The sequence below is a fragment of the Serinicoccus shuyuelongi genome (assembly GCF_045032955.1).
In the GTDB taxonomy this organism is placed as follows: Bacteria; Actinomycetota; Actinomycetes; order Actinomycetales; family Dermatophilaceae; genus Ornithinicoccus.
This window is the reverse complement of the sequence record NZ_JBJFZU010000002.1, coordinates 283,472-339,406: the sequence shown is the minus strand read 5'-3', so window position 1 is coordinate 339,406 and position 55,935 is coordinate 283,472. Positions and strand designations below refer to the sequence as shown.

Genomic DNA, 55,935 nt, shown 5'->3' with positions numbered 1-55,935 from the left:
CCCGGCGGACGCTGACGTAGCCGGCCTCCTGCAGCTCGCCGAGTGCCTCCCGCAGCGTCGTGCGGGACACCCGCAGCGACTCCGCCAGCTCTCGCTCGGCCGGAAGCTTCGCGCCGGGTGGGAAGACCCCGAGGCGCAGCAGCCGCAGCAGGTGCTCCATCGTCTCCTCGAAGACGTTGCCCCCGCGCACCGGCTGCACCCGCGGCGCCTCTGGCTGCTCCATGGGCGACACGGTATGCCGTCCCTTGACGCCGCACCTCCCCCGGGAGCAGACTCGCACCACCGGTCAATGGACCAACTGTGATCCATTGAGTCCAGGAAGGCATCCCATGGCACAGCGCAGGGTCGACTACACCCAGGTCACCGACGACTACCACCAGCACCGGCAGCTGAAGAAGGGCGCCGCCGGCTGGGTGCTGCTGGCCGGCCTGGGCGTCAGCTATGTCATCTCCGGCGACTTCGCCGGCTGGAACTTCGGGCTGGACGAGGGCGGCTGGGGCGGCCTGCTGATCGCCACCGTGCTGATGGGCGTGATGTACACCTGCATGGTCTTCGGGCTCGCCGAGATGTCCTCGACGCTGCCCACCGCAGGCGCCGGCTACGGCTTCGCGCGCCGCGCCCTCGGACCTCTGGGCGGCTACGCCACCGGTGTCGCCGTCCTCATCGAGTATGCCGTCGCCCCCGCCGCGATCGCCGTCTTCATCGGTGGCTACGTGGAGGCCCTGGGCCTGTTCGGGCTGACCAACTCCTGGCCGGTCTACCTGGTCGCCTACCTGATCTTCATCGGGCTGCACGTCTGGGGCGTGGGTGAGGCGCTGAAGATCATGTTCGCGATCACCGCCATCGCCGTCGTCGCCCTGATCGTCACGGTCGTCGGCCTGGCCCCGCACTTCGACACCGCCAACCTCTTCGACATCGCGGTGAGCGACGCCGCCGGGGCCAGCAGCTTCCTGCCCTACGGCTTCGCCGGGGCGCTGGCCGCGCTGGTCTACGGCATCTGGTTCTTCCTGGCCGTGGAGGGCGTGCCGCTGGCCGCCGAGGAGACCGCGGACCCCAAGCGGGACATGCCCCGCGGGATCATCGTCGCGATGGGCGTGCTCCTCGTCTTCGCCGCCCTGATGCTGCTGCTGGTCCCCGGTTCGGCCGGGGCCGAGGCGGTCCGCACCTCCGACAACCCCTTGCCCGAGGCGCTGCGCGCGGTGCTCGGCGGCGACTCGTGGCTGGCGGGCTTCGTCAACTACGCGGGCCTGGCCGGCCTGGTCGCCAGCTTCTTCTCGATCATCTACGCCTACTCCCGCCAGCTGTTCGCGCTCTCCCGGGCCGGCTACCTGCCGCGCTTCCTGTCCCTGACCGGCAGCCGGAAGACCCCGTGGGTGGCCCTGCTGGTCCCCGGCACCATCGGCTTCCTGCTCGCCGCCGTCACCCAGAACGGAGCGCTGCTCATCAACATCGCGGTCTTTGGCGCCACCGTGTCCTACGTGCTGCTCAACCTCTCGCACATCGTGCTGCGCCGTCGTGAGCCCGACCTCGAGCGCGGCTACCGCACCCCCGGCGGCGTCGCCACCACCGGCACCGCCCTGGTGCTCAGCCTGGTCGCCGTCGTCGCGACGTTCTTCGTGGACCCGTTGGCGGCCGGGATCACCGCGGTGGTCTTCGTCGCCTTCGTCGCCTACTTCTGGTTCTACAGCCGGCACCACCTGGTCGCCAGCGCCCCCGAGGAAGAGTTCGACCAGCTGACCGAGGCCGAGGGAGGCCTGCGATGACCCACCCCCGCAGCGACCGGATGCTCACCGTCGACCAGCTCCGCGCCGGCGTCGCCGACGAGAGCATCGAGACCGTCGTCGTCGCCTTCACCGACATGCAGGGCCGCCTGCAGGGCAAGTACCTGCACGCCCCCTACTTCGTCGAGCACGCCCTCGGCGACGGCATCGAGGGCTGCAACTACCTGCTCGCCGTCGACACCGACATGAACACCGTGGACGGCTACGCGATCAGCTCCTGGGAGGCCGGCTACGGCGACATGGAGTTCGCCCTCGACCTGGACACCATCCGGCTCGTCCCGTGGCTGGAGCGCACCGTCATGGTGCAGTGCGACCTGTCCCTGCCCGACGGTTCACCGGTCCCGATGTCGCCCCGCTCGATGCTCGCCTCCCAGGTGGAGCGAGCCGCGTCGCACGGCTGGTCGGCGGTGGCCGGGACCGAGCTGGAGTTCGTGGTCTACACCGACTCCTACGAGGAGGCCTGGACCAAGGGGTATGCCGGTCTCACCCCCGCGAACCAGTACAACGTCGACTACTCGATCGTCGGCTCCGGCCGGGTCGAGCCGCTGCTGCGCCGGATCCGCTCGGACATGTGGAAGGCCGGGATGACCGTCGAGTCGGCCAAGGGCGAGTGCAACTTCGGCCAGCACGAGATCGGCTTCCTCTTCGACGACGTGATGACGACCTGCGACAACCACAGCGTCTACAAGACCGGCGCGAAGATGATCGCCGCCCAGGCCGGGCAGTCGCTCACCTTCATGGCCAAGCCCAACCAGCGCGAGGGCAACTCCTGCCACATCCACCTGTCGCTGCGCGGGCTGGACGGCAGCACCGTCTTCTGGGAGGACGGCGCCCGGACCCCGGTCTACGACCAGTTCATCGCCGGCGTGCTCGCCACCCTGCGCGAGTTCACCCTCTTCTACGCCCCCAACATCAACTCCTACAAGCGCTTCGCGCAGGGGTCGTTCGCGCCCACCGCCGTCGCCTGGGGCACCGACAACCGGACCTGCTCGGTGCGCCTGGTCGGCGAGGGCGCAGGCGCCCGGATGGAGAACCGGGTGCCCGGCGGTGACACCAACCCCTACCTGGCGGTCGCGGCGATGATGGCCGGCGGCCTGCACGGCATCGAGCAGCAGCTCGAGCTGGAGCCGATGATGCAGGGCAACGCCTACGAGTCGGACGCACCGCTGGTGCCGCACACGCTGCGCGAGGCCCGTGACCTCTTCGCCGCCTCCGAGGTCGCCCGGTCCGCCTTCGGCCAGGACGTGGTGGACCACTACCTCAACTGTGCCGACGTCGAGATCACCGCGTTCGACGCCGCGGTCACCGACTGGGAGCTGCGCCGGGGGTTCGAGCGGCTGTGACGCGAGCTCCTCGGATCGGGCTGACCACCTACTACAAGGAGGCGGCCTGGGGTGTCTGGCGACGCCCGGCCGCGATCGTGCCCGCCGTCTACGTGGAGGCGGTGGCCGCCGCCGGGGGCACCCCCCTGCTGCTGCCGCCGACGGGTCTGGACCCCGGCGTGCTGGACGTGCTGGACGGGCTCGTGCTCATCGGCGGGGCCGACGTCGACGCCGCGCAGTACGGCCAGGCCCCGCACCCGAGCACCGCCCCCGAACCGGTGCGGGACGCCCCTGAGCTGGCACTGGCCCGGGCTGCCCTGCAGGCACGGGTCCCGCTGCTGGCGATCTGCCGCGGGGTGCAGGTGCTCAACGTCGCCCTCGGCGGCACCCTGCACCAGCACCTGCCGGAGCAGCTGGGGCACACGGCATACCAGCCGGACCCGGGCGTCTTCGGCGAGGTGAGCTTCCGCACCGAGCCGGGCTCCCGGATCGCCACCGTGCTCGGAGCGGAGGCCGCCTCCCCCTGCTACCACCACCAGGGGGTCGACCGGGTCGCCGACGGCCTCCGGGTGACCGCCCGCTCCGCCGACGGGGTGGTGCAGGCCCTGGAGCCGGAGACCGGCGGGTGGGCCCTCGGGGTGCAGTTCCACCCCGAGGAGAACCCTGCCGACCGACGGCTCTTCCTAGCCCTGACCGCCGAGGCCCGACGACGGGCCGAGACCCGCACCGACCACCGCACCGACCCCCTGAGCAAGGAGAACGCGCACCCATGAGCAGCACCGACGTCCTGAACCCCGCGACCGAGGAGGTCATCACCCGGCTGGAGCTGGCCGACGTGGCCGAGACGGACCGGGTGATCGAGGCCTCCGCTCGGGCGCTCGGGCCCTGGCGCCGGACGAGCCCGGCCGACCGGGCGCGGCTGCTGCGGCGTTTCGCCGCGGTCGTCGACGAGCACGTCGAGGAGCTGGCCCAGCTGGAGGTCCGCAACGCCGGGCACGCCGTCGGCAACGCCCGGTGGGAGGCGGGCAACGTGCGGGACGTGCTGAACTACTACGCCGGGGCCCCCGAGCGGCCGGGCGGCGAGACCATCCCGGTCGACGGCGGCATCGCGATGACCGTCGCCGAGCCGCTGGGGGTCATCGGGGTGATCGTGCCGTGGAACTTCCCGATGCCGATCGCCGGCTGGGCGTTCGGTCCGGCGCTGGCCGCAGGCAACACCGTCGTCCTCAAACCCGCCGAGCTGACCCCGCTGACGGCGCTGCGGCTGGCCGAGCTGGCCCTGGAGGCGGGGATCCCGGAGGGCGTGCTGCAGGTGCTGCCCGGGCAGGGGTCGGTGGTCGGCGAACGCTTCGTCACCCACCCCCTGGTCCGCAAGGTCGTCTTCACCGGCTCGACCGCGATCGGCAAGCGGGTGATGGCCGGCTGCGCCGAGCAGGTGAAGCGGGTGACCCTGGAGCTCGGCGGCAAGAACGCGAACATCGTCTTCGCCGACGCGGACCTGGACGCGGCCGCCGCGGCGACCCCCGGTGGCGCCTTCGACAACGCCGGTCAGGACTGCTGTGCCCGGTCCCGGCTGCTGGTCCAGGCCGACGTGCTGGACGACTTCCTGGCCCGCCTGGAGCCGGCCGTGCAGGGTTTCGTCTGCGGTGACCCGGCGGACGAGGGCACCGGTATGGGCCCGCTCATCTCGGCGGCGCAGCGGGACCGGGTGGCGGGCTACGTCGACGGCGCGGACGTGCTCATCCGGGGCAGCGCCCCCACCGGGCCCGGCTTCTGGCAGGCGCCGACGGTGCTGCGGACCACCTCCGAGCACGACCCCGCCTTCACCGAGGAGATCTTCGGCCCGGTGATCTCGGTGCTGCCGTTCACCGACGAGGCCGACGCGCTGCGGATCGCCAACGACACGGACTACGGCCTGTCCGGCTCCATCTGGACTCGAGACGTAGGCCGAGCCCTGCGGGTGGCCCGTGGCCTGGAGGCCGGCAACCTGGCCGTGAACAGCATGTCCGCGGTCCGCTACAACACCCCCTTCGGCGGCTTCAAGCAGTCCGGGCTGGGCCGGGAGCTCGGCCCGCACGCGCTGGACGCGTTCACCGAGACCAAGACCATCTTCATCGCCACCGGCGAGTGACCCCCACACACCAGGAGGAAGCAGACATGACCCAGGACCTCACCCAGCGGCTGGCCGGGCGGGTGGCCGTCGTCACCGGCGGCGTGAGCGGGATCGGGCTGGCCAGCGCGCGACGGCTCGCGGCCGAGGGCGCCACCGTGGTGCTCGCCGACATCTGCGACGAGGCCACCGGGGCACCGGTGGCGCAGTCCCTCGGCGGGATGTTCGTGCGGACCGACGTGACCGACCCCGAGCAGGTGGACCGGCTGTTCGCCCTCACCCACGAGACGTACGGCTCGGTGGACATCGCCTTCAACAACGCGGGCATCTCCCCGCCCGAGGACGGCTCGATCCTGGAGACCGGGCTGGAGGCGTGGCGACGGGTGCAGGAGGTGAACCTCACCAGCGTCTACCTCTGCTGCAAGGCGGTCATTCCCTACATGGTCGAGCAGGGGCGCGGCTCGATCATCAACACCGCCTCGTTCGTGGCGGTGATGGGTGCCGCGACGTCCCAGATCTCCTACTCGGCGTCCAAGGGCGGGGTGCTGTCGATGTCCCGCGAGCTGGGGGTGGAGTTCGCCCGCAAGGGGGTACGGATCAACGCGCTCTGCCCCGGCCCGGTCAACACCCCCCTGCTCACCGAGCTCTTCGCCTCCGACCCCGAGCGGGCCCAGCGCAGGCTGGTCCACGTGCCGATGGGCCGCTTCGCGGAGCCGCACGAGATGGCCGCCGCGGTGGCGTTCCTGGCCAGTGACGACGCCTCCTTCATCACCGCCAGCGAGTTCCTGGTGGACGGCGGGATCAGCTCCGCCTACGTGACGCCGCTGGCGGACTGAGGGGTTCGCCCCACCGGTGCGTGCGGCCCCCGCCCCGGCGGGCTCAGGGGGCGGCGCGCACCGGGAGGGTGTCGGCGAAACCGTCGGCCACGGCTCCCCCGGGACTGCTGACGAAGTCGTAGTCGCCCTCCGCCTCCGGGGCCGGGAAGGTGATGAAGGTGCGGGCGGGCACCTCCACGTCGAAGATGGTGCCGCCCTCGGCGTCCGGCGAGGTGATGGTCGCCGCGTCGTCGCTGCTGTTGTAGACGGTCACCGACTGGCCCGGCCGCACGGTGCTGGCCACGTGGAAGCGTTCGCCGTCGATCAGCACGGCGACCGAGAGGTCCCCGTGGTCGTGCCCGCTCATGTCCTCGACCGGGGCGTCCTGCTCGGAACCCGCCCCGCCCGGGTCGTCGTCCTCGGTCGGGGCCACCTCGACGCCCTCCCGAGCGGCTCCCTGCTCGGGTGCGTCCTCGGGGTCGCTCCCTTGCGGCGCGGGGGCCACCGAAGTGCTGCCGCCGGTCGAGGTGCTGCTGCCGGTCGTCGGCGGTGTCGGTGCCGCCGAGGCCCCCAGGGCCACGGACACGGTGATGGTCGCCGCCATCAGCGCGACCTCGACGACCCCGAGCCGCACGAACGTCCACGCCCGTCCGGCAGCGAGCGCGGGCAGGGTGGAGCGGCGGTGCTGCCAGCCGATCAGCCCCAGGACCAGCAGCAGCACGGTCTTCACCGCCAGCAGCTGCGCCCAGCCCTCACCCACCCACGACCAGGACGGGACGCCGGCGACGAGCAGCGCGGCCACCACCCCGGACAGCAGCAGCAGCGTGAGGCACCCCAGGGCGAGCGCGCTGAACCGGCGGACCGCGTGCACGCTCTCGAACCGGTCCCGCCCGTGCAGCAGCAGGGCGACCAACCCGCCGACCCACAGGCTCGCGGTGAGGACGTGCACGGTCAGGGCGACCACGGCGGGGACGTGGTTGCCGGCCGCGGCGGAGTGGCCGGCCAGGACCCCCGGGACGGTGACGGCAGCCAGCGCCGCGACCAGGAGCACCCTGGCACCGGCCCGGACCCCGCCGGAGGACCGTCGGGCGAGCCAGGCGCTACCTGTGGCCACCAGGACCAGCAGGATCGCGACCCACAGGGTGGCGCGCCCGACCGGGAGCTCGGTCGCCAGGGCCAGCACGGCCTGGGTGGACAGCCGTGCGACGGGGACCCCGTAGACGGTGCTCGCGGTGAGCACCAGGGACACGAGCTCGGCGGCCAGCCAGCCCGCGGCGGTCCAGGTGGTGCCGCGCAGCGCCCGCAGCATCCCGGCCGACGCTCCGACCGGAGGGGCCGACGCTCTGACCGAGGAGGAGGACGCGAGCAGCGCGGCGAAGACCAGCTGCCCCACGGTGAGCACCGCGAGCAGGCGGACCAGGAGATGGGCCACCGGCAGGCCCCACCCGGTGACTGAGCCCGCGTCCGGCAGGCCCTCGGGGGACGGGCTCGGGGCGCCTCCGCCCACGACCAGGGCAGAGACCAGCACAGCAGCCAGCACGACGCCCGTCCCGGCGAGGAGGACACCTGGCGCGGACGGGTGCCGGCGCACCGGCGCCGGACCGGACCGGTCAGGCCCGTCCGTGCCCGCGGCGGCCTGTTCCCCGTCCGTGCCCGCGGCGGCCTGTTCGCGACCCTCGGCGGGGAGGGTTCGCTCCAGCGGCGACAGGGCCACGGCTCACGCCTCGCGGGCGAAGACGATGACGTTGTCGGTGTAGTGACCGGTGCTCTCGGCGATGGTGCCGGCGCAGGTGATGAGGCGCAGCTCGGGGCCCGGGGTGTTGCCGTAGACGGCGGCGGTGGGGAAGGAGTCCTTGGGGAACTGCTGCAGGTCGTAGATCTCGAAGGTGGCGACGGTCCCGTCGGCGCGGGTGACCTCCACCGTGTCACCGACGGTGAGCGCGGCGAGGTCGAAGAAGACGGAGGGGCCGCGGGCCGCGCTGCTGACGTGGCCCAGGAGCACGGCCGGGCCGGTCTGGCCGGGCCGGGGTGAGCCGTCGTACCAGGCGGCGGTGTCGAAGTCGTCGCCCTCGGGGACGGCCAGGGCGCCCTCCGGGTTCAGGCCCAGGTGCAGCAGGTCGGAGCTCACGCCGATCGCGGGGATCGACACCGAGACCGGGGCATGCACCGGGGCAGCCTCCTCGGCGTCCTCGCCGGGGGGCTCCTGCGCGGAGTCGGTGGGCTCCTCGAGGGCGTCCGGCGCCGGGGTCTGCACGGTGTCGTCGGGCGCTTCGGTCGCGGTGGGCCCGGGTGTCGGCAGGGACGTCCTCGTGGCCCCGGTGTCGGGGGAGTCCGCGCCGGAGGTCCGCACGGCGCTGTCAGCCAGCGTCGGGGGGGCGGTGGTGGGGCCGGGTCCGGAGATCCCGAACGCCACCGCGGTCCCTCCCCCCAGCAGCAGCGCGAGCGCCGCCACCGTGGGGAGGACCGGACCGCGACGTCGGGCAGCGCGGTGCGTGCCCGGCTGCCCGACGTCCTCGGTCATCAGCTGTTCTCGATCAGCTCTGGTCGGCGTTGCGACGACGGGCCAGGATCAGCGCGCCACCGGCGAGGGCGACACCACCGGCCGCGGCGAGCGCCAGGTTCTGGCCGCCGACAGCGGCCTCACCGGTCTCGACGCCACCACCGGGCACCTCACCCATCTGGGAGACCTGGACGACGCCGCACAGGGCGGGGTCGGTGGCCTCACCGGGCAGCGAGGGGTCCAGGTCGGACGCACCGCGGTCACCCTCGTCGTAGGCGCCGCTGCCGTCGTGGTCGACACCGTGCACGACGACCACTGCCTCGCCGTCCCACAGCGCGTCGGCCGTCTCCTGGTCGACCTCGACGCCACCGCGGGAGTAGCTCACGTCGTCACCGACACCGAAACGGTCGATCGCCAGACCGGAGTCCGGGCTGGTGTCACCCTCGGTGGTCAGCGAGACCTTGATGCCACCGTAGGCGGGGCCACCGTCGGTCGTGCTCAGGAAGCCGTCACCGTCGGCGTCGTCGTCGGCGGTGGGGCACATGTTGCGGGCGTCGCCGGCGTAGTGGATGTGCGCTGCGTGCGGGGCGTCCGCCAGCAGGCCCTGGTAGGCCAGGGTGAAGTTCAGGGTGGTGCCGTCCAGCTCGAGCATCGCCGAGCCGGAGCCCGGAGCGTCGTTGAGGGGGACCGGCTGCAGGTCGGCCATGGCCTCGCCGGAACCGGTGGTGGAGGCGAGGGCGGGACCGGCGGCCAGCAGCAGCACGGCGGCGGCAGCGGCGGGGACGGACAAGAGCTTCGAGGACAGATTCATCGGAACTACCTTCTGATCGGACCTATAGCACGCGTCGGTGCGCACCATCAGGCGATGTGACCCCAATCATTCACAGGGCTTGCACACCGTATTCGTCACCGACCAGGAATGTGGATTGGAACTTCTTTTTCGGTTTCCGACCACGTGCCATGGACGGCCTCTCAGACGGCCTCGTCGTGCGGCCCCGGGCCCTTCGGCTCCTCCGACGGGTCCTGCCCGGGCGTGGTCCCCGGCGCAGGGTCGGCGTCCGGGCCGGTGCCGGGACCTGGGTTGCCGGGCACCGATCCGGGCGGCGGGCCGGGGCTCTTGGGGGCGTCCTCGCCGGGACGGTCGGCCCCGGAGGTGTGCTCGGGGCGTACGGGCTCGGTGCTGTCCGGGGTGCTCATGGCGGTTCCTCTTCGGTGAGGCGGCGGGTGGCGACCAGCACTGCCGACCGTACTCCCGCCGGGGGCACCGTGGAGGGTGAACGGATCAGCGCGCGTGACCCTGCAGCACCTCACGCAGCAACGGCAGCAGGACGTCGCCGTCGGCGCCCAGCAGCACCGGCGGCCCGTCGGGGGACACGGCGGCGTCGGCGGCGTCGGTCGGGCGGTGCGGCAGGATCTGGCGCAGCGCGATCGCGGCGACCCGGCCGGGGTGGGACCGGGCGAACTCCCGGTAGAGGTCCGGGTCGTGCTCCCCGTCGTCACCGACCAGGACCCACGTCACCTCGGGCAGGTCCTCCGCCAACCGGGCCAGTGAGGACGCCTTGTGCTCCCGTCCGTCGCGGAACCACCGTCGCGGGGTGATCCCCCAGTCGGTCATCAGGACCGCCCCGGCCGGGAAGCCGTGCCGCTCCAGGAAACGGGACACCGGGCCCACCAGGTTCCACGGGCCGTTGCTCAGGTACACCACCACCGGGGGCTGCCCCTCCACACCGGCCTGCAGCAACCGCGCCATCCCCGGGACCGAGCGTCTCGTCGTGCTGGTGCCGCGCAGCGTGCGCCAGGCCGCCCTCAGCGGGTGGGCCACCCCGGTGACCCAGACGGTGTCGTCGATGTCGCACACCACCCCGCGCACAGGCGCCGCCGGGGCCACGTGGACCCGTGCGCCGACCGGCTCCCGGTCACCCACCTGCAGCCAGGCCGTCTCCGTGCCCGGCGCCACCGGCCCCGCCAGCGGGAGACGGGCGTCGACGATGCCCGCCTCGTCGCTGGCGACCGTGGTGGTGACCCCGTCGAGCTCGACGCGCGCCTCGACCCGGGGCCGCTCCAGGGTCAGGAGGCGTCGCCACCCCGGGACCCCGCGCCGGGCCCCCGGGTCCACCGAGGCGGGTGCCAGAACCACCCGGCCCAGCACCCGGGCGTGGTGCGGACCGGCATACCCGGAGTAGGGGATCACCGCGGTGGTCCACCCCCGCCCGGTCGCCCAGCGGGCCAGCCCGTCCCGCACCGCTGTCTCGGTCCGGTAGGCGACGGTGACCGGGAGGGCGCGCAGCCGGCGGGGGAGGCGGTCGAGCAGGGGCATCCGTGCAGGCTAGCGGGCGACGCCGGGAGGGACGGACTACCGTAGCAGCCATGACCTACGTCTTCAGCAAGGCGGTGGCCGTCGCCACCGCGGGGTATGCCCTCTTCGCGGTCGCCCGTCCCCAGCACCTCTCCGACGCGCTCGGCGAGAAGGGTGCGGCGGCGGACGCGACGCACCGCACGGCCTACACCTACGCCGCCCGTGACCTGCCGATCTCGGCGCTGACCGTGCTGGGCCGCGGCGAGCTGCCCGCGGCCGGCGCGCTGCTCCGGCTGGCCGGGGACCTCGGTGACGCGGTGGTCCTCGGGCTGACCGGCCCCGACGGCAAGCGCGGCACCCTGGTCGCCGTGCCCCTGGCGTGGGGCGGCATCACCCTGGGCGCGCTGGCCCTGGACCGCTGGCGGGACGGACGGTGAGGCAGGGCACCGCCCTGGCGGCGGCCTTCGCCGACGGGTCGACCACCCCGGTCGAGCACGTCCAGCAGTCCCAGGCGACGATCGACGCCCGGGAGCCCGAGCTGAACGCGCTCTGGGTCCGGGACGACGTGGAGGACACGCTCGCCCAGGCACGCGCCTCGGCGCAGCGGTGGGACCAGGGCAGCCAGCTCAGCCCGGTGGACGGGCTCACCGTCACCCTCAAGGAGAACGTGGCCCGGGCCGGGGTGCCGATGTCGATGGGCAGCGCCGCCGTCGAACCGGTGACCCCTGACGTCGACTCCCCGATCGCCCGCCGGGCCCGGGAGGCGGGGCTGATCGTGCTCGGCTCCACGGTGATGCCGGACTGGGGCATGCTCTCCTCCGGCGTCTCCAGCCGGCACGGCATCACCCGGTCCCCGCTCGACCCGTCGCTCACCACCGGCGGGTCCAGCTCCGGGGCCGGCGCGGCCGCCGCGGCGGGCTACGCCCCGTTGCACGTGGGCACGGACATCGGCGGCTCGATCCGGCTGCCCGGCACCTGGCTCGGGCTGGCCACCCTGAAGCCGAGCGCGGGCCGGATCCCGCTGCACGCGCCCTACCTGGGGCGGGCCGCCGGGCCGATGGCCCGCACCGCCGCCGACTGCGCGCTGCTGATGTCGGTGCTCTCCGGCCCGGACCCGGTGGACTGGACCTCGTTGCCGCGGCAGGACGTCGACTGGACCGACCTGGACCTGGACGTCACCGGTCTCCGGGTCGCGGTGTGGACGACCGCCGGCTACGGCGTGGAGCCCGAGCCGGCGGTCGCCGCCGCCACCCGGAGCGCCGCCGACCGGCTCGCGGCGGCGGGAGCCGAGGTCACCGAGATCCGGCCCTGGATGACGCAGGACCTGCTGGACGGGGTGAATCTCTTCTGGCAGGCCCGTTCCTGGGCGGACTTCGCCCGCCTGGACGCCGCGGCGCAGGGACGGGTGCTGCCCTACATCGCCGACTGGGTCCGCTCCGCGAGCGGGCTCGGCGGGACCGAGGTGATGGACGCCTACCACGCCTTCGCGCAGGTCCAGGAGGCCACCACCCGCGCCTGGGCGGCTGCCGGCGACCCGGACCTGATGATCAGCCCGGTGGCACCCGGTGCCGCCTTCCCGGCCGAGCAGCCGATGCCCTATCCCGACGGCGGTCGCGGGATGTGGCACATCAACTTCACCATGCCGTGGAACATGACCGGCCAGCCGGCCGGCACCGTCGACGGTGGCCGCACCGAGGACGGCCGGACCGTCGGGGTGCAGGTGGTGGGCCGGCCCTTCGACGACCTGGGCGTGCTGCGGGCGATGTCCTGGCTGGAGGCTGAGCACCCGACACCCTGCTGACGGGCGTCCGGGAGGGTCGCGCGCCCCGCACCCACGCGCGAGTGGTCAGGGGTGCGCGGCCCGCCAGTGCTCCACCACGACGTCCGGCGGGACGGGGTCCACCGCGTCGGCGCTCAGGAAGCACGTCCCTGACCGCCCGCCCTGCAGCCGGGCGCGGCCGGTGCCGCGAGTGACCCGCACCTGCACGCCGCTCGCCGGGTCATCCGTGCACGGTCCGTGGGACGGGTCGGGGACGTCCACCCGGGCGGGCCACGGCTGCCAGGGCAGCCGGCGCACCCAGACCGGCCGCTGCAGCCGCACCTCGGCCCGGGACCGGGCGAGGACCTCGCCCGGTGGCCGACCCGCGCGGACCCGGGCGTCCGGTGGCAGGCAGTCGAGCAGGTCGCCCTGCCCCACCGTGGCGTCCGTACCGGTCAGCCAGACCCCCACGTCACCCTGCCGCAGAACCGACTCCACCGCGAGCACGACTTGGCCGTGCGTCCAGCCCCGGACGTCGAGGTCCACGACGACGTCCGGCTGGGGGTGGCTCCAACCGCGGCCACGCACCAGGGGGTGGGGCAGCAGACGGCCCAGGCGGGCGGTCTCGGCGTTCTTGACACCTGCGAGCCCGGTGCCCGCGGCGTCCACGCGGCCGGCGACGTCCGGGCCGTCGTGCCAGGCGACCGCGTCGGGCACGTGCCGCAGGTCCGCCCCCGCCAGCCAGCAGCGCCACGCGAACTCCCAGTCCTCCCCGCCGTAGCCGGTGAGCCGACCCTCGAACCCGCCGACGACGTCCAGCAGCGCACGGGACACCCCCAGCACCGCGCCGATGACGAAGCGGAAGGACGTGTCGTCGGCGGCCCGCAGGTCCTGCGTCCGCGCGTACCCCTCGGCCAGCCAGGCGGGCGCCGGCAGCTCTGCGGACGGGGGCCAGCGCCCCACCCCGCGCAGGTCGGCGTGCCGTCGCCGGCCGACCGCGAGGGTCGGCCGGTCCAGACATGCCTGCTGCAAGGTGGCCACGTAGCCGTCCTCGGGCACGGTGTCCCCGTCGAGCAGGACCACCACGCGACCCGTAGTTGCCCCCAGGCCCAGGTTGCGGGCAGCCGCGAGGCGGAACCCCTCGTCGGGCTGCCGCAGCACCTGGATCCGCCCGAGCGCCCCGTGCGGGGCGGCGGGCAGCGTGGGCGGCCGGGGTGAGCCGTCGTCCGCCACCACCAGCTCCAGACCGCCCCGGACCCCGGTCTGGGCGCCTAGGCGTTCGACGAGCAGGTCGAGCAGCTCCTGGTCGCGGTAGTACGGCACCACGACCGAGACCGCCGGCTCGCGGGCGGCGCCCCCGACCCGCCGCCCCGCCTCCTGCCGGGTGGGCCCGAGGCGGACGTCGAGGGGCAGCCAGGTCGGGTCCGGGCCGTCCGGCGAGCACGCCTCGGACAGCGCGTCGGCGAGCGTCAGGGCCAGCCGGTCCTCGGTGACCGGCTGCACGGTCCCGGGCAGCCGGGCCGCGAGCTCTCGGGCGTACCGCGAGTCGAGCAGCACCGGCCGCCGTCCCGCGGCGAGCCAGGTCGCCACCGAGCCGGATGCGGACACGTGCCGGTGAGCCGCCACCGGTACCGTCGCGGCGGCGAGCAGACCCGGCAACTCCTCGTCGGGCACGTAGCCGGTGGCGTGCCAGCGCACCCCAGCCTCCTCGGCCCGCGCGGCCAGCGTGTCCAGCAGGTCCTCATGGCCCTGCGACGGCCCACCGAGGTTGACGACCTCCACCACGCGGTCCCGCAACCGGGGGTCCCGGGCCGCCCGCGCAGCGGCGTCCACCACCTCCTCGAGCCCCTTTCCCGGATAGACGAACCCGAGCGTGACGACGGTGAGCGGTGGTGGCGGCGGGGTGAGCGGTGACGAGGGTCGGGGCGCGGCGCCGGCGTCGGGCTCGACCGGCAGCGGGACCACCAGGGTGCGCCCGAGCACGGCGGTGGCGACGTCAGGGCGGGCCCAGCGCAGCGCCGCCGCGAGCAGCAGCCGCTCGTGGCAGCTGGCCACGACCACCGTGTCCGCGCCGGCCGCCAGTCCCGCGTAGAGCTCGCTGCGCGCCCGGCGGTGCCGCCCGTCCGAGCGCTGCGGCAGGTCGTGCAGCGCCACCGTCACCCGGGCGGCACCCCGCACCACCCGGCGCCACTCCTCCAGCCCCCGGTCCGGCGCGGACGCCAGCAACCGGTCGGTGACCTGCGCGACCACGACCCGCCCGGCGACGGCACCGTCGGACAGCTCGTCCAGCCGGCCGCACCGCAGGAGCTCGGACTCGCCCAGGTGCGGATGCACCGAGAGCCCGTGCCGCACGACCCCGTGCTCCTCGGGCCCGGGCACGAGGTGGACCAACGACGGGGTCACGGACTCCATCCCCACCGCCGCAGCAGGTCCTCCCTCTTCTGCACCCCGACCTCGACCACCCGCGGGTGACGGGCGTAGAACTCCTCGTGGGCGTCCCCCACCTCGTCGTCGGAGACCGCCTCGCCGTCCACGAGCCACCCCTCGCGGGGTTCCCCGCGCAGATCGAGCGCCTCGAGGACCCCGCGGGACAGGGGGGTGGCCACGGAGGCGAGGAGCACCCGCCCCGGATCCTGGACGGCCGCGCCCGAACCGGGCAGGACGTCCTCGAGCACCCGCCGGGCCAGCGCCAGCAGCACCTCGTTGCCGGGGTGGTCGACGGTCCGGCCCGCCTCGGCCCCGGCGGCGCGGACGACGTCGCTGATGCGCACGCTCTCCTGCGTCCGCTCCCGCCGCTCGAGCTCAGCCAGCGAGTCGGCGGCGAGCTGGCGCACGAGCGCGGCCGGTGCCTCCCACGGACCGTCCCACCCAGCAGCGCGCGCCAACCGCCGCACGTCGTGGTAGGGCACCACGGGCGGGTCCTGGACGTCCGGGTGGCGCACCAGCACCTGCTCCGGGTAGAGCCCGGTGAAGAAGTAGTTGGGCGCAGCCACCACGCGCGCCCCCGGTCGCAGCCGCGTCGCGACCTGGTCCGAGCCGAGCGGCATACCCTGGTAGTCGTCGGCCACCGCCTGGGCGACGAGGACGTCGACCCAGGTCAGCAGGCGGTCGAGGTGGGGGAGGTCCGCCTCCTCCAGCTCGTGCACCGGCGGCATCCGCACGGTGTCGAGGACATCGGCGGTGTCGAGGGCGACCCGCAGCGCCTCGGCCTGGCAGTTGCCGAAGACCGCCAGCCGCGGCCGCCCGGTGGCGGGCAGCTCCTCCAGCCCGTAGAAGCCGCCGTAGTGGCGACGCCGTCCGTCTTCGCTCATGGCGGGCTCCCCCCGTCGATCCGTCGTCCCTCGAGGACACCGGCATACACCTGCGCGTGCCGTCGCGCCAGTTCTACCCGCTGCGCGGACCGTGCCGCCCGGCCGGGTCGGGCGGGGGGTCCGGCCGCGCACCGGACGAGGATGTCGGCCAGGCGCGACGGGTCGGGAGCCCGGTCCGGCGCCCCCCACGTCCGGACCATCCCGCCGCCCTGCTCCTCGAGGTGGCCGACCCGGGGGGCGAGCACCCAGGTACCAAGGTCGCGGCACGCCTCGACCCACCCCGAGTGCGTGGCCCAGGCGTAGGGCAGGACCGACACGTCCAGCCCCTGCAGGGCGGACCAGAGCTGATCGTCGTCCAGGCGTGGGCCGACGACCACCTCGACCCCCGGCGGTGGGTCGCCGAGCAGCCGGCGCAGGAACCCGGCCAGCGCCTCGTCGTGCCGGGGGAAGGCCGGGTCCAGCACCTCGGGGTGCGCCCGGACCTCCAGCACGGCCGGGCGCACGGTCCGCGCCGAGAGCTCCGGCAGGGCCTCGAGCAGCGCCGGTAGGACGCGCATCGGCGCCAGGTTGGTGCGCAAGTTCTTGAGGTGCAGCCCGACGCGCAGCTCCTCGTGCACCGGGCGCGGCCCGTCGAGCAGCGCGAGCGGGACCACGTGCGGGTGCGGCAGGACGAGCGGGCGGCGGCCGTGCTCCTGCTCGACGCGATCGGCCGCACCGTCGCTGAGGGTGAGCAGACCGTCGGAGCGCTCGACGAGCAGGGCCAGCTCGTCCCGGTGGTGCGTCTGGTCGTGCAGGTGGGGGTGATCGATGTCGTGGACGGTGTGGACGAGCGGCAGGCCCAGGTCGGCGAGCGCGTCCAGCCAGGCCCGCAGCTCGGGCAGGCTGCGTGCCTCCATCCCGAAGTGCACGTGCAGGACGTCCTGCTCACGCGCGTGCTGGCGCACCCACGCCTCCTCCAACGCGGGGTGCGGCCACCACCGGCCCGGGGGCGCGCCGGGAACCGGCGGGTCGGGGAGCACGGTCACGGCGGGCGAGGAGGCGCCCGTCGGCGCCGCCTGCACGTGCTCGACGTAGGGATGGGCGGCGGGGACGTGCCGCACCCGTACCGCGCTCACCCGCCCACCTCCCAGCGCCCGGGCCGGTCCGGGCGGCTACCGAGCCCGTTCACGTCGTGCCGGGTGCGTCGGGCCACGGCGGTGGCGCGGCGCTGGTGACACGACCCCCGGTGGTGCAGGCAAGAGCCGATCACCGGCCGGGCTCTGCCTCGGCCCCGGAGAGGGCCAGCGACCCCACGGTCCGGGGGTGCGCGGTCCGCTCGAGGGCGGCGCACTCCCTCCGTCCGGCGTCGTCCTGCACCCGAGCCGCGAACACGCTGACCCGGTGCCCGCGCGTGGCCAGACCGGAGACGAGGTGCGCCGTCAGCGACTCCAGGCCCCCGGCGAAGGGCTCGGCCAGCGGGTGCCGGGCGTGGGCCACGACCACGACGTGCACAGCAGGACCTCCAGTCATCGGGGTGGGCGACGTGACGTGGGCACACGCTCGTTCCGGCATGCTCGACCATCGGACGTCAGTCTGGACATTAGGTCGGGTCGGGCGATCGCGCCGTCTGGACCGGCACCTGGCGACGACCGCTGCCGTGCTGCGGTCGATGTCCTGGCTGGAGGCCCCCGGAGGCCCGTCGGCGGGCTGACGGGCTCCGGACCCACAACAGGACGTCGGCCACCAACGGTCCTAGGGTGGGAGCCATGTCCACCACCGAAGTCGTCGTCGTCGGGGCGGGTATGGCCGGCCTCACCTGTGCCCATGTGCTCCAGGAGGCAGGGGTCCAGGTCCGCGTCCTCGAGGCCGCGGACGCGGTCGGTGGCCGGATCCGCACCGACCAGGTGGACGGCTTCCTGCTGGACCGCGGTTTCCAGCTGCTGAATCCGGCATACCCGATGGTGCGCGAGCTCGTCGACCTGGAGGCGCTGCACCTGCAGCCGCTGCCGGCCGGGCTCGCCTGCCGCAGCGACCGCACCGACCAGCTGCTGGTGGTCGCCGACCCGCGTCGTGAGCCGCAGCTCATCCCGCAGACCATGCGCTCGGGCAAGCTCCACCCTGCCAGCCTGGGCGCGCTGGCCCGGTGGGCCGCCCCGGCGCTGCGCGAGGACTGGACGCTGCGCAGCGGCCGTGAGGACGTGTCCCGCAAGGAGTCGATGGACCGGGCGGAGCTGCACGGGCCGCTGCGCCGGATGGTCGACACCTTCCTCTCCGGGGTGGTGCTGGAGGACGACGGCAGCACCTCGACGGCCTTCACCCGGCTGATGACCCGGATGTTCGCCCTCGGCAAGCCCAGCCTCCCCGAGGCGGGGATGCAGGCGTTGCCCGAGCAGCTCGCGGAGGGGCTGCACACGCCGGTGGAGCTGTCCACCGAGGTCGTCTCGGTGGAGCCGCGGCGGGTGCGCACCGCCGGCGGTGAGGACATCGACGCCGAGCTGGTGGTGCTGGCGACCGACGCCACCACCGCGGCCTCCCTCAGTGGCACGGAGACCGCCGCCGGCAAGGGCCTGACCACGCACTGGTTCGCCACCGACGAGGCACCCACCGACCTGTCGCTGCTGGTCATCGACCAGCGGGAGGACCCGGGTCCGGTCATCAACACCGCGGTGCTCAGCAACGCCGCCCCCTCCTACGCGCCCGACGGACGGCACCTGGTGCACGCCTGCACCCTGCTGCAGGCCGGCCAGGAGCCGGTCGACGACGCCACCGTGCGCCATCAGCTGGCCGGCATCTACGGCGTCCCGACGCAGGGCTGGGAGCTGCTGCGCCGGGACGACATCCGGTATGCCCTGCCCGTGCAGAAGGCTCCGCTGCAGGACCGCTCGGCCCTGGAGGTCGCCCCGGGTCTGATCATGGCCGGGGACCACCTCGACACCGGGTCGATCCAGGGCGCGATGGTCAGCGGGCGCCGGGCCGCCGAGGGCTACCTGCAGCGACGCCAGGGCTGACGCCGGCCGAGAGCCCGTGCCCGCAGGGCAGCAGCGGGTCCTCGAAGCCCGGCCGGTCCGGCGCGTGCTCGCGCACGTCCGCCATCGACCGGGGAAGGTCGAAGGGCAGCCGTCCCCGGGCCGCTCCCTGCAACGCCTCCACCAGGGCCGGGCCGCTGCTGCCGAAGCTGGCCACCACCGCGTCGGCCACCTCCAGCACCGGGGCCAGCACCGCCGGTCGGTCCAGGGTGACGTCGACGACCAGCGGGCAGTGCCGGGCCAGCCGGGCGAGGCGCACCGGCAGCCCGGGTGGGAAGTCCAGCGACCCCTGGTGGAACCACGCCTCCAGGAACAGGTCGGAGCGCGGCTCGAAGGGCGCCTGGATCCGCACCAGCGCGAGGTCGGCGTCCTCCACCCGGTCGACCACGGTCCCCAGGGCCGACGCCGCCTCGGGGTCCATCCCCTCGACGTAGACCCGGCGCTCGACGTCGGCCAGCGGCAGCAGGCCTTCCGGGTCGTGCAGCACGGTGACCGACTGCGCCTGCGCCGCGTGCCCGGCCCGGCGCAACTCGTCGGTGCCGACGCTCGCGGCGGCGGCGTCCTCGTCCACGTAGGGGTCGTCGAAGAGCCCCAGTTGGAACTTCACCAGCAGCAGCCGGCGGGCCGAGGCGTCCACCCTGGCCTCGTCGACCCGACCGACCGCGACCAGCTCGGCCAGCAGCTCGACGCACTCCTCCCCGCCGAACTGGTCGCACCCGGCCTCCAGCAGCAGCTGCATCCGGCCCAGCGGGTCCAGGTGCTCGACCCCCCAGGCCCGGGCCGGCAGCACCTGCTCCCCGACGTGGTTGTCGTTGATGAGCTCCCAGTCGGTGAGCACCACCCCGTCGTAGCCCAGCTCGTCGCGCAGCAGCTCGGTGACGATCCGCCGGTTGTAGCCGAACCCGACCTCGGGGACCGCCTCCCCGTCCAGCTCGAGACCGACCGGCATCCCGTAGTACGGCATGACCGCCGCAGTGCCGGCAGCGAGCACGTCCCTGAAGGGCCACAGGTGGTCGGCGAACCGGCCGCCCGGGTAGACCTGCTCCCGGCCGTAGGGGAAGTGCGCGTCCTCGCCGTCGGCCTGCGGGCCGCCCCCGGGGAAGTGCTTGGCGGTGCAGGCCACGCTCTGCTCCCCGAGCTGTTCGCCCTGCAGCCCCTCCAGGAAGGCCAGTCCCAGCTCGGCGACCACCTGCGGGTCCTGCCCGAAGGTGTGCAGCTGGCGGGCCCATCGAGGCTCGCTGGCGAGGTCCAGGGTGGGGTGCAGCGCGGCCCGGATGCCGACCGCGCGGTACTCCTGGCGGACCGCGTCGGCATACCGGCGGCAGTCGTCGACGTCACGCAGCGCGGCGATGCCCAGCGGCTCGGGCCACTGCGAGAAGGCGCCGGCCGCGAAGCTGGCGCCGGCGTTCTCGCTGAACCCGTGCCGGGGGTCGCTGGAGATCGTCACCGGTATGCCGTGCGGCGCCTCCTCGGCCAGCTCCTGGAGGGCGTTCTGCCACCGGGCCGCCACCCGGGCGGTGCCCAGGGCGTGCACGTTGAAGTGGGTGACGTGCTTGCCGAGGACCACCTCCCGGGTGCCGGTCTTGCTGATCGCCCCGGGCCCGTCCAGCAGGGTGCCGCCCTCGCCGGACTCGATCACCGTGTGGAAGAGCAGCCCGATCCGCTCCGCCAGGGAGAGCCGGCCGAGCAGGTCCTCGACCCGCTCGGCCGCCGGGAGCCGAGGGTCCTCGAAGGGGTCGAGGCGCCCGTTGCCGTTGAGGTCGCGATAACGGGTGCCGTCCGGCGCGGTGCTCGTCGGCAGACGCGTCATGTGCTGGCGCCGAACTCCTCCGGGGCGATGACCGGACGCAGCTGCGCCTCGACCTCGCCACGCACGAAGTAACGCTGCAGCATGCCCCGGTCCAGGACGTTGCCGAGGGCACCCATGATCATCGCCTGGTCCAGGGACAGGTGCCGCTGCGCGACCTGCCCGGAGCCGGTGGCCACGGCGTCGTAGAACCCGCCGGGGCCGTAGCAGTCGAAGTCCTCCTCGATCCGGCGCAGGTTGTCCACCGCCTCCTCGCGCTCGAACATCATCCCGAGGAAGGCGGCGTGCGGGGTGACCACGCCGTCGCCGTAGTCCGGCTTCGGCTGGTCCCACCGGTAGTCGGTCTGCTCGATGTCGGAGAAGTAGCCGTCGGTCCGCAGGCCGAGCGCCTCGACGCCCCACTCGGCATACCCGCCGGCGGGGTGGCTGGCCGGGGAGAAGCCCCAGTAGCCGTACTCCTCCATCCCGTGCAGCCGCTGGGTGGCGACGTGGTTGGGGTGGTTGCGGCCCCACGAGTCCGGCGCCCAGGTGTCCTCGGGCACGAAGACGGCGGGCATCAGCTCCTCGAACATCGAGCCGCCCCAGCCGGGCACGGTCAGCATGCCGTAGTAGTCGTGGGCGCCCTCGAAGACGTCCACGCCCAGGTAGCTGCGCCACTGACCCACCGGCGGCATCTCCGGCCAGTCCCACTCCGGGGGGAAGGTGCGCCACGCCTGGTAGTAGGCCTCCGGCGGGATCTGGCCCTTGGCGATCGCCAGGTAGGTGGTGATCCGGGTCTCGGAGACGATCGTGTCGTAGTGGTGGTCGGCCGTGTACCAGACCGGTTCGCCGGCCCCGATGAGGTCGCGCGCCTCGGTGGCCGGGGGTTCCAGCAACCGGGTGGGTTCCTCCAGGTAGAACCCGCCGTACATCAGGTACGGCTTGGAGAAGGTCGGGTCGGCGAAGACGTCGAAGCGCATCCGGTCGAACATCTTCCCGGCGAGCCGCCGGTTCGCCGGGTCGGCGTTGCGGACCACCAGCAGGGCCGCACCCAGCCAGGAGGCGTCGATGCTGGAGACGAAGGGGACCACCGGGTCCCCGCTCTCGGGCCACTCGGTGATGACCGAGCCGTCGCGCGGGTCGTACCAGTTGAAGTACATCCCGCTGGGCTCGTGGTGCTCCAGCCCGTCCAGGGTCCGCAGCGTCTGCCGGATCCGCCGGGTGGCCTCGCCCCGGGAGATGATCCGCAGGTCCCGGGCCACGATCGTGGACCACAGGTAGCCGCCCAGGTTGGTGGGTGAGGTGTAGAGGCCGGGGGTGGACAGGTCGCCGGTGATGTTGTCCGAGACCAGGCCGGTGCCCTCGTCGGTCATCGCGACCATCGACGCCCAGGTGTCCCGGGTCCACCGCAGCAGCGTCTCCCGGTCACCCCCGTGCGGGGGGTGGTGCGGGCCTCCCTTCCCGTGCGCGAAGGCGGGTGCCGGGCCCAGGGTGGCGGCACCCAGGGCCATGCCGCCGCCGAGGACGGCGCGGCGCGACAGGGGGGTATGCGGGTCGAGCTGGGTCATGACTGCTCCTTCGAGGGGTTGCGGGTCACTTGATCCCGGTCGTGGCGATCCCTTGGATGAACCGCCGCTGGAAGATGAGGAAGACGACGAGCACCGGCAGCACCACGACCGTGGCACCGGCCATCAGCAGGCCGTACTGCGTCTCGTTCTGGCCGGTGGAGTAGAGCGCGAGCGCCACCGGCAGCGTGTAGGTGTCGTTGTTCTGGGCGACCACCAGCGGCCAGAGGAAGTTGTTCCAGCTGCCGAGGAAGGTGAGGATGCCCAGGGTGGCCAGCGCCGGGGAGAGCAGCGGCAGGATGATCTGGCCGAAGATGCGCATCTCGCCGGCCCCGTCGATCCGGGCCGCCTCGACCAGGTCCCGGGGCAGGCCCAGGATGAACTGGCGCATCAGGAAGACCCCGAACGGGCTGACCAGGAACGGCAGGAAGAGCCCCGGCAGGGTGTCGACCAGGCCCATGTTGGCGACCAGCACGAAGAGCGGCACGAAGGTGACCACGCCGGGGATCATCAGGGTGCCCAGGATGAGGCCGAAGATGATCTTCTTGCCGCGGAACTTCAGCATGGCGAGGGCATACCCCACCATCGAGCAGAAGAAGAGGTTCCCCGCCGTGACGACCACCGCCACGATCGTGGAGTTCATGAAGTAGGTGCCGAAGGAGAGCCGGCTGAAGAGCCCGGCGAAGTTGTCCAGGGTGGGGTTCTCCGGCCACCAGGTGGGGGGCACCTGGCGCAGCTCGGCGCTGGTCTTGAACGAGCCGAGCACCATCCAGACGAAGGGGGTGACGACGAGTACCAGCGCCACCGTGAGGACGGCGTAGAGCCACCAGCGGCTCGCGCGGCTGCCACGGACCACGGCTCAGTCCTCCTTGTCCGAGAGGAAGCGGAACTGGATGAGGGTGACGATCGCGATGACCACGAAGATCAGGTAGCTGAGCGCGGCGGCATACCCGTAGTTGCCGAAGCTGAACTGCTGGTAGGTGAACATCGAGGCCGAGATCGTGCTGTTCAGCGGGCCGCCCTGGGTCATCACGAAGGGCTCCTCGAAGAACTGCAGGTAGCCGATGGCGGTGGTCACCGAGACGAAGAGGATGGTCGGGCGCAGGATCGGGACGGTGACGTTGCGGAAGCGCTGCCAGGCGTTCGCGCCGTCGATCGCGGCCGCCTCGTGCAGCTGCTGCGGCACCGCCTGCAGCCCGGCCAGGAAGATGATCATCGCGGTGCCGAAGTTGCGCCAGACGGCCATCGCGATGAGCGAGGGCATCGCCCAGGTGGTCGAACCGAGCCAGTTGGGGCCGTCGATCCCGACCCAGGCCAGCACCGTGTTGACCAGCCCGCTGTCGGGGTGCAGCAGGAACCGCCAGACCACGGCCACCGCGACGATCGAGGTGATCACCGGGGTGTAGAAGCCCAGCCGGAAGACCGACCGGAACCGGGTGATGCCCCCGTTCAGGGCGACCGCGGCGGCGAGCGCCACGGTCAGCGTGAGCGGCACGCCCACCAGCACGAAGTAGGCCGTGTTGATCGCGGCCTGCCGGAAGACCGGGTCGCCGAACGCCTTCGCGTACTGCTCGAAGGCGACGAAGTCGACGGCGAACGGGGTGCGCAGGTCGCGGTTGCGGATGTCGGTGAAGGAGAAGAACACCGACTGCAGCACCGGCCAGGCGGTGAACACCAGGAACAGCAGCAGGAACGGCAGCGTCAGCAGCCAGCCCGCCCGCTCCTCGCGGCCCGCCCCGGGGGCCCGGGAGGCCTTCACGGCCCCCCGGTCCCCGGTGGGACGACGCACGCTGCGGGTGGTCATCGTCCTACTGCCCCGTGCCGATCGACTCGGCCTGCGACTGCGCGGCCTGCAGCGCCTCCGCCCCGGACAGGCCCTGCTTGGCGACCTTCTCCATCTCGGCGTCGAAGGCGGCGGCGACCTGCTCCCAGCTCATGAACGAGGGCGGTGCCATGGCCGTCTCCAGCTGCTCGCCGAACTCGGCGAGCCGGGTGTCCTCGGTCAGCGTCGGGTCCTCCCAGGCGGACTGCACCGAGGGCAGCGCGCTGGTCATCTCGTACCACTGCACCTGGGTCTCCGGCTGGGTCAGCCAGTCCACCAGCAGCCAGGCCGCGTCGCGGTGCTCGGTGTCGGCGAAGACACCGAGGTTGGAGCCGCCGATGAACGAGTTCACCTCACCGCCCTCGCCGGCCGGCAGCGGCGCCACGTCGTAGCTCGAGGCGAAGTCCTCCTCGCCCTCACCGGCGGCGAAGTCCTCCAGGATGCTCATCATCCAGGGACCGGAGATGAACATCGGCACCTCGCCCCCGACGAAGTCCGCCTCCACCTGGCCCTCGGGCGGGTTGGCGTCGGAGATCTCGTCGGTGAAGAAGCTGCCGAAGTAGTCGACCGCCTCCACCATCTCGGGGGTGTCCAGGGTGTAGGCGTCCTCGGTGGCGATCTCGGCGCCGTTGGACCAGCCGAAGGGCACCACGGTCTGCCAGGAGCCGGTCTGGCCGGGCTGCAGGCTGATGCCCCACTCGACACCGTCCTGCTGCTGCAGCGCGGCCGCCATCTCCTTGAAGCCCGCCTGGTCGGTGGGCACCTCGTCGTAGCCGGCCTGCTCCGCGATGTCGGTGCGGTAGTAGACCATCCGGGTCTCCACGTACCAGGGGACGCCGTAGGAGGTGCCATCCACCTCGGTGGTCCCCTGGGCGCCCTCGAAGAAGGTGCTGCCGTCGATGAGCTCGGGGGTGGGGTCGAGGGCGTCCATCCCGGCGAACTCGCCCATCCAGGTGGTGCCGATCATCGCCACGTCCGGAGTGGTCCCGGCGGTGATCGAGTTCACGAACTTGTCGTGCGCGCTGTCCCAGGGGACCGGGGTGACGCTCACGGTGATGTCCGGGTACTGGCTCTCGAACTCCTCCACGAGCCCGGGCAGGGCCTCCCCCTCGGCACCCATCGCCCAGACCTCCAGGTCGCCGGAGGCGTCCTCGGTGGAGACGTCCTCCCCGACGACGGCCTCGCCGCCGGAGTCCCCGGCACCGTCATCTCGTCCGCAGCCGGTCAGGGCCAGGGCACCGGTCGTCAACGCGACCAGCAGGGTGGTACGTCGCATGGGTCACTCCTCGTCTCGTCGCCGGTGGGGCCGGCCCCGAGACCGGGGCCCGGTATGCCACTCACCGCGTCGTAAGCGCTTACATCAGGTTGATCGGACGATACACCCACCCGCCGGTCGGCACAAGGGAGCAGGTCAGGGGCACCCGCAGGACTGCCGGATCACCGGCTGGGTGGGCAACCGGTGGTGCTGCGGCTCGGACGAGCGGTCCGCGAGCAGGGCCCGCATCCGCACCGCCACCTCGCGACCCAGCGCCCGCACCGGCTGGCTCACCGTGGTCAGCCCGGGGGTGACGTAGCGGGCCGCCATCACGTCGTCCCAGCCGGTGACGGCGACCTGCGCGGGCACCGCCACCCCGCCCTCGATCAGGCAGGTCATCACCGACAGCGCGAGCTCGTCGTTGGCGCAGACCAGACCGTCGGCCTGCAACCCTCCCTCGAGCAGCAGCCGGGCAACCCGGGGCCCGTCCTCCTCCCGGAAGCTGGCGGGGACCGGGTCGGCCGCCACCAGACCGGCGGCCTCGTGCGCGGCGACGAAACCGGCATACCGCTCCCGGACGTCGTCGGAGGCGTCGGTGGACCCGACGAACCGCAGCCGACGGCGCCCGTGCTCGGCCAGCAGGTGGGTGGTCAGCGACTCGGCGCTGTGCACGTTCTCGGTGCTGAAGCTCTCGACCGACTCCTCGTGGGTGTTCGCCAGCCCGAGCACCGGGATCTTGCGGCGGACCGCGGCCACCGTGCTCTCCCCGATCTGCACCCCGCCCATCAGCACGATCCCGTCGACCCGGCCGGCGAGCCGCCGCACCAGCAGGTCCACCGCCTCCTTGCCCTCGGTGAGCAGCAGGACGACGCTGTCGCCGCCCTCGGCGGCACCCTGCTCGTAGCCGGTGAGCAGGTCCGCGTAGTAGGGACCGCCCAGCTCGGGCAGCACCAGCCCGTGCGCCTCGTGCGACTTCACCGCCAGCGAGCGGGCCGCCCCGTCCGGGACGTAGTTGAGCTCCTCGACGGCCTGCAGCACCTTGGCCCGGGTCGCCGGTCGGACCTGGTCGGGCAGCCGCAGCACCCGGGAGACCGTGGCGATCGAGACCTGGGCCCGCTCCGCGACCGAGTAGATCGTCGGGCGACCGGTGCCGTCCTCAGCCATCGCGCTTCCCTTTCTCGAGCCGTTGCCCACCGCACCGGGCGCACCGGGCGCACCGGGCGCACCGGCTGACCCTCGGGCGCGCGGTCCGTACGGTACCCGTCGAGCATCGGGCCGCGCGGGCCCTTTCCTTTGCATCGCCGCTCGTAAGCGCTTACTTTGTCGTGTCATGACGTCCTTGGCAACAGCAGACACGCAGCGCGGCCAAGCAGTAGTCAGCCTGCGGACCACCAGGACCGGGGCGCTGACCCAGGTGCGGGCGCACGGTCGGTCGCTGCTGCTGCACCCCGCGTCCGAGCTCGAGGACGGGGCCGCCGGGTGGTGGCTGCGGCGCCGTGGGGGTCCCGCCCCGGAACCGGTCCCGCTGTCCGGGACCGCGTCCACGGGTGGTCACGTGGAGCCGACCGAGGGCGGGGTATGCCGCTCGGGCCGGGACCGGGAGCTGTCCTGGCGGTGGGCGCTGCGCACCACCGAGGACGGCTGGACCTGGACGGTGGTGGTCACCAACCACGGGTCGGCGGAGGTCGAGCTGGACCTGGTGCAGGTGCAGGACCTCGCGCTGGCCGACCCCGGTGCGGTCCGGGGCAGCGCGCTCTACGTCAGCCAGTACCTGGACGTCACGCCGGTCGACGTGGGCGCGGGCGGCACCGCGCTGGCGGTCCGGCAGAACATGCCCGGCGAGCGCGTGCCGTGGGCGCTGACCGGGTGCCTCACCGGCGCCGACCGGTGGGCCAGCGACCTGCTCCAGCTCACCGGTCGGGGGCTGGTGGAGGGGGCGCCCTGGCCCGGGCTGCGCCAGGAGCTGCCCGCGCGGCGGCTGCAGCACGAGCACACGGTGACGGCGCTGCAGAGCCGGCCGCTGCGGGTGGCGCCCGGGGCGAGCGTGACCAGCGGCTTCTTCGTCGTGCTCCGCGCCGACCACCCCGAGCCGTCGGGGCCGGCCGACGCCGCGCTGGCTGCGGGTGCGCTGGCGGAGGGGGTGCTGAGCCGGCCGCCGGGGGCCGTCGAGGTCCCCGGCCAAACTGTTGGAACCGACGCGCCATCGGTACCGGCACCGCCGGGGCGCAGCGTCTTCGCGGCCGACCGGCCCGGGGTGGCGACCCGGGCGCTCACCGACGCCGAGCTCACCCGGGAGGTAGGTGACGTCCGGCACCACGTCGATGAGGTGGACGGGACGCCGGCGAGCTGGTTCACCGGCGCCGGCGAGCACGTCGTCACCCAGGGCAAGCAGGCCGCCGTGCTGCGCCCGCACGGGCAGATCCTGCGCACCGGTGACCGGTTGCTGCCGGACGAGCGCGACGTGACCAGCACCGTCTGGATGGACGGGTCCGTGTGCTCTCAGCTCGCCCAGGGCCACGTCGAGCGAGGGACGGTGCTGTCCCGGCGGCGCAGCTACCTGGGGCTGGACCGGGCGCACGGGCTGCGGCTCCTCGTCGACGACGGGCAGGGCTGGACCCTGCTGGGCACGCCGTCGCTGTGGTCCAGCGGCCCGGACCGGGCCACCTGGTGGTATGCCCGGGACGAGCGGGTGCTGCGCGTCACCGCGCACGCCCCGCCCGACGCTGCGGGGGTCACCGTGCAGGTGGACACCGTCGCCGGTGACCCTGTCCCGGTGCTGGTGGCCCTCGGGCTGGACTGGTGCGGGGCCCCCGGGCAGGTAGGGCCGGTGGACCGGGTCGACGCCGACCGGGTACGGGTCGGTGCGCCGGCCGGCAGCGATGCGGCCCGCCGCGACCCGGACGCCGCGCTGGACCTGCGCTGGAGCCCCGGCGCGCTCGGGGACGTCCGCGATGACGGGGCCCTCTTCGACGACGGCCTCTCCCGCGGCGAGCCCTGGGTGGGCGCGGTCGTCGAGGCGTTGCCCGCGTGGGCCCTGCAGCTGCAACCGCGGCTGGCGAGGCCGCCCGTGCAGACCGCCGCCACCACGTCCGCCCCGGTGGCCCTCATCGACCACGTCGACTTCTGGTCCGACCTGCGCGGCCGCCTCGACCTGGCCGCCGGCACCAGCACCAGCGCAGCCAGTGCCGCGCGGGTATCCGCCCTGGCGCAGACCGTGCCCTGGATGACCCACGACGCCCTCGTGCACTACCTGTCGCCGCGGGGCCTCGAGCAGCACACCGGCGGAGCCTGGGGCACCCGGGACGTGTCCCAGGGCCCCGTCGGGCTGCTCGGCTCGCTCGGCGCGCACGACTCCTGGCGCGCGCTGCTGCTGCTGGTGCTGGGCGCGCAGCGCGGGCGCGGGGACTGGCCGCAGGCCTTCGACTTCCTGCCGGGGCACCGCAGCGCGGAGGGTCTCGGGGAGCCGCACGGGGACGTCGTGTACTGGCCGCTGCTGGCGATGGGCCAGTACCTGCTGGCCACCGACGACACCGGCCTGCTCGACGAGCCGGTCCCGTTCGCCGACGACACCGACGGCACCGACGGGGCGGCCGTCACCGTGCGGGACCACCTGGACCGGGCCGTCACCGCGATCGAGGACACGCTGATCGACGGCACCGCGCTCCCCGTCTACGGGCACGGGGACTGGAACGACTCGCTGCAGCCCGCCGACCCCGCGCTCGCCCGGCGGATGGTCTCCACCTGGACGGTGGTGCTCCAGGCGCACGCGCTGGGGACGCTCGCCGAGGGCCTGGGCGAGGCCTCCCCGACCCTCGCCGCACGCTGCCGCGACGTGGCCGACCGGGGGGTGGCCGACCTTCGCCGGCACCTGCTCGTCGACGGCGTCCTGGCCGGGTATGCCCTGCGCGAGGACGACGGCACCTTCACCCCGCTCATCCATCCTCGCGACGCCCGGACCGGGCTGACCTACTCGCTGCTGCCGCTCATCCACGCGCTCAGCGGCGACCTGTTCACCCCCGAGGAGGCGCAGGCGCATACCCGGATCGTGCGGGAGCACCTGAGCGGCCCGGACGGTGCGCGGCTCTTCGACCGGCCGGTGGCCTACCACGGGGGACCGATGGAGGTCTTCCAGCGGGCGGAGGCGAGCACCTTCTTCGGTCGGGAGATCGGGATCATGTACGTGCACGCGCACCTGCGCTGGGCCCAGGCGCTGGCCCGGCTCGGCGAGGGCGCGGAGCTGCTGCACGCGCTCTCCCAGGTCAACCCGGTGGGCCTGGCCGAGGTGGTGCCGCAGGCCCGGCCCCGGCAGGCCAACACCTACTTCTCCTCCTCCGACGCGGCGGTCGCCGACCGGGCCGACGCCGCCGAGCGCTACCCGGAGGTGGTGGCCGGGGGCATACCGCTGGAGAGCGGGTGGCGGGTCTACTCCTCCGGGCCCGGGCTCTTCCTGGAGGTGCTGACCCAGCACCTGCTCGGGGTGCGGGCGCACGGCGCGACCGTCCAGCTGGACCCGGTCCTCGACCCGTCGCTGGGCAGCGTGCAGGCGACCGTGCACCTGCTCGGTCGCCCCCGCCGGCTGCAGGTGGTGAGCGGACCCCGCGGGCACGGCCCGGTCCGGGTCCGGGTGGGCGGGGTGGAGATCGCCACCACCCGCCTGCAGAACCCCTACCGCACCGCCGGGGTCGAGGTGGGGGCCGACGACCTGCGCGCGGCGTTGGCCGACGACGACGTGCTGGAGGTGGAGCTCGGATGAGCAGCGTGCAGATCAGCCGCCGACGGATCCTGGTGGACGGGGAGCCGAGCCTGGTGATGGCCGGGGAGGTGCACTACTTCCGGCTGCCGCGCCAGGAGTGGGCGGCCCGGCTCGACCTGCTCGTCGAGGTCGGCTGCACCTGTGTCGCCTCCTACATCCCTTGGCTCTGGCACGAGCTGCCGGACGGCACCCTGGACGTCACCGGCCGCACCCGCCCCGAGCGGGACGTCGGCGCGTTCATCGACCTGGCCGCCGAGCGGGGGCTGACGTTCCTGGCCCGGCCGGGCCCGTTCGTGATGGCCGAGCTGAAGAACGAGGGTCTGCCCTACCGGCTCTACCGGGAGCACCCGGAGATCGTCCCGGTCGGCTGGGACGGGCAGCCGGCGCCCACCGCAACCGTGGACTACCTGGCTCCGGCCTTCCTGCGTGAGGTCGAGCGGTGGTACGACGCGATCCTGCCGGTGCTGGCCGCCCGGAGCGCCACCCGCGGCGGCCCGGTGCTGGGGGTCCAGCTGGACAACGAGGTGGGGATGCTCGCGTGGGTGTCCAACTCCCCGGACCTCACCGACCACCTGGTCGACGACCTGCGCCGGTGGCTGCGCGAGCGACCTGCTGGGTCGACGCACGAACGGGGTGCACAGGAAGCACTGGTCGGGGTCCTGGACGGGGATCCGCAGCGGTGGCGCGACACCGTCCGCACCCCGCCGGAGGAGCTGGCCGCCGACCTGCGCGTCGACCTGGGGCTCTTCATGCGGGACCGGTTCGCCCGCTACCTGGACACCCTGGCCCTGCAGGTCCGCGCGTCCGGGCTGGACGGGCTGCCGCTGTTCGTCAACATCCACGGCACCGAGGGCGGCAACGGGGTGCCCTTCGCGATCGGCGTCAGCCAGCTCTACCGCAGCTACGCGGGTATGCCCGGGCTGGTCGCGGGGTCGGACCACTACCTGGGTGAGATGGGCAGGGACGCCACCACCGACATCCACTTCGTCAACGCGGTGATGGAGGCGGTCAACGGAGCCGACCAGCCGTTGACGTCGCTGGAGTTCGAGGCCGGGACCGGCGACTACGACGCCGGGCTGGAGCGCCTCTACGACGGGTCCACCGTCGACCTCAAGGTGCGGCTCCACCTCGCGCAGGGGAACCGGCTGATCAACTACTACCTGCTCGCCGGCGGCCTCAACCCCCGGCTGGACGAGCCGGTGGGCGACGGCAACGACCGGATCTCCTTCACCGGTCGGCGGCACGGCACCGCGGCCCCGATCGGGCCGGAGGGTCAGCGCGGGGTGACCTTCTCCGCGACCCGCGAGGTGACCAGGGCCGCCCGGCTGCACGCCCGCTGGCTCGCCGACCACGACGAGGAGCGGGACGACGTCGCGGTCGCCTTCTGGCCGGACGCCTTCCTCACCGAGTACACCCACCCCGGCTCCGCAGCGGTGCGCGAGATCGTCCGCGACCTCGAGGTGCACCGCGGCCCGGGACCGCGCAAGGCGCTGTGGCGCTCGTGGCTGTTCGACGGGTGGCGCTTCGGAGCGGTCGACGTCTCCGACCCGACCAGCGAGGCGCCGAGGGTGCTGGGCCTGGCCTGCGGGGAGGTGCTGGACGGGGACGTGCAGACCCGGTTGGTCGAGCACGTCCACGGCGGAGGGTCGCTGCTGCTGCTCGGCCCGGTGCCCACCCGGGACACCCGGGGCCGGTCCTGCACCGTGCTCGGGGATGCCCTGGGGGTGCGCGGCGGCCGGCGGGAGGTCGCCGACCCGCGCCGCCACCACCCCTCGGTGCGGGGTACCGGTCCGTTGGCTGACTGGACGGAGATGCGGGTCGGTTGGTGGCAGGAGCTGACGGGCCCGGAGGGCGCGGTCCCGCTGGTCGAGTCCCTGGACGGCACGGTCTGCGGGCTGGGTGTCCGGCACGGGGCCGGTCGGACGGTGGTGCTGGCGGCGGAGGTGCCCGGCAGCCCGCAGCTGTTCACCCCGGTGACGGAGTGGCTGGGGGCGCAGCGCGGCACGGCCCTGTCCACGGACGTACCCGGCGTGGTGGCCACCACCTCGGCGACCCCGGACGGACAGCGGATGCTGCACCTGCTCAACCCCACGGCATACCCGGCGACGGTCCGGCTCACCCCCGGTGACCCGACGGGCCTGCTGGACGCGCCATTGGATATGCCCGCCCGCACCGGGGTGATCCTGGCGCTGGGCCTGGACCTGCCGTGCGGGCTGCGGCTGGAGTCCGCGAACGCCGAGCTGACGGACCTGACCGAGGACGCGCTGGAGGTCGGCGCTGGACTCGGCGCGACCACCGAGCTGTGGCTCTCCGGCGAGGCCGGGACGGTGCGCTGCGCCGACGACGCGGTGCAGGTGAGCCGCGACGACGGGCGCTGGCACGTGGTGGCGCCGGACCGTCGGCCGGTGCGGTTGACCGCGGGTCCCGTGACCTAGCATCGTCCTCGGAGATCTGAGGGAGGACGGGGATGACGGTTCAGATCGACCCTGACGGGGTCATCGCGATGTCCGGGGCGACCCTCGGGGTGGGCACCACCCTCGGCGGGATCGGCGACGACATCACGCTGCAGGTCGAACGGGTGGACCAGTGGGTGGACGGCCCACCGACCGCACGGTCCAGGACGGCGACCATGGCCGAGGAGCTGGCCATGCTCGGTGGCGCCGCACGGGAGCACGCCGTCCACTACGTCGACCACGAGCGTCCCCTGTCCGAGCTCCGTGAGCTCGGCTACTGGCTCCCCGACTTCGGCAACCTGCTGCCGCACGAGGACCGGACCGTCACCGAGAACATCGAGAGCATCGCGCGCAGCGACGAGTTCGGCGCGCTCCCGCTGGGGATGTCGCAGGCCCTGCTCGAGCGGTACCGCAACTTCCGGCTCTACGTGCCCAAGGTCGACGTCCGCAGTGCCAGCGGGGCGATCAGCGAACTGACCAGCCTCATCTCCACCGCCGATGACGTGCACCAGGGGCAGAGCTTCATCCGGCGTCCCAGCGGACTTCTGGTCCCCCAGGGCAGCACGGCCGACCCGCGCGTGCCGAGGATCACCTCGCTGGCCGACGACGCGGCGTACCGGCCCGGGCCGAACGTCACCACGAGCCCGACCCTGGGCCGACCCCCGACATGGGCCCGGACCGGGGGACGTGTCCTCGGTGTGGCCGGTGCCGGGTTGACGCTGTACGACTCGTTCGCGGGGCAGTGGGAGCACGACCAGCAGTACCACCCCGAGTACAGCACCGGGCAGCGCGTGGCCTCAGCCGGCTACTCGGCCGCCACCGAGGGCGGAGGGGCGATCGCCGGAGGACTGGTCGGCGCCAAGCTCGGTGCGGTCGCCGGCAGCTTCATCCCGATCCCGGTGGTGGGCACCGTCGGCGGGGCCCTGATCGGGGGTGCCATCGGGGCCTTCGTCGGGTCCAAGGCCGGCAAGGCCGTGGGCACCGCCCTGAAGGAGGCCGGCAGCGCCGTCGCCGACGGGGCCAAGAAGGCCTGGGACTCGCTGTTCGGATGACCGTGCCCACGACGCTCTTCTCCTGGCCCCTGCTGATCGTCAGCAGCGGGCTGGTCGGGCTGGGGCTGGTGACCTGGGTCGGCCTGTTCCGGCCCATGGTGCTGCGCGCGTGGCCCAGCCCCACCCTGCACCTCTCGCCGCTCTACCTCGGCGCGGCCGGGCTGCTGACCTCCCTCGCCCCGCTGGCCCCGCGAGCGCTGGGGATGGTCATGCTCGTCCTCGCCCTCCCCTTGTTCGCCCTCGGGGTGCTGGCGGTGGTGTGGCTCCCCGGACCCCTGCAACCCCGCTGGCTGCGCGAGGCCCCACCCTGGAAGGACCCGTATGCCCACCCCTGACCTGACCGTGCACCTGCAGCCGCCCGACGGCTGGGTCCCGATCCCCCAGGAGCCCGACGACGAGGGCACCGTGCTGCTCGCGCTGGCCCCCGGTGAGTGGTCCGAGGAGCTCGGGCTGCGGCCCAGCATCGTGGTCGGTCTCGGCGCACCGACCGAGGGCAGCATCCGGTCGGTGGCGACCGAGACGGCAGCCACCTTCGTGGCGCTCGGTGGGCACCGCGTCGTCTCCTGGGACCTGTGGACCGACGAGGACGGGCGCCGCCTGCTGGTGACCTACCCGGCCGGGGACGCCCTGGTGTGCGCCACCACCTGGCTCCGGCTGGAGGGCGCTCGCCCCCTCTCGGTGACGGCCACCGTCGACGCGGACCGGTACCTGCGGGTCATGCCGCTCATCAACGCCGCCGTCGACACCCTCCAGGTCGACAGCAGCGACACCCGCGACACCACGGAGGACGGGGATGCCTGAACCACGGATCGACGAGCACTGGCAGGCTCAGGGAGAGACGCTGGAGGACCTCGGTCGCCTGCACGACGCGCAGCCCTGGCAGCCGCAGGGGTTGCCGTTGTCCCGGTCGGCGTTCGCCGCCTTCGCCTCCGCCGGCGGCGGGCGGCTGCGCGGGCCGCGGGTCAAGGACGCCGACGCCGTCCGGGGGCTGACCGCGGCCTGCCTGGTGGACGGGAGCGGGCGGTTGACCCCCGATGGTGAGACCACGCATACCGTGCTGCGCTCGGCGGACCGTCGGATCCGGGTCGAGTCCGTCGCCGGTGGAGTGCCGGGCACCTACGAGGCGGCCCGCCTGCAGGGGACGGTGGTGGTGTGGGCCACCGACTCCCCCCAGCGGTCGGCGGGGGACCCGTCGACGGGCCGGGAGGCGCTCGCCACCGCAACCTCCGGGACGCTGATGTGGTTCCCGACCATGCAGCTCGCCGGTGACCTTGCCGGCTGGCTCCAGGTAGGCCCTTCCTGGCCGATGGTGGTCGCGCCGGTGAGCCTCACCGAGGAGCTGGTCACGGCCCGTTCCGACGATCCGACCGTGCCGCCGCCGGCGAACGCCGACGACAACCTGCGCGCGGTCTGGGCAGAGCCCTGGTTCACCTGGACGCTGGGGACCGACACCGGGCACCAGCTGGCCGGGATCCACGCCGGACGGCACGGCCACCTGCGGCTGGTCGCCGAGGGAGACCGGCTGCAGCTGCACCCGTGGCCGGCGGAGACGCTGTTCTCGATGCTGGTGGGGGTGAGCCTGCTGTGACGACACCGGCGCAGAAGCGGGCCAGGGCCGAGGAACTGCGCGAGGTAGCCCGCACGATCAGCACCAAGGCGTGGCAGCTCGACGACGACCTCGACACCCTGCTGGAGCGCTACCCGCACCGCAGTGACGGTGTGTGGTGGGGGCCTTCGGCCACCGACTTCTACGAGGGCGTGCGGCAGGTGCGCACGGACGCAAGGACGCTCCGCCAGGACGTGCTCGACTACGCGGCCCGGTGCCGGACCCGCGCCACCGAGCTGGACGAGGAGGCCGACGTCCAGGAGGCGGAGCTGGCCGAGGAGGACGGCCAGCGGTGAGCCTGCGCCCTAGGCGTCACCCCGTTCGCGCAGCTCCCGCTTGAGGATCTTGCCGGTGGCGCCCTTGGGCAGCTCGTCGATGAGGTGGACGGTGCGCGGGTACTTGTAGGGCGCCACCTGCGAGCGGACGTGCTCGATCAGCTCCTCGGGGGTGGCGCTCGCGTCCGGCGCGAGGACGACGTAGGCCGTGACCTCCTCCCCGAGCTCGGCGTGCGGCACCCCCAGCACCGCTGCCTCGGCGACGGCCGGGTGCTCGTAGAGCAGCTCCTCGATCTCGCGCGGGTAGATGTTGAGCCCGCCGCGGATGATCATGTCCTTGGTGCGGTCGACGATGTAGTAGTAGCCCTCCTCGTCGCGCCGGGCCAGGTCGCCGGAGCGGAACCAGCCGTCGCTGTCGATGGCCTCGGCGGTCGGGTCGGGTCGCTGCCAGTAGCCCTTCATGATGTTCTCGCCGCGGATGCAGATCTCGCCGATGGCCTCCGGGTCGTCCCCGACGTCCTGGCCGTCGGCACCGGCGAGGCGCATCTCGACCCCGCGGATGGGGGTGCCGATGGAGCCGGGCTTGCGTTCGGCGTCGGGGTGGTTGAAGGAGGCGACCGGGGAGGTCTCGGACAGGCCGTAGCCCTCGAGGATGGTGGCGCCGAAGGTCTCCTCGAAGCGGCGCATGACCTCCAGCGGCAGGCTGGCCCCGCCGGAGATGGCGGTCCGCAGGGTGGACAGGTCCGGCGGCGTCTGCGCGGCACCGGCGGCGGCGAGCATGGCGCCGTACATCGTCGGGACGCCCGCGAAGACCGTGACCCGGTCGCGCTCGATGACCTGCAGCGCCTTGGCCGGGTCGAAGCGGGGGATCATCGTCAGGGCGGCACCGACGGCGACAGCCGTGTTCATCCCGCAGGTCATCCCGAAGACGTGGAAGAGCGGCAGGCATCCCATGACGACGTCGTTCTCGTCCAGGTGCAGCAGGGTCTCGGTGGTGGCGCGCTGGTTGCTCTGCAGGTTGTCGCAGGTCAGCTCGGCGCCCTTCGGGCGACCCGTGGTGCCGGAGGTGTAGAGGATGACCGCGGTGTCCGCGCCGTCCCGCTCGACGATCTCCTCGACCGGGTCGACCGCGTCGTCGCCGTGCACGTAGGAGCTGAGGCCGTCGGGTCCGATCGGCAGCACCCGCGCCCCGGCCGCCTGGGCCGCCACCTCGACGTCCTCCCCGGGCATCGCCGCGATCAGCGAGGCGCCGGAGTCCTCCAGGTAGAACTGGATCTCGCGCTTGCGGAAGAGCGGGTTCATCGGGACGACCACCGCGCCCAGCCGGAGCGTGGCGTAGTAGAGGACCGGGAAGCTCGGCACGTTCGGCAGCATGAGCGCGACCCGGTCACCGGCACCGATCCCCTGGGCCCGCAGCCACCCGGCGAGCCGGCGCACCGAGTGCTCGAGGTCGCTGTAGGGCAGGACGACGTCGTCCAGGATCACCGCCGGACGGTCCGGGTGCCGTTCGGCGGTCTCGGCGAGGTTGGCGGCAAGGTTCGCAGTGGTCATCGTTGACTCCTGGTCGGCACGGGGGGCGTCTCGGACTACCCAGCCTGCCACGGGGGTGCCGGGCGCGCGAAAGGTGCGCGGGAGGTATGCCGGGCATACCGGCTGGTCAGCGACCGGGCGAGCGTCGTGCGCCGACCGGGCGAGCGTCGTGCGCCGACCGGGCGAGCGCTGTGCACCGCGCGACGCCCGCGCGCCCCTCCCAGGGCCAGCAGACTAGGCCCGGAACCCGGTCTCCCGGATCAGCCGGGCCGGGACCCCGGCGACGATGGTGTCGGCCGCGACGTCCTTCGTGACGACCGAGCCCGCGCCGATGATGGCGCCGTCACCGATCGAGACGCCCGGGACGACCGTCACCCCGGCGCCGAGCCATACGTGGCGACCGATCGTGACGGGTGCGGGGTGCATGTCGGCGCGTCGCTCGGGGTCGAGGACGTGGTTGAGGGTGGTCAGGGTGCTGCCGTGGCCGATCAGGGTGCCGTCCCCGATGGTGATGCCACCGGTGTCCTGGAAGCTGCAACCCATGTTGATGAAGACGTCGTTGCCGAGGGACAGGTTCTTGCCGAACTCGGTGTAGAACGGTGGGAAGACCGTGACGGACTCGTGCACCGCCCGCCCGGTGAGGCGGGTCATCAGGGCGCGGATCTCGTCAGGCGTGCGGTATCCGGTGTTGATCTGCGCGACGGTACGCAAGGCGTCCTGGGCGGCGTCCTGCATGAAGCGGTGCTGCTCGGAACCTCCGGCGATGAGCGCGCCGGTGCGGATGTGCTCGAGGAAGTCCTTCAGCTCCACGGACTCACACCTCCTCGACGGTGGCCGTGACCGGACCATCGATCTCCGCGATCCGCGCCGACGCGCCGCCGTCCATCCGGCCGAGGACGACGATGCCGGGGAAGTACCCCTGGTCGCCGTAGTAGAGGACCAGATCGCCGCCGGGTGCGTAGTAGCCCAGGTCTCCGACGTCCGGGTCGGCACCGTCGGGCTGCCCGTCCAGGGAGAGCGCGGACGGCAGCCGACCTGTCTTCTCCACACCGCCGTGGTCGACCATGTCGACCGTGACGGGCAGCTGAGCGACCAGGTCACGGGTCGCGGCACTGTCGTCGAGCGTGGCGGTGAAGCGGTCGTCGCCGATCGTGATCGAGATCGTCATGTCGTGCTCCTTGGTGTCCGGCGGACCGGCCTGGTCAGCCTCGTCGAGGAGTGGACCCCGGGCGGCGCAGCCCGTGAGGAGGACTCCGGCCAGTGAACCGACCCCGACGGTGAGGATGGTGGTGCCGGATGCGGGCATGAGGCTCACAGCGTGAGCAGGACCTTGGTGGCGGTGCGCTGGTCCATCGCCCGGTAGCCCTCGGCGGCCTGCTCGAGGGGAAGGGTCAGGTCGAAGACCTTGCCGGGGTCGATCGTGCGGTCCCAGATGAGCTGGATCAGCTCGGGCAGGAACCGTCGGACCGGAGCGGGTCCGCCATGCAGGTGCACGCCGGCCATGAACAGTGCGTCGCCGGGGATGGCGACGTCGTGGGAGACACCGACGAACCCGACATGCCCGCCGGGACGGGCCGACCCGATGGCCTGCATCATCGCCTCTTGGGTGCCGACCGCCTCGATGACCGAGTGCGCGCCGAGCCCGCCGGTGAGCTCCCTGACCCGGGCGACACCTTCGTCCCCGCGCTCCTCGACCACGTCCGTGGCACCGAACTCGCGGGCAAGGGCCTGCCGGTCCGCGTGCCGGCTGACCGCGATGATGCGCTCGGCACCCAACTGCTTGGCTGCGAGGACACCGAGGAGGCCGACCGCACCGTCACCGACGACAGCGACCGTCGTGCCCGGTCCGGCCTGGGCCGCGACGGCGGCGAACCAACCGGTGCCCAGCACGTCGGAGGCGGCCAGCAGGGAAGGGATCATGCCCGGTTCGGGCATCCCCGGGGTGGCGACCAGGGTGCCATCGGCCAGCGGGATACGCGCCAGCTCCGACTGGGTGCCGATGGTGCCCATCAGGACACGGTGCACGCAGTAGGCCTGGTAGCCGGCCCGGCAGATCTCGCAGGTGTCGTCGGACGCCCAGAACGAGCCGACGACGAAGTCACCGACCTTCACGGTCCGTACCTCGGAGCCGACCATTTCGACCACACCGACGTACTCGTGCCCCATGACCTGGTGCTCGACCGGTTCGGCACCGCGGTAGGGCCACAGGTCGCTGCCGCAGATGCAGGTCGCCGACAGCCGGATGACGGCGTCGGTGGGTTCGATGATCCTGGGGTCCTCGCGGTCCTCGACCCGTACGTCCCCGGGAGCGTGCATGACAACCTGTCGCATGGAGGTGCAGCCTCTCTCTCGTCCGACTGCGGGCTGCTGCCCGCACTCCTCCAGTGAACCCGTCCGGCAGGGCATGAGGGAGTCCCTGCGAAGGGGTGCACTGACAGGGCACCCTTCACGCGAGCGGCGACGGTATGTCTCGGCATACGCTCGAGGACGTGGACAACCGTCACGAGGTGAGCGAGTTCCTGACCACCCGTCGCGCCCGCATCACGCCCGACCAGGTAGGTCTGCCGACGAGCGGTGCCCGTCGCGTGCCCGGGCTGCGCCGCAGCGAGGTCGCCACTCTCGCCGGGCTGAGCGTCGAGTACTACGCGCGGCTCGAGCGTGGACAGATCGGCGGCGCCTCCTCCGGCGTCCTGGAAGCGCTCGCCCGAGCCCTGCAGCTCGACGACACCGAACGCGCCCACCTGTTCGACCTGGCCAGAGCCGCGGACGGTATGCCCACCTCAGGTCGACCCCGACGCCGAGCACAGTCCAAGGCAGCCTCACGCCACAGCCTGCAGTGGGCGTTGGAGTCCATGACCGGCGCCGTCGCGTTCGTGCGCGACCCCCACCAGAACCTGCTGGCCACCAACGCCCTGGGACGAGCGTTCTACTCCCCGGTCATCGGCGACAGCGGGCGCACCCCCAACCTTGCCCGCTTCCAGTTCCTGGACCCCACCTCCCGCGACTTCTACCCCGACTGGGACCTGTTCGCCCGGATGTGCGTCGGCATCATGCGGACCGAGGCCGGCCGCGACCCCCACGACCGCGGCCTGCAGGACCTCGTCGGCGAGCTGTCCACCCGCAGCGAGACCTTCCGGCAGCTGTGGGCCGACCATGACGTCCGCGCCCATGGAGCCGGCACCAAACGGTTCCACCACCCGGTGGTCGGTGAGCTCACGCTCGTCTACGAGGAGCTGGCCATCACCGCCGAACCCGGGCTGGCCCTCCTCGTCTACACCGCCGAGCCCGGCTCACCGTCGGCCGAGGGGCTGCGCCTGCTCGCGTCCTGGGCGGCGTCGCAGCCGACCCCGGCCGTCACCGAGACGTCGTGACACCGGGGTCTCCACGCCTCAGCGCAGTTCGCTGACCTCGAAGAACGTGGTCGTGCCGGACACCTCGTTGCCCACGATCACCAGCGGCGACCCGGTCGGCGACTGTGCGGCCGGGACGAAGGCCAGGCCCTCGGCGCCGAGGTCACCCGCGGCAGCCAGCGCCGCGTCGACGTCCTCGGAGTCCTCGACGGAGACCGAGAAGTCCCGGTTGTTGACGTAGGTGACGAAGGACGCGTCCGTCGGGTCGGTCACGTCGTAGACCATCACCCCGCCGATGCGCTCCAGGCCGATGAAGGCGTAGGTCCGGCCGTCGACCTCGCCGAGGACGACGCCCTCGGGCTCGGGGCCCTTGTCGTCGGAACGGCCCTCGAGGTTCGTCTCGGAGTGGTTGGAGTTGAAGTACTCCGGGACCGCCTCGGCGATGACCTCCTCGAACTCGGAACCGGAGTCGAAGACCACGGTGCCCTCGCCGTCGACGATCGAGAAGCCGCGGGTGCCGTAGGTGAACAGCTCGGCGTAGCAGCCGGCGTCCTCGTCGAGGCCCTGGGCCAGGGTGACCGTGAGACGACCGAGGTTCTCGTCCGCCTGCAGCTCCTCCACGCTCATCCCTGCCTGGGCGGCGACGCCGTCGCAGACGGGAGGGATGCCGTCCTCGCCCAGGTCCTTGACCCGCGCCTCCTCGGAGTAGGCGTCGTAGTCACGGGCGTCGCCCTCGTTGGCGGTCACGAGGTAGTCGGTGCCGCGCACCCGGTAGGAGTCGATGGCGTCGGGCAGTCGGAAGCCCTGGACCGGCCACGTCCCGAGAGCGATCCCGCCGTCGCGGTCGGACGGATCGAAGGCGACGTCCCGGCGGTCCACCGTCCCCGGGGGCAGGAGGTCGGTGACGGTCGCGCTGCGGACGTCGACGACGGCCAGCGCGTTGGCCTCCTGCAGGGACACCCACGCGGTGCGACCGTTGTCGGAGACGGTGACGTACTCCGGCTCGAGGTTCTCCGAGACGGGCCGGTCGGGTATGCCGGTACCTGCGTCCTCCCGTCCGCCGAAGACGCGGACCCCCTCGGGCAGGTCCTTGCCCTCGAACGCGTGGAAGTCGGCGGTGCCCACCTTGTCCTGAGTGACCGCACGGGACCCGTGCTGGGCCGATCGGCCGCGGTCGTCCACCTGCTTGGGCAGCTCCACGACGGAGACCGTGCCCTCCGGGTCGAGGCTGTAGTCATCCGTCGGCTCGCCCTCGTTCGCGACGACGGCGCGGTCCCCGCGGGGCGTCAGGGTGACCATGTCGGGCAGGGCACCGACCCGGTATGCCCCCAGGATCTCCGGCTCCTCCTGCCGTACGTCCACGGCGAGGAGCCAGCCGTCGTCGGTCTTCTCCGGCGCCTCCAGGGCGACCACGGCCAGGCCGTCGGGACGCACGGCCACCGAGTTGGCCACCGTCCCCTCGGGCACCACCGACCCGTCGGCGGCCTCGACACCGACCGCCGAGATCTCCGAGACCTTGACCGGGGTGGTCGGGTCAGCGGCGTCCAGCACGTCGACGGTGCCGCTCTGCGCATTCACCACGAGCGTGCGCTGACCGGCGGCGTACCAGGCGACGATCTCGGCGGCGGACTCGTCGAACACGCCGGTCTCGTAGCTGCCGATCGGGTCGAGGGTGAAGGCGGCGTCGTCCGCGGAGTGGCGGACGGGCTCGGCCACCACAGCGGCGACGGCCGGGCTGGCGGCCAATCCCAGGGCGCAGGAGACGACGAGCGCCGAGCGGACGGTGCGGGAGCGGAGGGTACGGAGATTCGGGGTCACCGCCAGGACGCTAGGAAGCGTGGGCAGCCACCGGATGACACCAGGGTGAACGGCATAGGTCCATCGGGTGGGGAGCAGGAGGCCCGGGGTGGCTCACGAGCGCGTGCTGAGCTCCTGCAGCCGGTCGACGATCTCTGCGAGAAGGACGTCACCGTGCGCGCCCATCCTCGTTCCTGCGGAACCGCTCGACGAGTCCAGGTCCAGCCATCGGCCGAAATTGTCCGTCACGGTCACCTCGAGCGTGTCACCTTCCTGGTCACCGACGAGCTGAGCAGCGAACGGCCATCGACTCCGGGATCGGGGCGTCCAGTCCCATCCGCCCATGATCCGCAGCCAGGCCCGGGAGCCGTGCCGCAGGGACGCCGTGCCGTCGTCCGGCTGCCCCGTCGTCCGCCACGCGGACACCTCGGTCAGGTGCGCGGCTGCCCTGGCCGGGTCGACCCAGGGCACGACGCTCGCCCGTCGGTAGAACCCACCTCCGTCACGGTGACCCACCACGACGGAAGATCTCTCGTCCGACCGCGTTTCCCCGGTCTGCTCCGAGGCGTGTTCTTCGCGGTCATCGGCACCGGTGGACGATGACGACTTGTTCGCCAACCGTGTGTTCATCTTCGTGTTCACCCACAGCATCCCCGGCACGAAGATCGCCGCCCAGACGAGGCTGGAGATCACAGCGCTGACCAGGGGGCTTCCCATGAGCATCGAGATTCCGAAGTACACCGCGGCGGCACCGACGAAGAACACCACCAGAACGGCGGCTCTGCCCTTCCGGAAACGTCCCTGCACAGCCATACGAAAACCCTACGCGTCAGATCGGTCGTCCTCCGCGTCGGACATCCGCGCCTGCCGGTACGGAGACACGGTGAGGACGACCGCAGCAAGGGTCAACCCGGCGATCCCGGCCCAGATCGCCGTCCGGTTCCCGTAGCTCGCGGCCAGCCACCCGCTCAGCGGTGCGGCCACGACGATGGTGCCCCAGTTGAGGGAGCGGATCGTCGCGTTCATCCGCGCCCGCAGACGGTCCGGGGTGACGGCGTTGCGGTAGCTGAGGTCCAACGGCCCCTTCAGCCCGCTGGCGGTGCCGTACAGCAGCTGGCCGACGACCAGCAGCACCAGACCGGCCTCCCCGACCGGGGCCAGGGCGACCAGGACGAAGGCCAGCGGCGTCAACCAGTCGGCGAGGCAGGCGATGACGCCGAGGCCGAACCGTTCGGCCAGGAATGGGGTGATCCCGGCGGCGACGACACCGGCCACCCCGGCGCAGGCCAGCGCGAGGCCCACCTGCACCGGGCCCAGCCCCAGGTCGACGGTGGCGTAGAACACGAGCACGGTGAGGATCGCGGAGTTGAAGAAGAACCAGACGTGCAGCGCGACGGCATACGGGGCGAGCACCCGGTGCGTGTAGACGTAGCGGGCGCCCTCGCGCAGGTCACGCCAGATCCGCCTCCTCCCTGCGGGCGGCGGCACGTCCTCGGTGACCCGGATGGTCGACACGAGGACGGCCGAGACCGCATACGTGGCGGCGTTGACGAGGAGAGCCACCGGCGCGGTCACCACCCGCACCAGGACCCCGGCCAGCAGCGGGCCGACGGACTCGGCCGCGGTCATCGACTGCTCGATCCGGGCGTTCGCGCTCGGCAGCAGACGGGTGGGCACCAGCCGGGGCAGGAAGGACTGGTGCGCGGTGATCGAGCACATCGACGCCGCCCCGAGGACGAACATCAGGGCCGCCACCAGCGGGATGGTCAGCAGGTCCAGCACGCCCAGCACCCCGATGGCGCCGAGGGCGAGCGCGCAGGTGGCGTCGGCGGCGACCAGCACGGGTCGCCGCCGCACCCGCTCGATGAGGACACCGACGACGAGGCCGAAGAGCAGCATCGGCAGCTGCTGCGCGGACCGGACGATGCCGAGGTCCACCTGGTCGGCGTCCAGGGTCTGGATCAGCAGCAGCTGCAGGGCCAGGCCCGAGGTGAAGATCCCCAACCACTTGACGGTGTCCGAGAGCCAGAGCCGGGCGAACGGCGGGTAGCTGATGACTCCCCGTCCGCTGCTCACACGCCGACCCTAGGCCAGGCCCGCCCGGTGAACCGTGGGCACCGACACCATGACGCGCGGCGTCGCCTACCATCGCGGTGTCGAGGTCCTTCCGCCAGCGGAAGGCCAAGAGGGAAGCCGGTGAAGATCCGGCGCTGCCCCCGCAACTGTGAGCGGTGAGCCGCCCCCAACATGTGTCACTGACCGGGAGTCCGGTCGGGAAGGCCCGGGGAACGGCATCGACCCGCGAGCCAGGAGACCTGCCTCGGCCGTGTCGATCCGCCCGGCGGGGTGCCCGGGCCAGAGCGGAAGCAGGCTCCCATGTGGGAACGACCAGAACAACCACCCGCCATCCGCGTCACCGCCATGCCGGCGCACACCAACATGTACGGCGACATCTTCGGTGGGTGGCTGATGAGCCAGATGGACCTCGCGGCGTCCTCCGTCGCCTCCCGGCACGCCCGCGGCCGAGCCGTCACGGTGGCGGTCGACGGCATGTCCTTCCACCAGGCGGTGGTCGTGGGCGACGAGGTCTCGGTGTATGCCGACCTCACCGAGGTGGGACGCACCTCGATGAAGGTCTCCGTCCAGGCCTGGGCCCGTGAGCGGCACGAGGGCGAGCCGGCCCTGGTGACCCGCGCGGCCTACACCTTCGTGGCGGTGGGGGCGGACCGGCGCCCACGACCGGTGCCCCCGCTGACCGGACCTCCCGCTGAGGCCGCACCGCCCAGCGCATCCCTCGCCCGCACCTGACCGACCCGACCCTTGGAGACAGACATGACATCGACCACCTTCACCGAGCGCCTGGACCAGGGCACCGTGCTCTGCGCGGAGGGCTTCCTCTTCGAGCTGGAACGGCGCGGCTACCTCAGCGCCGGCGAGTTCGTTCCCGAGGTCGCGCTCGAGCACCCGGACGCGCTGCGGCAGCTGCACCTGGACTTCCAGCGGGCCGGATCGGACGTCGTGGAGGCGTTCACCTACAACGGCCACCGGGAGAAGATGCGGGTGATCGGCAAGGAGGATCTGCTCGAGCCGCTCAACCGGTCGGCGCTGCAGATCGCCCGCGAGGTCGCCGACCGGCGACCAGGTGACCTGATGGCCGGCAACATCTCCAACAGCAACATCTGGGACCCGGCCGACACCGCACGCCAGGGCGAGGTCCGCGCCATGTTCGAGGAGATGGTCGGCTGGGCCGTCGAGGAGGGCGCTGACCTGATCGTCGGCGAGACCTTCTACTACGCCGGGGAGGCGCTGGCGGCGCTCGAGGTGGCCAAGGCCTCCGGTCTGCCCGTCGTCATCACGCTGGCGCCGATGGCCTTCGAGGAGATGGCCGATCAGGTCGGCATCGTCGAGACCTGCCAACGGCTGGAGCAGGCGGGCGCGGACGTGGTCGGGATGAACTGCTTCCGCGGCCCGTCGACCATGCTGCCCTGGCTGCGTCAGATCCGGGAGGCGGTCTCCTGCCACGTGGGCGCGCTGCCGATCCCGTACCGGACCACGGACGAGGAGCCCACGTTCTTCAACCTCGGTGACGAGCGTGCCGTGGTCCCCTCCCCGCACGGCCGGACGTTCCCGACCGCCCTGGACCCCCTCGCGTGCAACCGCTACGAGATCGGGGCCTTCGCCCGGGAGGCGCACGCCCTGGGCATCACCTACCTGGGTGTCTGCTGCGGCGCCTCGCCCATGCTGGTCCGTGAGGTGGCTGAGGCGGTGGGCCGCACCACCGAGGCCAGCCGCTACTCCGAGCGCATGCAGAACCACTTCATGTACGGCAGCAGCACCCGGTTGCCGGAGCACATCGTCGCGCTCGGCGACCGCGCCTGACCACCCCCGCCGGTGACCCTCCCGCGCGAGGGTCACCGGCATACACCCTGGTCACGGGGCCGGGACCAGGTTAGGTTGGGTGCAGGTCGACGTCATCGGAAGGGGAGGGTATGCCGCACGCCGACATCGAGGCCACCCGCGCCGCCGCGCAGCGCCTGGGCGAGGGGGCCGACGCGCTGGCGACGGGGCGCGGCGAGATCAGCGTCGCGCCGGTGACGCAGCAGCTGACCGGCAGCAGGACCGCGGACCTGCTGGCGCCGGTGCAGACGCAGGCACGGCTGCGGATCAGCGACGCGGGGCAGGAGCTGAGCACCCTCGGCACGGCGTTGGACACCCTCGCCGACAACGTGGCGGCCGCCACCGGGGAGTCGCCGTGAGCCTGGGCATCGACCCCTGGATGGTCAGCGACGCCGAGCCGGTGCGCACCGCCGGGGGCACCCTGACCAGCGCGGCGGACCTGGTCTCCCAGGAGCGGGCCACCGTGCGCACCACCCTCGGGCAGGCGGCGACCGCGCTCGGGTGGGAGGGCCGGCTGACGGACCGTGCAGAGGAGACCAGCTCGGGCTCGCAGGACGCGTTCCGCACCCTGGAGCAGGACCTGGACGCCGGCGGCCGCGCCCTCGTCGACCTGGCCGACGCGATGACCGTGCACGGCGCCACGCTGCGGACGATCCAGTCCGACTGGGACACGCTGCAGGGCGACAGGCCGCAGACCGAAGTGCGCGGGGACCTCGGCGAGCAGGTCGAGGTCACCGACTACGAGGAGCTGCGGCGGCAGGAACAGGCGCTGCGGGACCGCGCCCAGGCCCCGATGGAGGACCTGCGGACCGCGGACCGGGCCTGCCACGGCAGCCTGGTCGCGGTGGAGAGCTCCCTGCGGGCGCTGGTGCCGCACGGCTCCTCCTCGACGTTCACCCGGTCGCTGGTCCCGGCCGACGCCTGGGGGGTCTTCCGGGGGCACGGCGTGGTCGACTCCCGTGCGGAGGAGGGGCTGCTCGGTGAGCTGCCGGACCCTCCGACCGCGCAGGACATCCGCTCGCTGCTGGACCAGCTGGACCCTGGCCGGGTGGAGGCCTTCCTGGCCCGGCACCCGGGTCTGCTCACCGTGCTGGCGCAGGACTACGCCCCGGAGGACGTCGACGACCCTGTGCTCTCCGGGCTCTGGGACGCGGTGGGCGACCTCGACGCCGACGGCATGGTCGCCGACCCCGCAGCCATCGAGGACATCCGCAGCTACTGGGGTGAGCTGACGCCGGTCGAGCAGCGCCGGATGCGTCTGCTCTACCCCGCGTTCATCGGCCGGCTGGACGGCATACCGGTGGAGCACCGGGCCGGAGCCAACCGGGTGCTGATCCAGAGCGCGATCGACGCCGAGGAGGCGCGGCTGGCCGTCCTGGAGTCGATGCCGGACAACGACGACGTCCGGGAGGACGTCACCGACCGGCTGTCGGGCATCTACCCGGACTGGCTGGCCGACCTGGTCGTCGACGGGTTGACGCACGACGAGGCCCAGACCCTGCTGACCGACTTCCGCCTGCGCGACCAGGAGCTGGCCCGGTCGCGTGCCCGGCTGGGGTTCTACCAGGAGCTGCTCGAGCCGCAGCCTGCCACCCGCAGCAGGTTCGCCGACGTCACCGACGACGCCGGGGTGATCCTGCCCGCGGACGCCCGCGCGGTGCTGCTCTTCGACCCTCGCGGGGACGGGCGCTTCGCGGAGTGGCACGGGGAGTTCGACAGCGAGAACGTCGCGGTCTTCGTGCCAGGTACCACGACGGACATGTCGAACATCGGGAGCTACGCCGACCGCATCCTCACCCTGGCCGACGAACAGGACACCAGCTCGATCACCTGGATGGGGACCGACCTGCCCAACGCGGTGGCCGGCGACGCCACCCAGACCCGCTACTCGGAGGACGGTGGCCAGGCGCTGCTGCGCTTCGTCGAGGGTCTCGGTATGTCGGAGCGCACCGTCACCGCGGTCGGGCACTCCGCGGGGGGCGGCATCGTCGGGTTCGCCGACGTCTTCGGTATGGACGTGGACCGGACCCTGCTCATCGCCCCGTCGGGATCGGGGTTGGGGCTGCACCGGCCGATGCCGTTCCCGATGGACCCGTGGGGCGCGGAACCGACCACCCCGTCGGAGTACCCACCGCAGACCTGGGACGGTGAGGCCCGGGACGTGCAGCGCTTCACCCAGACCGCCCCCGGGGACAGCATCCACCTGGCCCAACGGTCCGAGGACGTGCGCTGGTGGGTCGGACTGCCGGAGGACTGGGGGCACGGCGACGACCCCAACTCCTCCGACCAGTTCATCCGGCTGGAGACCGGCCGCTTCGACGACGGCACCCTGCTGGAGGGGTTCGGGTCGCACAGCCACGTCGTGGAGCCCGGGACGGACGCCTGGCGCAACTTCATCGGTGTCGTCACGGGAGGCGACGTCATCCCCTACCAGGAGGAGGGCTTCTGGCTGGGTCGTGACAACGTGTACGACGATGCCGACTACCCCGGGACCGACCCGGTGCCGATCGAGGAGCTGATGTCCGTGTGGGACCTGGAGCAGCCGATGATCATGGCCCCGGGTCCCCTGGAGGGCAGCTTCGGGGATCCCCCGTGAGGCGCCACGGCGCGGCGCTGGTCCTGCTCGCCGGGCTCCTCGGCGGCTGCGCCCTCACCGGGGGCCCGGACCAGGAGAGCACCACCCCGGCCGGCCCCACCACCGAAGGAGCGAGCGTGAGCGAACGAGTCGACGAGGCCACCGCGCGAGAGCAGGCGCCGCGGGTGCGGGCGATCCTGCAGGACCTGTGGGACCAGTTCGACCTGGAGGACAAGCCGCCCCTGGACGAGGAGGCGGGGGACGGTGGGGACACCCGGATGTGCACGCTCGACGTCGACGACCACATCACCGCCTGGGCGGAGCGTGCCGGGCTGCGGGTGTCTCAGGGGGAGGACGTCGAGCTCGAGGAGGAGCAGGCCCAGCTGGTCCGGGCCTGGCTCGACGACAACGGGTGGGAGCGGATCGACAGCCCGGCCCCGGACAGCTCCACGGTGACCTACCACCGCGACGAGGAGGGGTTCACCGTGACCGTCGCTCCCCAGGACGACGCCCGGGTCTTCCTCGACGTTTCGTCACCCTGCTACGACGAGCAGGGCCAGCGCGTGGCGGGCACGACCTCCAGTCCGGACGCCTGAGAGCACCCCACCAGCGAGTGCGGTCACCTTAGCGGGACCTTCATCGCGCTATAGGGCGATGAAGGTCCGGCTACCCCGACCGCACTCCGGGTGGAGGGGCGTTCAGGACCGCGCGTTGTGCTCGCGGAACAGCTCCGCAGCAGTGCCGAGATCCGGGGGCAGGTCGGGCATGCCGAGGCCCCGCATCACGTCGGCGTATCCGCCGTCGGCCGTCTCCACGAGGACCGCTATCGGATAGTGCACGAGCGACTCATCACTGCCACGACCGTTGCTCAGCAGGAAGAGGGAGTCCCGCCCCTCGACGACGCCGGGTCGACAGGGCTCGGCCTGCAGATCGACCGCCACGGCCACCATGTCGATGGACCCGCCCACCTGGGCACCGAGGTCGTCGGTGATGGCGACGGTCCATTCGTCGGCTCCTGCCGGGGCGCCCTTGCTCGGTGCGCGTGTGCTGCGTTCGGCGACGCCGACGACGACCACCTCCGTGTCGATGAGGGCTTCCTCGACCCTTCGGTAGATGGGCCCGTCTGCCATGCACGTGCCGAGCGTCTCGGTCGGCGGCCCCTGCCCGGCGTCGGTCTCCGTCCGCTCTCCGCAGGCAGTGAGCGAGAGAACCCCGATCACCGCCATTTCCACCACGCGGTGCTTCCGCATGACCTCCGACCTCCTGCTCTGAGGGGTATGCCGCGAACGCGGGCCTCGTTGCTCGGACGCGCCACCACCGCCGTCGTTCCATCGGGTCCCTCACGACCGAGGCGCCACCGGGGGAACGGTGGGCGAGTTCCACCCGTCCGAGTGTCATGCCTGCCCGTCAGCACGCCGCCGTGGCGGTGGCGGCGCTCCTCCTCACGATCGGTGACCGGGCACCTGCTGACGCCGCCTGTGCGGGCCCCCAGACGGAGGTCATCCCCATGGTGGCCGCACCGGGGGACACCGTGACCGTCCGTGGCACGGCGTTCGGCACCGAGTGCAACGATGCCGGGTCTCACACCGAGGACGGTTTCCTCGGGCCTCCCGCCACCGACATCACCGTCACCTTCCAGCAGGAATCCCGGACGTGGCTGGTCGCTCGGGGCGACGCCCACGACGACGAGGGCAGGACCTTCACCGCCGTCGTCGAGGTTCCCCGAGACGCCCTGCTCGGGACGGTCACCGTCGTCACCGAGCCACCGTCATACTCCGAGAACCGCCCGCCCGGGGGGACCGGCGACCCACCCACGACCTTCGTCGTGATGGGTCAGGCGCTCCCGTCCACCGTCGGCGACGTGTCGGCCGTCACCTTTCTACCCCCGCCACCTGCACTGCTCGCGGTGCGCGATCGCCTTTCCCGGATCTTTTCCCTCACGGACGTTCGAGAGCGAAGAACAGGAAGCACAGGAACGCCTCTCCCCGCATCGGTGGCAACAACGCTGCCGGGGTGCCCGGGGCCGGCGGCGGCTCGCTGAGGGTCGTGATTCGGAAGCCCGCCGTGGTGAACGCGTCCACCATGGCGTGCAGCGGGCGGTGCCAGAACGTGAGCTCCGTGGTCCGACCGTCGAACGTGTACTCCTCGGAGTACTCGGTCACCGCGAAGTAGTCGGCCTTCGGGTATTCGATCGGGTAGGCACCCGGATGGTTGACCGAGACGAGCAGGCGTCCGCCGGGACGCAGCACCCGCCGCAGCTCGGAGAGCGCCACCGACCAGTCCTGCAGGTAGTGCAGGACGAGGGAGGCGACGACCACGTCGAAGGCGGCATCCTCGAACGGCAGGGGCGCACCGAGGTCCGCGACCCGCAGGTCGACCTCCTCACCGAGGCGCCCTCGTGCCAGGTCGACCATGGCCGCACTCGCATCGACACCGCTGACGTGGGCACCGCGCGCCAGCAACTCCGCGGACAGCGGCCCGGAACCGCAGCCCGCGTCCAGGATCCGCAGGCCCGTGACGTCGCCGGCCAGCCGCAGCATCTCGGGACGTTCGTACCAGGCGTTGAACAGGTTGGACTCGTTCTCCGTGGAGTATGCGTCCGCGAAGCCGTCGTAGTCATCGGTCACCCGTGAACCTTCTCACCTCGTGGGTCGTGCGCTCGCGTGCGGCACGCACGTCACGGCGGTGGGCCGCGCCTCCAGCCTGGCCGGGTCGATCGGCTCACCACACACGTCGCACCGGCCGTAGCTCCCCTCCGCGACCCGTCGCTGCGCCGCCTCGACGTCCTGCAGGTGGGCACGGGCCTGGTCGGTCATCGCTGCCAGCTGGGCGCGCTCGTAGGCGATGGTCTGACCCTCGGGGTCGTGCTCGTCATCGGCGTTGGAGTCGCGAGACGCGTCGACGAGGGCGGCCATGTCATGGGTGAGCCGTGCAAGATGCGTGGTCAGGGCCTCGTGCTCGGCGACCAGACGAGCCGCAGGGTCGCTCGTCAAAGCCTCATTGTCGGAGTCGGCAGGCGTGGGCATGGTGTGATCTCAACCTCTGTCCGGGACCCACCATTCCGGGTGGGCGTCAGGTGATGCGACAGATTGGCGCTGAACAGACCTTTCACCCTTTAGAATGTGGTTTCTTCTTCTCTCCAAGGTGTAGGAGCCACAATGGTGCAAAAGGTGAAGACCATCCTTGTCTCGGACCTCTCGGGAAATGAGCTCGGCCAGGACGGGCAGACCGTCAAGTTCGGCTTTCTCGGTGCGGACTACGAGATCGACCTCTCCCAGGACGAGGCCGATGAGTTCGCGAACGTGCTGCAGACCTACGTCAAGGCAGGGCGTCGTGTCGGTGGTCGCCGCCAGTCCGGCAGCGCCCCCACCACCCGTCGCGACCCCTCCCAGACCAAGGCGATCAAGTCCTGGCTCGACGAGCAGGGTCTCGACTACCCCAAGCGTGGCCGCCTGCCCCAGGACCTCATCGACCGGTGGGAGAGCGCCCACCAGCGCTGAGCCCACGCGGGACGTGCCTCATCCGTCGCGGCGGGCACGCCAGGCGGACAAGCCCACCACGGCTGCGGTCGGCGTCCAGATCGCCCGCTCCGGCAGGGACGGCGACACAGCGTTCATCACGGTGGCGATACCCATCAGCCCGGCAACCCCGGTCAGGAGGTGCCGACGCAGCCGCACCGGCGTGCGCGGGCTCGCCACCGTCACCGCCAGCCCGGCGTAGAGGGGCACCGCCCCGGCGCTGATGCGTCGGAGTCGGTAGGGCAGGACGCCGGGATGTCCACCCCCGTAGCTCGCCCGACCCCACGGGGCACCGGCGGCGAGCCCGAGCTGGAAGATCGCGAGCGCCCCCAGCCCCGCGGCGGTGACCCACCGCTCCGGCGACCGGTGTCGGGTCGCCGACCATCTCCGTCCTGCTCGCGCACCGCTCATAGGGCCCATCATGGCCGATCCGCGACAGGGGCGGCGCGATCGAGCAGGAACCGATGAGTATGCCCTCCGACCCGGGTCAGTGACACCAGAACGACCCCGCCTGTGCAGGAGCACCGATGTCACGCACCCTGATCCACAACCTGTCCATCTCGCTCGACGGCTTCGCGACCGGTGAGCCCCAGTCCGCCGAGGCCCCCTTCGGGCATGCGGGGCAACGTCTGCACGAGTGGGTGTTCGCCACCCGGTTCTGGGCGCTCCAGACCTCCTCGGACGACGCTACGGACGTCGGTGGGTCCGTCGGCGTCGACGACGCGTTCGCCGGACGTCACGGCCTCGGTGTCGGGGCCGAGATCATGGGCGCTCACAAGTTCGGTCCGCCGGGGTGGCAGGACGACCCTGACTGGCGGGGGTGGTGGGGACCGGACCCGCCGTTCCACACCCCGACCTTCGTGCTGACCCACCACCGGCGACCCCCGATGGTGATGGAGGGTGGGACCACGTTCCACTTCCTCGACGCCTCGCCCACCGAGGCCCTGGCCACCGCCCGGGCGGCGGCCGGCGGCCTCGACGTCAGGATCGGGGGCGGCCCCACCGTGGTGCGCGACTTCCTCGCCGCACGGCTCGTCGATCATGCGCACCTGGTCCAGGTGCCGGTCGTGCTCGGCCGCGGCGTCCGACTCTGGGACGGCCTGGAAGGACTGGAGGACGACTACACGGTCGAGGCGGTCGCCTCGCCCAGCGGCGTCACCCACCTCACCCTCACCCTCCGGAGCGACACGTGACCGCGCAGCCGAGGTGGAAGCCCGGCTGGAGGGAAATAGCGCTACGAATGACTCCCGTGCCCGTGCGTCGGGCGGACCGGTGAGCGACGACCCCGGTGGGCGGGCGCCGGTCACCCTCGACAGCTGCGACCACGTGCAGGGTCCGTTCTTCCACGGCACCCGGTCCGCCGTCCCGCTGGGCACCGAGCTGGTCCCCGGCCGGCCGTCCAACTTCCAGGCCGGCCGGGTCTCGAACAACATCTACTTCAGCGCGCTCCTGGACACCGCCGTCTGGGGCGCAGAGCTGCCCGGGGCCCTCGTCGGCAGCCGGGAACGCGGTCACATCTACGTCGTCGAGGTCACCGGCCCGTTCGAGGACGACCCGAACGTGACCGACAAGCGGTTCCCGGGGAACCCCACCGCGTCCTACCGGACCCGGCACCCGCTGCGGGTCGTCGACGAGGTGCACGACTGGCAGGGCCACGACCCCGAGGTGCTGCAGGGGATGCTCTCCCACCTGGCACAGCTGCGGGAGCAGGGTCTGGACGTCATCGAGGACTAGCCGTCCTCACCACCTCGGGGGACCTCGCCGCGCGGCGCGGGGCCCCCGACGGTGCGACACTGGCGCCATGAGCGTCGACGCCGTCTTCCTGCTGGGGGGACTGACGCTCCTGGTCGCGGTGATCCTGCCGACCATCCTGGCGCGGGCGTGGCTGTCGGCCCCGGTCGTGCTCATCAGCCTCGGCTGCCTGATCGGCCTGATGCCTCTGCCGAACGGTTTCGTGCTCGACCCGGTGGACCAGCGGGACACGATCGAGCACGTCACCGAGCTGACCGTGCTGCTCGCGCTGATGGGCGTGGGCCTGGCCCTGGACCGGCCGCTGTCGTTGCGCCGTCCTTCCGGCTGGCCGACCTGGTCCGCGACGTGGAAGCTGCTGGCCATCGCCATGCCGTTGACCATCGCCGGGGTCTTCCTGGTGGGCTGGTGGGGGCTCGGTCTGGCGGCGGCCCCGGCGCTGCTGCTGGCCGCAGCCCTGGCACCCACCGACCCCGTCCTCGCCGCCGACGTGCAGGTGGAGGGCCCCCGCACCCGGGCGTCCCGGTCCACCGACGACGACGCCGAGGGCGCCGGTGAGGACGAGGGCGAGCAGGAGGTCAGCGAGAAGGACGAGGTCCGGTTCGCCCTCACCTCCGAGGCGGGGCTGAACGACGGTCTCGCCTTCCCCTTCGTGTATGCCGCGATCTTCCTCGCGACGACGGGTCCGGTGGCGGAGTGGGGCCTGCACTGGGTCGCCTGGGAGCTCGTCGGCAAGGTCGCCATCGGGGTGCTCGTCGGTCTGCTGGTGGGTTGGGGCCTGGCCCGGGTCGCCTTCCGCGCCTCCGGCCTGGCCGCCCGCGGCGAGGTGCTGCTCGGGCTGGCCGCGATGCTGACGGCCTACGGCGCGGCCGAGGTCGCCCAGGGCTACGGCTTCCTGTCGGTCTTCACCGCGGCCATGGCCATCCGGGCGGCGGCGCGGACCCACGAGTTCCACGAGCACATGCACAGCTCCATCGAGCGCCTGGAGCGGCTGATGACGCTGGTGGTGCTGCTCTTCGTCGGGATCAGCCTCACCGACGGCGCCCTTCGGTACCTGGACTGGCGCAGCGTCCTGATCGCGACGTCCCTGGTGCTGCTCATCCGTCCGCTCAGCGGCTGGATCGCCCTGAGCGTGGGTCACTGGCGGGTGCACGACGAGGTGCACCGGCCGCTGGAGCGTCGGGAGCGGGCGATCACCGCCTTCTTCGGCATCCGCGGGGTCGGCACCCTCTACTACCTGTCCTACGCGCTGAGCGAGACCACCATCGAGGACGAGCGGTGGCTCTGGGCCACGGCCCTGTTCACCATCGTGCTGTCGGTCCTGGTGCACGGGGTCGCGGCGACCCCGGTGATGCAGCGTCTCGAGGACGCCCGCGAGAGGCTCGAGGACCGCCGCCGCGACGACACGCCCGGCCCCGGTCAGGAGGCGTTCGGCGCGACCAGCTGATCCGCGGAGCCCAGCCCGGACGGATCGGCCAGCATGGCCTGCTCCCGGTCCGTGTCGGTCGCCGAGCGGGCCTCCGCCAGCTCCCGGAGCAGCGTCAGCTGCTGCTCCAGAGCGGGCCGACGCACCTCCGGTGCCACCCGCAGCAGGTCCTCCAGCGCACTGGTCAACCGGCGGGACACCTGCGGGGACCCGGCACCGGCCTGGCGGATCTCGTCGAAGGCCAGCCGCACGTACCCCTCCCACTGCAACGTCGGGACGGTCACCCGCACGGTGCCGGCGGCATCGGCATACCTGCCGTCGTGCAGCTCCCGCTGCACCAGCCGCCGCATGATGTCGTGCAGCCGGTCGACGGCCTGCACCACGGTGGTCGGGTCGGCGAAGGGCCCGTCGGACAGCGACCGGCCGGCGATGTCGACCAGCAGCCGGATGCCGTAGGCGACGTCCTGGTTCAGGGTGCGCTCGGGGCCGAGCACGACGCACCGGGCCACCGCCGTGCGGGGCAGCGCCGCGGGCTCACCGACGACCCGGACCAGGGCCGCGCCGGTGGGGACGAAGTCGCCCACCGCCCACAGCACCTCCAGCCGGCAGTCGGCGGCCTGTGCCATC

General features: G+C 72.7%; 52 protein-coding genes, 1 pseudogene and 1 riboswitch (2 of these 54 only partly in view). Of the genes and pseudogenes, 25 read left to right on the top strand and 28 right to left on the bottom strand.

Annotation, left to right across the window (positions count from 1 at the left end):
- Positions 1–223: the beginning of a FadR/GntR family transcriptional regulator gene (locus ACI3EY_RS01770; RefSeq protein ID WP_405039206.1), read on the bottom strand. Its footprint begins 485 nt before the window's first position; only the first 223 of its 708 coding nucleotides appear in the window; the start codon lies at positions 221–223; its stop codon lies beyond the left edge, outside the window.
- A 106-nt stretch (positions 224–329) separates the two neighbouring features.
- Between ACI3EY_RS01770 and eat the strand changes: the two genes are divergently transcribed.
- Genes eat through ACI3EY_RS01745 form a run of 5 tightly spaced genes read left to right on the top strand, consistent with a single transcriptional unit; the run spans position 330 to position 6,049 of the window.
- On the top strand, positions 330–1,763 hold the full coding sequence (gene eat / locus ACI3EY_RS01765; protein WP_405038568.1) for an ethanolamine permease: 1,434 nt from the start codon (positions 330–332) through the stop codon (positions 1,761–1,763).
- The gene (locus tag ACI3EY_RS01760) at positions 1,760–3,124 is read left to right on the top strand and encodes a glutamine synthetase family protein (RefSeq protein WP_405038567.1); all 1,365 of its coding nucleotides are present in this window, start codon (positions 1,760–1,762) and stop codon (positions 3,122–3,124) included. The genes eat and ACI3EY_RS01760 overlap by 4 nt, the downstream gene beginning before the upstream one ends.
- A complete protein-coding gene (locus ACI3EY_RS01755; protein WP_405039205.1) occupies positions 3,121–3,876 on the top strand; it encodes a gamma-glutamyl-gamma-aminobutyrate hydrolase family protein in 756 nt (251 codons plus the stop codon). The genes ACI3EY_RS01760 and ACI3EY_RS01755 overlap by 4 nt, the downstream gene beginning before the upstream one ends.
- Positions 3,873–5,234 (top strand): aldehyde dehydrogenase family protein, encoded by a 1,362-nt coding sequence (locus ACI3EY_RS01750; protein WP_405039204.1) that lies wholly within the window; start codon positions 3,873–3,875, stop codon positions 5,232–5,234. Before ACI3EY_RS01755 ends, ACI3EY_RS01750 begins: the two co-directional genes overlap by 4 nt.
- A gap of 26 nt (positions 5,235–5,260) precedes the next feature.
- On the top strand, positions 5,261–6,049 hold the full coding sequence (locus tag ACI3EY_RS01745; RefSeq protein WP_405038564.1) for a 3-oxoacyl-ACP reductase: 789 nt from the start codon (positions 5,261–5,263) through the stop codon (positions 6,047–6,049).
- A gap of 43 nt (positions 6,050–6,092) precedes the next feature.
- On the opposite strand, the gene ACI3EY_RS01740 is transcribed toward ACI3EY_RS01745, so the two are convergent.
- From ACI3EY_RS01740 to ACI3EY_RS01720, 5 genes are all read right to left on the bottom strand, one after another.
- Positions 6,093–7,742 (bottom strand): CopD family protein, encoded by a 1,650-nt coding sequence (locus tag ACI3EY_RS01740; RefSeq protein WP_405039203.1) that lies wholly within the window; start codon positions 7,740–7,742, stop codon positions 6,093–6,095.
- A 3-nt stretch (positions 7,743–7,745) separates the two neighbouring features.
- Positions 7,746–8,549, bottom strand: a complete 804-nt coding sequence (locus ACI3EY_RS01735; RefSeq protein WP_405039202.1) for a class F sortase — start codon at positions 8,547–8,549, stop codon at positions 7,746–7,748.
- 13 nt (positions 8,550–8,562) lie between these two features.
- A complete protein-coding gene (locus tag ACI3EY_RS01730) occupies positions 8,563–9,339 on the bottom strand; it encodes a CHRD domain-containing protein (RefSeq protein WP_405038561.1) in 777 nt (258 codons plus the stop codon).
- 161 nt (positions 9,340–9,500) lie between these two features.
- Positions 9,501–9,725 carry a hypothetical protein gene (locus ACI3EY_RS01725; protein WP_405039201.1) on the bottom strand — a complete coding sequence of 75 codons (225 nt, stop codon included), beginning with the start codon at positions 9,723–9,725 and terminating at the stop codon, positions 9,501–9,503.
- Between the two features lie 85 nt (positions 9,726–9,810).
- Entirely contained in the window at positions 9,811–10,845 is a 1,035-nt protein-coding gene (locus ACI3EY_RS01720) for an App1 family protein (protein WP_405038559.1), read from the bottom strand.
- Positions 10,846–10,895: 50 nt separating this feature from the next.
- Between ACI3EY_RS01720 and ACI3EY_RS01715 the strand changes: the two genes are divergently transcribed.
- Complete coding sequence (locus ACI3EY_RS01715) at positions 10,896–11,261, top strand: hypothetical protein (RefSeq protein ID WP_405038558.1); 366 nt, start codon at positions 10,896–10,898, stop codon at positions 11,259–11,261.
- Positions 11,258–12,625, top strand: a complete 1,368-nt coding sequence (locus tag ACI3EY_RS01710; RefSeq protein WP_405039200.1) for an amidase — start codon at positions 11,258–11,260, stop codon at positions 12,623–12,625. Before ACI3EY_RS01715 ends, ACI3EY_RS01710 begins: the two co-directional genes overlap by 4 nt.
- Positions 12,626–12,670: 45 nt before the next feature.
- Here ACI3EY_RS01710 and ACI3EY_RS01705 read toward each other — a convergent pair whose 3' ends face one another.
- The 4 genes from ACI3EY_RS01705 to ACI3EY_RS01690 form a co-directional block, all read right to left on the bottom strand.
- Complete coding sequence (locus tag ACI3EY_RS01705) at positions 12,671–14,995, bottom strand: glycosyltransferase (protein ID WP_405039199.1); 2,325 nt, start codon at positions 14,993–14,995, stop codon at positions 12,671–12,673.
- A complete protein-coding gene (locus ACI3EY_RS01700; protein ID WP_405038555.1) occupies positions 14,983–15,894 on the bottom strand; it encodes a WcbI family polysaccharide biosynthesis putative acetyltransferase in 912 nt (303 codons plus the stop codon). The genes ACI3EY_RS01705 and ACI3EY_RS01700 overlap by 13 nt, the downstream gene beginning before the upstream one ends.
- The gene (locus ACI3EY_RS01695) at positions 15,891–17,009 is read right to left on the bottom strand and encodes a glycosyltransferase family 1 protein (RefSeq protein ID WP_405039198.1); all 1,119 of its coding nucleotides are present in this window, start codon (positions 17,007–17,009) and stop codon (positions 15,891–15,893) included. The genes ACI3EY_RS01700 and ACI3EY_RS01695 overlap by 4 nt, the downstream gene beginning before the upstream one ends.
- Positions 17,010–17,139: 130 nt before the next feature.
- Positions 17,140–17,385, bottom strand: a complete 246-nt coding sequence (locus ACI3EY_RS01690; protein ID WP_405039197.1) for a hypothetical protein — start codon at positions 17,383–17,385, stop codon at positions 17,140–17,142.
- A gap of 134 nt (positions 17,386–17,519) precedes the next feature.
- On the opposite strand from ACI3EY_RS01690, the pseudogene ACI3EY_RS01685 reads away from it, so the two are divergent.
- Positions 17,520–18,881, top strand: a pseudogene (locus tag ACI3EY_RS01685) (NAD(P)/FAD-dependent oxidoreductase); the annotation flags it as partial.
- On the opposite strand, the gene ACI3EY_RS01680 reads toward ACI3EY_RS01685, so the two are convergent.
- The 6 genes from ACI3EY_RS01680 to ACI3EY_RS01655 all read right to left on the bottom strand — a co-directional run bounded on the left by ACI3EY_RS01680 (position 18,832) and on the right by ACI3EY_RS01655 (position 26,491).
- Positions 18,832–20,709, bottom strand: a complete 1,878-nt coding sequence (locus ACI3EY_RS01680; protein WP_405039196.1) for a glycoside hydrolase family 3 protein — start codon at positions 20,707–20,709, stop codon at positions 18,832–18,834. The pseudogene ACI3EY_RS01685 and the gene ACI3EY_RS01680 overlap by 50 nt on opposite strands.
- A complete protein-coding gene (locus ACI3EY_RS01675; protein ID WP_405038551.1) occupies positions 20,706–22,253 on the bottom strand; it encodes a glucoamylase family protein in 1,548 nt (515 codons plus the stop codon). The genes ACI3EY_RS01680 and ACI3EY_RS01675 overlap by 4 nt, the downstream gene beginning before the upstream one ends.
- Positions 22,254–22,278: 25 nt before the next feature.
- A complete protein-coding gene (locus tag ACI3EY_RS01670) occupies positions 22,279–23,106 on the bottom strand; it encodes a carbohydrate ABC transporter permease (protein WP_405038550.1) in 828 nt (275 codons plus the stop codon).
- A gap of 3 nt (positions 23,107–23,109) precedes the next feature.
- On the bottom strand, positions 23,110–24,054 hold the full coding sequence (locus ACI3EY_RS01665) for a carbohydrate ABC transporter permease (protein WP_405038549.1): 945 nt from the start codon (positions 24,052–24,054) through the stop codon (positions 23,110–23,112).
- Positions 24,055–24,058: 4 nt separating this feature from the next.
- The gene (locus tag ACI3EY_RS01660; protein WP_405038548.1) at positions 24,059–25,348 is read right to left on the bottom strand and encodes a sugar ABC transporter substrate-binding protein; all 1,290 of its coding nucleotides are present in this window, start codon (positions 25,346–25,348) and stop codon (positions 24,059–24,061) included.
- Positions 25,349–25,483: 135 nt separating this feature from the next.
- Complete coding sequence (locus ACI3EY_RS01655) at positions 25,484–26,491, bottom strand: LacI family DNA-binding transcriptional regulator (protein WP_405038547.1); 1,008 nt, start codon at positions 26,489–26,491, stop codon at positions 25,484–25,486.
- 166 nt (positions 26,492–26,657) lie between these two features.
- Here ACI3EY_RS01655 and ACI3EY_RS01650 point away from each other — a divergent pair, with 166 nt between their 5' ends.
- Genes ACI3EY_RS01650 through ACI3EY_RS01620 form a run of 7 tightly spaced genes read left to right on the top strand, consistent with a single transcriptional unit; the run spans position 26,658 to position 35,487 of the window.
- A complete protein-coding gene (locus tag ACI3EY_RS01650) occupies positions 26,658–30,080 on the top strand; it encodes a GH36-type glycosyl hydrolase domain-containing protein (protein WP_405039195.1) in 3,423 nt (1,140 codons plus the stop codon).
- Complete coding sequence (locus ACI3EY_RS01645) at positions 30,077–32,515, top strand: beta-galactosidase (RefSeq protein ID WP_405039194.1); 2,439 nt, start codon at positions 30,077–30,079, stop codon at positions 32,513–32,515. Before ACI3EY_RS01650 ends, ACI3EY_RS01645 begins: the two co-directional genes overlap by 4 nt.
- A gap of 32 nt (positions 32,516–32,547) precedes the next feature.
- Positions 32,548–33,585: a hypothetical protein gene (locus ACI3EY_RS01640; RefSeq protein ID WP_405038544.1), complete on the top strand. Its 1,038-nt coding sequence runs from the start codon at positions 32,548–32,550 to the stop codon at positions 33,583–33,585.
- Positions 33,582–33,920 (top strand): hypothetical protein, encoded by a 339-nt coding sequence (locus tag ACI3EY_RS01635; RefSeq protein WP_405039193.1) that lies wholly within the window; start codon positions 33,582–33,584, stop codon positions 33,918–33,920. Before ACI3EY_RS01640 ends, ACI3EY_RS01635 begins: the two co-directional genes overlap by 4 nt.
- Complete coding sequence (locus tag ACI3EY_RS01630; RefSeq protein ID WP_405038541.1) at positions 33,907–34,386, top strand: hypothetical protein; 480 nt, start codon at positions 33,907–33,909, stop codon at positions 34,384–34,386. The genes ACI3EY_RS01635 and ACI3EY_RS01630 overlap by 14 nt, the downstream gene beginning before the upstream one ends.
- On the top strand, positions 34,379–35,173 hold the full coding sequence (locus tag ACI3EY_RS01625; protein WP_405039192.1) for a hypothetical protein: 795 nt from the start codon (positions 34,379–34,381) through the stop codon (positions 35,171–35,173). Before ACI3EY_RS01630 ends, ACI3EY_RS01625 begins: the two co-directional genes overlap by 8 nt.
- Complete coding sequence (locus ACI3EY_RS01620; protein WP_405038539.1) at positions 35,170–35,487, top strand: hypothetical protein; 318 nt, start codon at positions 35,170–35,172, stop codon at positions 35,485–35,487. The genes ACI3EY_RS01625 and ACI3EY_RS01620 overlap by 4 nt, the downstream gene beginning before the upstream one ends.
- A gap of 9 nt (positions 35,488–35,496) precedes the next feature.
- On the opposite strand, the gene ACI3EY_RS01615 is transcribed toward ACI3EY_RS01620, so the two are convergent.
- The 4 genes from ACI3EY_RS01615 to ACI3EY_RS01600 form a co-directional block, all read right to left on the bottom strand.
- Positions 35,497–37,017: a long-chain-fatty-acid--CoA ligase gene (locus ACI3EY_RS01615; protein WP_405039191.1), complete on the bottom strand. Its 1,521-nt coding sequence runs from the start codon at positions 37,015–37,017 to the stop codon at positions 35,497–35,499.
- A gap of 213 nt (positions 37,018–37,230) precedes the next feature.
- A complete protein-coding gene (locus tag ACI3EY_RS01610; RefSeq protein WP_405039190.1) occupies positions 37,231–37,806 on the bottom strand; it encodes a sugar O-acetyltransferase in 576 nt (191 codons plus the stop codon).
- 4 nt (positions 37,807–37,810) lie between these two features.
- Complete coding sequence (locus ACI3EY_RS01605; RefSeq protein ID WP_405039189.1) at positions 37,811–38,164, bottom strand: cyclophilin-like fold protein; 354 nt, start codon at positions 38,162–38,164, stop codon at positions 37,811–37,813.
- A gap of 143 nt (positions 38,165–38,307) precedes the next feature.
- Positions 38,308–39,327: a zinc-dependent alcohol dehydrogenase family protein gene (locus ACI3EY_RS01600; RefSeq protein WP_405039188.1), complete on the bottom strand. Its 1,020-nt coding sequence runs from the start codon at positions 39,325–39,327 to the stop codon at positions 38,308–38,310.
- A 158-nt stretch (positions 39,328–39,485) separates the two neighbouring features.
- Here ACI3EY_RS01600 and ACI3EY_RS01595 point away from each other — a divergent pair, with 158 nt between their 5' ends.
- Positions 39,486–40,367, top strand: a complete 882-nt coding sequence (locus ACI3EY_RS01595; protein ID WP_405039187.1) for a helix-turn-helix transcriptional regulator — start codon at positions 39,486–39,488, stop codon at positions 40,365–40,367.
- A gap of 18 nt (positions 40,368–40,385) precedes the next feature.
- Here the strand turns inward: ACI3EY_RS01595 and ACI3EY_RS01590 are convergent, their stop codons facing one another.
- The 3 genes from ACI3EY_RS01590 to ACI3EY_RS01580 form a co-directional block, all read right to left on the bottom strand.
- Positions 40,386–42,164 carry a choice-of-anchor I family protein gene (locus ACI3EY_RS01590; protein ID WP_405039186.1) on the bottom strand — a complete coding sequence of 593 codons (1,779 nt, stop codon included), beginning with the start codon at positions 42,162–42,164 and terminating at the stop codon, positions 40,386–40,388.
- A gap of 93 nt (positions 42,165–42,257) precedes the next feature.
- Positions 42,258–42,956, bottom strand: coding sequence for a hypothetical protein (locus ACI3EY_RS01585; RefSeq protein WP_405038536.1), 699 nt, complete (start codon positions 42,954–42,956; stop codon positions 42,258–42,260).
- A gap of 9 nt (positions 42,957–42,965) precedes the next feature.
- A complete protein-coding gene (locus ACI3EY_RS01580) occupies positions 42,966–44,219 on the bottom strand; it encodes an MFS transporter (protein WP_405039185.1) in 1,254 nt (417 codons plus the stop codon).
- Positions 44,220–44,285: 66 nt separating this feature from the next.
- Positions 44,286–44,480, top strand: a riboswitch (cobalamin riboswitch).
- A 39-nt stretch (positions 44,481–44,519) separates the two neighbouring features.
- Between ACI3EY_RS01580 and ACI3EY_RS01575 the strand changes: the two genes are divergently transcribed.
- From ACI3EY_RS01575 to ACI3EY_RS01555, 5 genes are all read left to right on the top strand, one after another.
- Positions 44,520–44,951, top strand: coding sequence for an acyl-CoA thioesterase (locus ACI3EY_RS01575; protein ID WP_405039184.1), 432 nt, complete (start codon positions 44,520–44,522; stop codon positions 44,949–44,951).
- Between the two features lie 24 nt (positions 44,952–44,975).
- Positions 44,976–46,022: a homocysteine S-methyltransferase family protein gene (locus ACI3EY_RS01570; protein WP_405039183.1), complete on the top strand. Its 1,047-nt coding sequence runs from the start codon at positions 44,976–44,978 to the stop codon at positions 46,020–46,022.
- 110 nt (positions 46,023–46,132) lie between these two features.
- Positions 46,133–46,399 carry a hypothetical protein gene (locus tag ACI3EY_RS01565; RefSeq protein WP_405039182.1) on the top strand — a complete coding sequence of 89 codons (267 nt, stop codon included), beginning with the start codon at positions 46,133–46,135 and terminating at the stop codon, positions 46,397–46,399.
- On the top strand, positions 46,396–48,636 hold the full coding sequence (locus ACI3EY_RS01560; RefSeq protein WP_405039181.1) for an alpha/beta hydrolase: 2,241 nt from the start codon (positions 46,396–46,398) through the stop codon (positions 48,634–48,636). The genes ACI3EY_RS01565 and ACI3EY_RS01560 overlap by 4 nt, the downstream gene beginning before the upstream one ends.
- A complete protein-coding gene (locus ACI3EY_RS01555) occupies positions 48,633–49,211 on the top strand; it encodes a hypothetical protein (protein WP_405039180.1) in 579 nt (192 codons plus the stop codon). Before ACI3EY_RS01560 ends, ACI3EY_RS01555 begins: the two co-directional genes overlap by 4 nt.
- Before the next feature lie 102 nt (positions 49,212–49,313).
- On the opposite strand, the gene ACI3EY_RS01550 is transcribed toward ACI3EY_RS01555, so the two are convergent.
- The 3 genes from ACI3EY_RS01550 to ACI3EY_RS01540 form a co-directional block, all read right to left on the bottom strand.
- Positions 49,314–49,745: a hypothetical protein gene (locus ACI3EY_RS01550; protein ID WP_405039179.1), complete on the bottom strand. Its 432-nt coding sequence runs from the start codon at positions 49,743–49,745 to the stop codon at positions 49,314–49,316.
- An 807-nt stretch (positions 49,746–50,552) separates the two neighbouring features.
- Positions 50,553–51,242: a class I SAM-dependent methyltransferase gene (locus ACI3EY_RS01545; protein WP_405039178.1), complete on the bottom strand. Its 690-nt coding sequence runs from the start codon at positions 51,240–51,242 to the stop codon at positions 50,553–50,555.
- 12 nt (positions 51,243–51,254) lie between these two features.
- Positions 51,255–51,608 carry a TraR/DksA family transcriptional regulator gene (locus ACI3EY_RS01540; protein ID WP_405039177.1) on the bottom strand — a complete coding sequence of 118 codons (354 nt, stop codon included), beginning with the start codon at positions 51,606–51,608 and terminating at the stop codon, positions 51,255–51,257.
- Positions 51,609–51,785: 177 nt separating this feature from the next.
- Here ACI3EY_RS01540 and ACI3EY_RS01535 point away from each other — a divergent pair, with 177 nt between their 5' ends.
- The gene (locus ACI3EY_RS01535; RefSeq protein ID WP_405039176.1) at positions 51,786–52,115 is read left to right on the top strand and encodes a histone-like nucleoid-structuring protein Lsr2; all 330 of its coding nucleotides are present in this window, start codon (positions 51,786–51,788) and stop codon (positions 52,113–52,115) included.
- 18 nt (positions 52,116–52,133) lie between these two features.
- Here ACI3EY_RS01535 and ACI3EY_RS01530 read toward each other — a convergent pair whose 3' ends face one another.
- The gene (locus ACI3EY_RS01530) at positions 52,134–52,544 is read right to left on the bottom strand and encodes a hypothetical protein (protein WP_405039175.1); all 411 of its coding nucleotides are present in this window, start codon (positions 52,542–52,544) and stop codon (positions 52,134–52,136) included.
- 116 nt (positions 52,545–52,660) lie between these two features.
- On the opposite strand from ACI3EY_RS01530, the gene ACI3EY_RS01525 reads away from it, so the two are divergent.
- The 3 genes from ACI3EY_RS01525 to ACI3EY_RS01515 all read left to right on the top strand — a co-directional run bounded on the left by ACI3EY_RS01525 (position 52,661) and on the right by ACI3EY_RS01515 (position 55,329).
- Positions 52,661–53,326 (top strand): dihydrofolate reductase family protein, encoded by a 666-nt coding sequence (locus ACI3EY_RS01525; RefSeq protein ID WP_405039174.1) that lies wholly within the window; start codon positions 52,661–52,663, stop codon positions 53,324–53,326.
- Between the two features lie 133 nt (positions 53,327–53,459).
- A complete protein-coding gene (arr, locus tag ACI3EY_RS01520) occupies positions 53,460–53,867 on the top strand; it encodes an NAD(+)--rifampin ADP-ribosyltransferase (protein WP_405039542.1) in 408 nt (135 codons plus the stop codon).
- A 67-nt stretch (positions 53,868–53,934) separates the two neighbouring features.
- On the top strand, positions 53,935–55,329 hold the full coding sequence (locus tag ACI3EY_RS01515) for a cation:proton antiporter (RefSeq protein WP_405039173.1): 1,395 nt from the start codon (positions 53,935–53,937) through the stop codon (positions 55,327–55,329).
- Here the strand turns inward: ACI3EY_RS01515 and ACI3EY_RS01510 are convergent.
- On the bottom strand, positions 55,302–55,935 hold the 3' portion of the coding sequence (locus ACI3EY_RS01510; RefSeq protein ID WP_405039172.1) for a DUF2254 domain-containing protein. It continues 635 nt past the right edge of the window; 634 of the gene's 1,269 nt are visible here — the last part of the coding sequence; its start codon lies off the right edge, out of view; its stop codon occupies positions 55,302–55,304. The two genes, ACI3EY_RS01515 and ACI3EY_RS01510, sit on opposite strands and share 28 nt — an antisense overlap.

What these genes read in the sequence shown, in the direction of transcription:
- eat (WP_405038568.1), top strand. Translation starts at nt 330, where the DNA reads ATGGCACAGCGCAGGGTCGACTACACCCAGGTCACCGACGACTACCAC.
- ACI3EY_RS01760 (WP_405038567.1), top strand. Translation starts at nt 1,760, where the DNA reads ATGACCCACCCCCGCAGCGACCGGATGCTCACCGTCGACCAGCTCCGC.
- ACI3EY_RS01750 (WP_405039204.1), top strand. Translation starts at nt 3,873, where the DNA reads ATGAGCAGCACCGACGTCCTGAACCCCGCGACCGAGGAGGTCATCACC.
- ACI3EY_RS01745 (WP_405038564.1), top strand. Translation starts at nt 5,261, where the DNA reads ATGACCCAGGACCTCACCCAGCGGCTGGCCGGGCGGGTGGCCGTCGTC.
- ACI3EY_RS01735 (WP_405039202.1), bottom strand. Translation starts at nt 8,549, where the DNA reads ATGACCGAGGACGTCGGGCAGCCGGGCACGCACCGCGCTGCCCGACGT.
- ACI3EY_RS01730 (WP_405038561.1), bottom strand. Translation starts at nt 9,339, where the DNA reads ATGAATCTGTCCTCGAAGCTCTTGTCCGTCCCCGCCGCTGCCGCCGCC.
- ACI3EY_RS01725 (WP_405039201.1), bottom strand. Translation starts at nt 9,725, where the DNA reads ATGAGCACCCCGGACAGCACCGAGCCCGTACGCCCCGAGCACACCTCC.
- ACI3EY_RS01720 (WP_405038559.1), bottom strand. Translation starts at nt 10,845, where the DNA reads ATGCCCCTGCTCGACCGCCTCCCCCGCCGGCTGCGCGCCCTCCCGGTC.
- ACI3EY_RS01715 (WP_405038558.1), top strand. Translation starts at nt 10,896, where the DNA reads ATGACCTACGTCTTCAGCAAGGCGGTGGCCGTCGCCACCGCGGGGTAT.
- ACI3EY_RS01705 (WP_405039199.1), bottom strand. Translation starts at nt 14,995, where the DNA reads ATGGAGTCCGTGACCCCGTCGTTGGTCCACCTCGTGCCCGGGCCCGAG.
- ACI3EY_RS01700 (WP_405038555.1), bottom strand. Translation starts at nt 15,894, where the DNA reads ATGAGCGAAGACGGACGGCGTCGCCACTACGGCGGCTTCTACGGGCTG.
- ACI3EY_RS01680 (WP_405039196.1), bottom strand. Translation starts at nt 20,709, where the DNA reads ATGACGCGTCTGCCGACGAGCACCGCGCCGGACGGCACCCGTTATCGC.
- ACI3EY_RS01675 (WP_405038551.1), bottom strand. Translation starts at nt 22,253, where the DNA reads ATGACCCAGCTCGACCCGCATACCCCCCTGTCGCGCCGCGCCGTCCTC.
- ACI3EY_RS01665 (WP_405038549.1), bottom strand. Translation starts at nt 24,054, where the DNA reads ATGACCACCCGCAGCGTGCGTCGTCCCACCGGGGACCGGGGGGCCGTG.
- ACI3EY_RS01660 (WP_405038548.1), bottom strand. Translation starts at nt 25,348, where the DNA reads ATGCGACGTACCACCCTGCTGGTCGCGTTGACGACCGGTGCCCTGGCC.
- ACI3EY_RS01655 (WP_405038547.1), bottom strand. Translation starts at nt 26,491, where the DNA reads ATGGCTGAGGACGGCACCGGTCGCCCGACGATCTACTCGGTCGCGGAG.
- ACI3EY_RS01650 (WP_405039195.1), top strand. Translation starts at nt 26,658, where the DNA reads ATGACGTCCTTGGCAACAGCAGACACGCAGCGCGGCCAAGCAGTAGTC.
- ACI3EY_RS01645 (WP_405039194.1), top strand. Translation starts at nt 30,077, where the DNA reads ATGAGCAGCGTGCAGATCAGCCGCCGACGGATCCTGGTGGACGGGGAG.
- ACI3EY_RS01640 (WP_405038544.1), top strand. Translation starts at nt 32,548, where the DNA reads ATGACGGTTCAGATCGACCCTGACGGGGTCATCGCGATGTCCGGGGCG.
- ACI3EY_RS01635 (WP_405039193.1), top strand. Translation starts at nt 33,582, where the DNA reads ATGACCGTGCCCACGACGCTCTTCTCCTGGCCCCTGCTGATCGTCAGC.
- ACI3EY_RS01630 (WP_405038541.1), top strand. Translation starts at nt 33,907, where the DNA reads ATGCCCACCCCTGACCTGACCGTGCACCTGCAGCCGCCCGACGGCTGG.
- ACI3EY_RS01625 (WP_405039192.1), top strand. Translation starts at nt 34,379, where the DNA reads ATGCCTGAACCACGGATCGACGAGCACTGGCAGGCTCAGGGAGAGACG.
- ACI3EY_RS01615 (WP_405039191.1), bottom strand. Translation starts at nt 37,017, where the DNA reads ATGACCACTGCGAACCTTGCCGCCAACCTCGCCGAGACCGCCGAACGG.
- ACI3EY_RS01605 (WP_405039189.1), bottom strand. Translation starts at nt 38,164, where the DNA reads ATGACGATCTCGATCACGATCGGCGACGACCGCTTCACCGCCACGCTC.
- ACI3EY_RS01600 (WP_405039188.1), bottom strand. Translation starts at nt 39,327, where the DNA reads ATGCGACAGGTTGTCATGCACGCTCCCGGGGACGTACGGGTCGAGGAC.
- ACI3EY_RS01585 (WP_405038536.1), bottom strand. Translation starts at nt 42,956, where the DNA reads ATGGCTGTGCAGGGACGTTTCCGGAAGGGCAGAGCCGCCGTTCTGGTG.
- ACI3EY_RS01575 (WP_405039184.1), top strand. Translation starts at nt 44,520, where the DNA reads ATGTGGGAACGACCAGAACAACCACCCGCCATCCGCGTCACCGCCATG.
- ACI3EY_RS01570 (WP_405039183.1), top strand. Translation starts at nt 44,976, where the DNA reads ATGACATCGACCACCTTCACCGAGCGCCTGGACCAGGGCACCGTGCTC.
- ACI3EY_RS01565 (WP_405039182.1), top strand. Translation starts at nt 46,133, where the DNA reads ATGCCGCACGCCGACATCGAGGCCACCCGCGCCGCCGCGCAGCGCCTG.
- ACI3EY_RS01550 (WP_405039179.1), bottom strand. Translation starts at nt 49,745, where the DNA reads ATGGCAGACGGGCCCATCTACCGAAGGGTCGAGGAAGCCCTCATCGAC.
- ACI3EY_RS01530 (WP_405039175.1), bottom strand. Translation starts at nt 52,544, where the DNA reads ATGAGCGGTGCGCGAGCAGGACGGAGATGGTCGGCGACCCGACACCGG.
- ACI3EY_RS01525 (WP_405039174.1), top strand. Translation starts at nt 52,661, where the DNA reads ATGTCACGCACCCTGATCCACAACCTGTCCATCTCGCTCGACGGCTTC.
- ACI3EY_RS01515 (WP_405039173.1), top strand. Translation starts at nt 53,935, where the DNA reads ATGAGCGTCGACGCCGTCTTCCTGCTGGGGGGACTGACGCTCCTGGTC.